The sequence below is a fragment of the Trinickia fusca genome (assembly GCF_003628145.1).
Taxonomy (GTDB): Bacteria; Pseudomonadota; Gammaproteobacteria; order Burkholderiales; family Burkholderiaceae; genus Trinickia; species Trinickia fusca.
Genome location: NZ_RBZV01000008.1, coordinates 1 through 57,671, shown reverse-complemented (window position 1 = coordinate 57,671; position 57,671 = coordinate 1). Strand labels below are relative to the sequence as shown.

The 57,671-nt window shown below is 64.6% G+C and carries 32 protein-coding genes (1 of these 32 running past the window's edge); 21 read left to right on the top strand and 11 right to left on the bottom strand.

The window, feature by feature from the left end; translation table 11 throughout:
* The 3 genes from D7S89_RS18135 to D7S89_RS18125 form a co-directional block, all read right to left on the bottom strand.
* Positions 1 to 463, bottom strand: the 5' portion of a protein-coding gene (locus D7S89_RS18135) for an SDR family oxidoreductase (RefSeq protein ID WP_121279567.1). It extends 302 nt beyond the left edge of the window; the window shows 463 of its 765 coding nt (coding positions 1–463); it begins with the start codon at positions 461 to 463; its stop codon lies beyond the left edge, outside the window.
* Between the two features lie 135 nt (positions 464 to 598).
* A complete protein-coding gene (locus tag D7S89_RS18130; protein ID WP_121279565.1) occupies positions 599 to 1,660 on the bottom strand; it encodes an alkene reductase in 1,062 nt (353 codons plus the stop codon).
* Between the two features lie 97 nt (positions 1,661 to 1,757).
* Positions 1,758 to 2,060 (bottom strand): ArsR/SmtB family transcription factor, encoded by a 303-nt coding sequence (locus tag D7S89_RS18125; protein ID WP_121279563.1) that lies wholly within the window; start codon positions 2,058 to 2,060, stop codon positions 1,758 to 1,760.
* Positions 2,061 to 2,351: 291 nt separating this feature from the next.
* On the opposite strand from D7S89_RS18125, the gene D7S89_RS18120 reads away from it, so the two are divergent.
* Positions 2,352 to 2,981: a LysE family translocator gene (locus D7S89_RS18120; RefSeq protein ID WP_121279876.1), complete on the top strand. Its 630-nt coding sequence runs from the start codon at positions 2,352 to 2,354 to the stop codon at positions 2,979 to 2,981.
* Between the two features lie 131 nt (positions 2,982 to 3,112).
* Here D7S89_RS18120 and D7S89_RS18115 read toward each other — a convergent pair whose 3' ends face one another.
* Complete coding sequence (locus D7S89_RS18115) at positions 3,113 to 3,622, bottom strand: DUF1993 domain-containing protein (RefSeq protein WP_121279561.1); 510 nt, start codon at positions 3,620 to 3,622, stop codon at positions 3,113 to 3,115.
* A gap of 369 nt (positions 3,623 to 3,991) precedes the next feature.
* On the opposite strand from D7S89_RS18115, the gene D7S89_RS18110 reads away from it, so the two are divergent.
* The 3 genes from D7S89_RS18110 to D7S89_RS18100 all read left to right on the top strand — a co-directional run bounded on the left by D7S89_RS18110 (position 3,992) and on the right by D7S89_RS18100 (position 8,433).
* Positions 3,992 to 5,581, top strand: a complete 1,590-nt coding sequence (locus tag D7S89_RS18110; RefSeq protein ID WP_121279559.1) for a S53 family peptidase — start codon at positions 3,992 to 3,994, stop codon at positions 5,579 to 5,581.
* A 129-nt stretch (positions 5,582 to 5,710) separates the two neighbouring features.
* A complete protein-coding gene (locus D7S89_RS18105; RefSeq protein WP_121279557.1) occupies positions 5,711 to 7,375 on the top strand; it encodes a S10 family peptidase in 1,665 nt (554 codons plus the stop codon).
* Between the two features lie 197 nt (positions 7,376 to 7,572).
* Positions 7,573 to 8,433, top strand: a complete 861-nt coding sequence (locus D7S89_RS18100) for an AraC family transcriptional regulator (protein WP_121279555.1) — start codon at positions 7,573 to 7,575, stop codon at positions 8,431 to 8,433.
* On the opposite strand, the gene D7S89_RS18095 is transcribed toward D7S89_RS18100, so the two are convergent.
* Positions 8,423 to 9,991, bottom strand: a complete 1,569-nt coding sequence (locus D7S89_RS18095) for an ABC1 kinase family protein (RefSeq protein ID WP_121279553.1) — start codon at positions 9,989 to 9,991, stop codon at positions 8,423 to 8,425. The two genes, D7S89_RS18100 and D7S89_RS18095, sit on opposite strands and share 11 nt — an antisense overlap.
* Before the next feature lie 279 nt (positions 9,992 to 10,270).
* Here D7S89_RS18095 and mreB point away from each other — a divergent pair, with 279 nt between their 5' ends.
* The 7 genes from mreB to D7S89_RS18060 all read left to right on the top strand — a co-directional run bounded on the left by mreB (position 10,271) and on the right by D7S89_RS18060 (position 18,642).
* Complete coding sequence (mreB, locus tag D7S89_RS18090; protein ID WP_121279551.1) at positions 10,271 to 11,305, top strand: rod shape-determining protein; 1,035 nt, start codon at positions 10,271 to 10,273, stop codon at positions 11,303 to 11,305.
* A 128-nt stretch (positions 11,306 to 11,433) separates the two neighbouring features.
* Positions 11,434 to 12,312 carry an MOSC domain-containing protein gene (locus D7S89_RS18085; RefSeq protein WP_121279549.1) on the top strand — a complete coding sequence of 293 codons (879 nt, stop codon included), beginning with the start codon at positions 11,434 to 11,436 and terminating at the stop codon, positions 12,310 to 12,312.
* An 11-nt stretch (positions 12,313 to 12,323) separates the two neighbouring features.
* Positions 12,324 to 13,181 carry an alpha/beta fold hydrolase gene (locus tag D7S89_RS18080; protein ID WP_425470836.1) on the top strand — a complete coding sequence of 286 codons (858 nt, stop codon included), beginning with the start codon at positions 12,324 to 12,326 and terminating at the stop codon, positions 13,179 to 13,181.
* A 133-nt stretch (positions 13,182 to 13,314) separates the two neighbouring features.
* Positions 13,315 to 15,600 carry an amylo-alpha-1,6-glucosidase gene (locus tag D7S89_RS18075; RefSeq protein WP_121279546.1) on the top strand — a complete coding sequence of 762 codons (2,286 nt, stop codon included), beginning with the start codon at positions 13,315 to 13,317 and terminating at the stop codon, positions 15,598 to 15,600.
* An 82-nt stretch (positions 15,601 to 15,682) separates the two neighbouring features.
* Positions 15,683 to 16,543 carry a MurR/RpiR family transcriptional regulator gene (locus D7S89_RS18070; protein ID WP_121279544.1) on the top strand — a complete coding sequence of 287 codons (861 nt, stop codon included), beginning with the start codon at positions 15,683 to 15,685 and terminating at the stop codon, positions 16,541 to 16,543.
* A gap of 118 nt (positions 16,544 to 16,661) precedes the next feature.
* Positions 16,662 to 18,005, top strand: coding sequence for an aspartate aminotransferase family protein (locus D7S89_RS18065; RefSeq protein ID WP_121279542.1), 1,344 nt, complete (start codon positions 16,662 to 16,664; stop codon positions 18,003 to 18,005).
* Positions 18,006 to 18,066: 61 nt separating this feature from the next.
* The gene (locus D7S89_RS18060; protein ID WP_121279540.1) at positions 18,067 to 18,642 is read left to right on the top strand and encodes a carboxymuconolactone decarboxylase family protein; all 576 of its coding nucleotides are present in this window, start codon (positions 18,067 to 18,069) and stop codon (positions 18,640 to 18,642) included.
* Positions 18,643 to 18,700: 58 nt separating this feature from the next.
* Here the strand turns inward: D7S89_RS18060 and D7S89_RS18055 are convergent, their stop codons facing one another.
* From D7S89_RS18055 to D7S89_RS18045, 3 genes are all read right to left on the bottom strand, one after another.
* On the bottom strand, positions 18,701 to 18,997 hold the full coding sequence (locus D7S89_RS18055) for a hypothetical protein (RefSeq protein ID WP_121279538.1): 297 nt from the start codon (positions 18,995 to 18,997) through the stop codon (positions 18,701 to 18,703).
* Between the two features lie 172 nt (positions 18,998 to 19,169).
* On the bottom strand, positions 19,170 to 20,180 hold the full coding sequence (locus D7S89_RS18050) for a DUF2891 domain-containing protein (protein ID WP_121279536.1): 1,011 nt from the start codon (positions 20,178 to 20,180) through the stop codon (positions 19,170 to 19,172).
* A gap of 145 nt (positions 20,181 to 20,325) precedes the next feature.
* Positions 20,326 to 21,105 carry a TetR/AcrR family transcriptional regulator gene (locus D7S89_RS18045; RefSeq protein WP_121279534.1) on the bottom strand — a complete coding sequence of 260 codons (780 nt, stop codon included), beginning with the start codon at positions 21,103 to 21,105 and terminating at the stop codon, positions 20,326 to 20,328.
* A 259-nt stretch (positions 21,106 to 21,364) separates the two neighbouring features.
* Here D7S89_RS18045 and D7S89_RS18040 point away from each other — a divergent pair, with 259 nt between their 5' ends.
* The 4 genes from D7S89_RS18040 to D7S89_RS18025 are packed head-to-tail and all read left to right on the top strand — an operon-like array spanning position 21,365 to position 27,060.
* Positions 21,365 to 22,546 carry an isovaleryl-CoA dehydrogenase gene (locus D7S89_RS18040; RefSeq protein ID WP_121279532.1) on the top strand — a complete coding sequence of 394 codons (1,182 nt, stop codon included), beginning with the start codon at positions 21,365 to 21,367 and terminating at the stop codon, positions 22,544 to 22,546.
* A 28-nt stretch (positions 22,547 to 22,574) separates the two neighbouring features.
* Entirely contained in the window at positions 22,575 to 24,182 is a 1,608-nt protein-coding gene (locus D7S89_RS18035) for a carboxyl transferase domain-containing protein (protein ID WP_121279530.1), read from the top strand.
* A gap of 52 nt (positions 24,183 to 24,234) precedes the next feature.
* On the top strand, positions 24,235 to 25,020 hold the full coding sequence (locus D7S89_RS18030; RefSeq protein ID WP_121279528.1) for an enoyl-CoA hydratase/isomerase family protein: 786 nt from the start codon (positions 24,235 to 24,237) through the stop codon (positions 25,018 to 25,020).
* 30 nt (positions 25,021 to 25,050) lie between these two features.
* Positions 25,051 to 27,060, top strand: a complete 2,010-nt coding sequence (locus tag D7S89_RS18025; RefSeq protein WP_121279526.1) for an acetyl/propionyl/methylcrotonyl-CoA carboxylase subunit alpha — start codon at positions 25,051 to 25,053, stop codon at positions 27,058 to 27,060.
* A 120-nt stretch (positions 27,061 to 27,180) separates the two neighbouring features.
* Here the strand turns inward: D7S89_RS18025 and D7S89_RS18020 are convergent, their stop codons facing one another.
* The 3 genes from D7S89_RS18020 to otnI form a co-directional block, all read right to left on the bottom strand.
* Positions 27,181 to 27,960, bottom strand: coding sequence for a CDP-diacylglycerol diphosphatase (locus D7S89_RS18020; RefSeq protein ID WP_121279524.1), 780 nt, complete (start codon positions 27,958 to 27,960; stop codon positions 27,181 to 27,183).
* Position 27,961: 1 nt separating this feature from the next.
* The gene (locus D7S89_RS18015; protein WP_121279522.1) at positions 27,962 to 28,861 is read right to left on the bottom strand and encodes a ferritin-like domain-containing protein; all 900 of its coding nucleotides are present in this window, start codon (positions 28,859 to 28,861) and stop codon (positions 27,962 to 27,964) included.
* A 113-nt stretch (positions 28,862 to 28,974) separates the two neighbouring features.
* Complete coding sequence (gene otnI, locus D7S89_RS18010; protein ID WP_121279520.1) at positions 28,975 to 29,784, bottom strand: 2-oxo-tetronate isomerase; 810 nt, start codon at positions 29,782 to 29,784, stop codon at positions 28,975 to 28,977.
* Positions 29,785 to 30,023: 239 nt separating this feature from the next.
* Between otnI and D7S89_RS18005 the strand changes: the two genes are divergently transcribed.
* The 6 genes from D7S89_RS18005 to D7S89_RS17980 all read left to right on the top strand — a co-directional run.
* Positions 30,024 to 32,123, top strand: a complete 2,100-nt coding sequence (locus tag D7S89_RS18005; RefSeq protein ID WP_121279517.1) for a two-partner secretion domain-containing protein — start codon at positions 30,024 to 30,026, stop codon at positions 32,121 to 32,123.
* An 8-nt stretch (positions 32,124 to 32,131) separates the two neighbouring features.
* Entirely contained in the window at positions 32,132 to 33,952 is a 1,821-nt protein-coding gene (locus D7S89_RS18000; RefSeq protein WP_245983030.1) for a ShlB/FhaC/HecB family hemolysin secretion/activation protein, read from the top strand.
* 49 nt (positions 33,953 to 34,001) lie between these two features.
* A complete protein-coding gene (locus tag D7S89_RS17995; RefSeq protein WP_121279513.1) occupies positions 34,002 to 34,901 on the top strand; it encodes a peptidylprolyl isomerase in 900 nt (299 codons plus the stop codon).
* Positions 34,902 to 35,014: 113 nt separating this feature from the next.
* Positions 35,015 to 47,602, top strand: coding sequence for a two-partner secretion domain-containing protein (locus D7S89_RS17990; RefSeq protein ID WP_121279511.1), 12,588 nt, complete (start codon positions 35,015 to 35,017; stop codon positions 47,600 to 47,602).
* A gap of 5 nt (positions 47,603 to 47,607) precedes the next feature.
* On the top strand, positions 47,608 to 47,967 hold the full coding sequence (locus D7S89_RS17985) for a hypothetical protein (RefSeq protein ID WP_121279509.1): 360 nt from the start codon (positions 47,608 to 47,610) through the stop codon (positions 47,965 to 47,967).
* 155 nt (positions 47,968 to 48,122) lie between these two features.
* The coding region (locus D7S89_RS17980) for a two-partner secretion domain-containing protein (RefSeq protein WP_121279507.1) at positions 48,123 to 57,671 on the top strand (9,549 nt) is incomplete at its 3' end.

Below are 57,671 nucleotides of genomic sequence, written 5' to 3'. Positions count from 1 at the left end.
CCGCGTAGGCGCTGCGTGCCGCGCCGCTCGAGACGTGCGCGATGCGCCGATCGGGCACATGCGTGCTGGCCGTGGCGAACGCGCTCGCGAACATCAACGGGGCGCCGACGTTCAGCGCCACCGCGCGTGCGACATCGACGCTTGCCTGTGTGCTGCCTGGGCCGACCGGCTGCACGGTGCCCGCGTTGTTGATCAGCAGGGCCTGCTGCGTATCGCGCAAGAAGCGCGGCAGGCATTCGCCGGCAAGCCATTGAGCGAGTTGGCCTGAATCGGCGAGATCGACTTCGGCTTCCTCCAGTGCTCCCCCGAAGCGCGAAGCCAGCGACGCATGGCGCGTGCGGGAAACGCCCAGCACGGCGAACCCGCGCGCGAGCAGCGTTTCGGCGAGCGCAGCGCCGAGGCCACGCGTGTGGCCCGTTACGATGGCTTTGGCTTTGAGGGGGGAGGCGGAAGAGGTCGTCATGGCGATCGGAGTGAAAAGACGAAGAACGCGAAAAGCCGCTTCAGGACCGATCGTTCAACCGATCCTGAGCGGCATGTAGCGACGGCCTCGGTGTATCGCGCGGCCGACGCCAGCACATTACAGCTTAATCACGGCTTACGCAGCCGCTTCGAGCGCCGGGTAATCGACGTAACCGACGGGACCGGCGGCGTAGTACGTGGCCGGATTCGGCTGGTTCAGCGGCGCATCGAGCTGGAAGCGCGTGGGCAGATCGGGGTTCGCGATGAACAGCTGCCCCCACGCGACCGCATCGGCGTCACCGGCGTCGAGCGTGTGCTGGGCCGATTCCTTCGTGAACTTCTCATTGGCGATGTAGACGCCGCCGAACGCAGCCTTCAGCGCCGGGCCGAAGCGGTGCTCGCCGAGCGATTCGCGTGCGCACAGGAACGCGGCGCCGCGCTGGCCGAGCTCGTGTGCGACGTAGCCGAACGTAGCTGCCGGGTCCGAATCGCCCATCGAATGGATGTCGCCGCGCGGCGAAACGTGTACGCCCACGCGTCCTGCACCCCAAACGGCGATGCACTCGTCGACGACTTCGAGCAGCAGGCGCGCGCGATTTTCGATCGAGCCGCCGTAGGCGTCGGTGCGGCGGTTCACGCCGTCTTGCAGGAACTGGTCGAGCAGATAGCCGTTCGCGCCGTGCACTTCGACGCCGTCGAAGCCCGCTGCTTTCGCGTTTTCGGCACCCTTGCGATAGGCGGCCACGATGTCGCGGATTTCGTGCAGTTCGAGCGCACGCGGCGTGACGTAGGCCCGCTCGGGCCGCACTTGGCTCACGTGACCTTGCGGTGCGATGGCGCTCGGGGCGACCGGCAGTTCGCCGTTCAGGAAGATCGGATCCGAGATGCGGCCGACGTGCCACAGCTGCAGGAAGATGCGGCCGCCAGCAGCATGCACCGCATCGGTCACGAGCTTCCAGCCCGCGACCTGCTCGTCGGACCAGATGCCCGGGGTGGCAGCGTAGCCGAGGCCTTGCGGCGAAACAGCAGTTGCTTCGGTCAGGATGAGCCCGGCCGATGCGCGCTCGGCGTAGTACTGCGCCATCAGCGCGTTCGGCACGCGTTCGTCGCCTGCGCGTTGGCGCGTGAGCGGAGCCATGATGATGCGGTTCGGTAGCGTGAGATCACCGACGACGAGCGGATCGAAAAGAGTTGGCATAGCGTTGTTCACCTTGTTGGCGGGCGCAGGGCCCGCCGATCAGTCGAGTAACGAAAGCAGACGGTGCCGCACGGGCCGATGAAGCGCGGGGCGTGCTTCAAAGGTTGGCGTGCAGCGTGTCGAGAAATGCCTGAATGACGGCCTCGTTGCGCTTGAAGAAGCACCACTGGCCGACGCGCTTGACCGTCACGAGCCCCGCGCTTTGCAACGTGGCGAGGTGCGCCGAGACCGTCGATTGCGACAGTCCGCAACGGGCATTGATCTGCCCGGCGCACACGCCGCATTCGAGCGGCAGCTCCTGGTTCGTGAAGTGCGCTTGCGGTTCCTTCAGCCACGCGAGAATCTCGCGACGGATAGGATTGGCCAGCGCCTTGTGAATCGCATCGATGTCAATCGTCATATCGGGCAAACAACTCAACCAGCGGTCCAACACATTGAGATTGAGATCAGGAAGAATCGCTGTTGACGGAATCTTATATCGGATCTTCCCGATATAAATCAAGACAACATTGCCAATGAGGGTGATAGCGTTTCTTGGTGGCGATCGTTGGCGAGGGGAATCTGCTAAGGATATTCTTTTTTCTTCTAAGAAGCGCTAAGGCTTGGCCATTCGATCGAGAATAAAGCCGAAAATCGCTCCGCATCAGCCATCACAATGACGGCATTCCCAGTATCGTCGTCGAGTTCGACCGTGGTTTCCGTTAATTTGCTGTGTGCCTTCATCGTGGCACTGATCGTCGTGTATGCCGTGCCTGGCCCGGACATGGCGCTGATTCTCCAAACCAGTATTGCGCGCGGGGCGCGCACGGGCCTGACGGCGGCCGGCGGCTTGGCCGTCTCGCGTGCCACGCACGTGACGCTGTCCGCGTGCGGTGTGGCTGCGCTGCTCAAGGCCGCGCCGTGGCTCTATGAAGTCGTGCGCTATGGCGGTGCCGCCTATCTCGGCTACGTCGCGATCCAGGTGTTCCGTTCGCCGATGTTCGCATTGCCTGCGCAGGGTGAAGCCGCTCAAGCTGCCAGCCCGGCGCGCGAGATGTTCCTGAAGGGCCTGCTGACCAATCTGCTCAATCCGAAGGCTTTGCTGTTCTGCTCGGTGCTGCTGCCGCAGTTCGTGCGGCCCGCGGCTGGCCCCGTCGCGCTGCAAATGACGGAACTCGGCATCTTGCTCGTGCTGACGGGCATGGCGTTCGACACGCTGTACGCGTGCGGCGCGGCTCGTATCTCCAAACTGCTGCGTGCGCACCCGGTTGCGCAGATGGTGCAGCGCTGGACGTTCTCGGCCGCGTTGCTCGGCTTCGCGTTGCGGCTGTCGCTCGATTGAGCTGATTGACCGATCGCTGGCGCGCGGCTCGCAGCGTCGTGCGCTCTGCCATTGAGTCGAAGGCCCGGCGTGCGTAGTGCACGTCGGGCCTTTGTCCATCTACTTCCCGCTGGCCACGGGGCTGGGTGTTACTACTCCCAGCGGCCCAGATAGTCGAACTTGCCGATCTCGACGCCGTTATGACGCAAGATGGCGTAGGCCGTCGTCACGTGGAAATAGAAGTTCGGCACCGCGAGATTGAGCAGGTACGCCATGCCGTTCATTTCCATCGAGCCGCTCGGGAAAGTCAGCGTGATCGTGCGTTCTTCACTGCCGTCGATCTGGGCCGGAGCGACTTCCTTCAAAAAGGCGATCGTCTTGTCGATGCGCGCGTCGAGTTCGTCGAACGTCGTTTCGACATCGGGGAACTTCGGCGGCTCGATGCTAGCCAGGCGCGATGCGCAGAACTTGGCCGTATCCGAGACGATCTGTACCTGACGCGTGAGCGGATGCATGTCGGGAAAGAGCCGGCTCGAGAGCAGGACCGACGGGTCGATCTTCTTCGCGGCGGCGTGCGCCTGTGCCTTGTGCAAGATGCCGCGCAGATTCTCTAAGGCACGCAGGAAAACGGGGATGGACGCTTGATACATCGACAGGGTCATGGGGGCGTTCCTTGTTGTCGTTGGGCGCGGCGTTGACGCGCGGGTGGGGTGGCCGATGCCGACCGGTACGGCCACTGCGCGATGATAGGCGCATCGTGCAGAACGCGCTTGGCAAGGTCTTTCGCCGTCGTCCACGCGCTGCTTGTTCGGCCTTTCGCAGATCGGGCCGTCTACCCGCTTTGCGACGCATGCCCGCTTTGCGGCGCATGAACTACACTTGGGGCAGTTGTCCGACGAATGCGATTTGCCCTACGTTTTGCGCACCCGCTTCTCGCAGCCGCGATCGGCCGAATGGCCAGCCGGCCGGAACTGCGCGAATATGCTTTTGTCGGAAGTTTGGCGTAGTCCTTTAAAGAGGAGCGTCACACCATGACTAAAGCGAGACAGCGGCTCGCCGGCAGCGAGCGTGCGCCGGTGGAAGGTTCGAAGTGCCTTGGCCCCGCCGATCCGGCGCAGACCATGCACGTGATCGTTACGTTACGGCACCAGAACCAGGAGGCGCTCGACCAACTGATGCAGCGGCTTGCCGAAGGCGACCGCGCCGAGCCGCTTAGCCGAGAAGCGTTCGCCGCCCGTTTTGGCGTGGCCGACGACGATCTCGCCAAGCTCCAGGCATTCGCGAAGGAGTACGAACTCGAGATCGTGCGTGCCGATGCGGCTGCCTGTACGATCTTGCTCAAAGGCACCGTCGAGCATTTTCAAACAGCGTTCGGCGTGCAACTGCAGTCCTATGAGCATCCCAAGCTCGGACAATTCCGCGGCCGCACGGGGCCGCTGACGGTGCCCGATGAACTGGCGGGCGTCGTCACGGCAGTGCTCGGCCTCGACGACCGGCCGCAGGCTCGCGCGCATTTTCGCTATCGCGCGGTTGCGTCGCCGGAGAGCAGGCAGGGCGAAATCTTCACGCCCCTACAGATCGCGTCGCTTTACGACTTTCCGCCCGGCGACGGCGCCGGCCAATGCATCGGCATCATCGAGCTCGGCGGCGGCTACGAAGACTCCGATCTCCATACTTACTTCGCGCAGCTCGGCGTGCCTGCGCCGACCGTCGTGTCGGTGAGTGTCGGTCACGGCAGCAATTCGTCGACGGGCAATCCGAGCGGGCCCGACAACGAAGTGACGCTGGACATCGAAATCGCCGGTGCCGTGGCGCCCGGCGCAACGATCGTCGCCTATTTCGCACCGAACGGAGACGCCGGGTTCATCGACGCCGTTTCTCAAGCCGTGCACGACACGACGCATCGCCCGTCGGTCATCTCGATCAGTTGGGGCGGTCCCGAGCCGAGCTGGACGCCGCAGGCGTTCTCTGCGTTCAACCAGGTGCTGCAGGCGGCCGCTGCGCAAGGCGTGACCGTGTGCGTCGCAGCGGGCGACAGCGGCTCGGGCGATGGGGTCGACGATGGCGGCGATCATGTCGACTTTCCCGCCTCGAGCCCTTACGTGCTGGCATGCGGGGGCACGCGCATCACCGCGGGCGGGACGGCCGCGAGCGGCATCGAAAGCGAGGTGGTGTGGAACGATGGCGTGTCGGGCGGCGCAACGGGTGGCGGAATCAGCGCGAGGTTCGAGCTGCCGTCGTGGCAGGCGCAACTGCAACTGACGCGCGCCGACGGCTCGAGCACGCCGCTGACGATGCGTGGCGTGCCCGACGTGGCCGGCAACGCGTCGCCAGGCTCGGGCTACCAGGTGCTCGTCGACGGCGAGTCGCTGGCCGTAGGCGGCACGAGCGCCGTGGCTCCCCTGTTCGCCGGGCTCATCGCGCGCCTGAACGCAGCCAACGGCAAGCCGCTCGGCTTCCTCAACGCCGCGCTGTATCGCGCGGGCACCGCGTTCAACGACATCACGCGCGGCAACAACGGCAGCTATGCCGCGGCACCCGGCTGGGACGCATGCACGGGGCTCGGCAGCCCTGACGGGCAGAAGATCGCCAAGGCCTTGCAGACGCAGGGCGCAGGCTGATGACGGCACATCGACCGCGTTGCGCTTCCCGCGCGAAACGCCACCACTCTTTTGCAGCAGCACCCCGCTAACGCAGTCGGCGCACGAGTGAGGGATCTATCCGCCGACCTAACTGATGGAGCGATCACGATGAACTCCGACACTGGTTCCGCCAGCCCGCAGTCTCGCCACCCGTCGCATGCTCTTACGCCGGGCAGCAGGGCGTCGATGCCGAACATCATGCGTAGCTCGACGCCCGACGAGCCGTATTTCGATCCCGTTGCCTACGGCAACGGCCCCGACGATTCCGTCACCGATACCACTGAAGCGGCGGCCATCACGCATCATTCGATCGTGATCGGCGGGCGCACGATCGCCTACACGGCGACGGCCGGCCACCTCGTGACCGTCGACGAGAGCAGCTCGCAGCCGAACGCGAAAATGTTCTACGTGGCGTTCACCGAAGACGGGCAGACCGAGGAGGCGCGTCCCGTCACGTTCTTCTACAACGGCGGACCGGGCTCGTCGTCGGTGTTCGTGCTGCTCGGCTCGTTCGCGCCGCGTCGCATCAAGACGTCGATGCCGAACTTCACGCCCCCCGCGCCGTATTCGATGGAAGACAATCCCGACAGCCTGCTCGATAAGAGCGACCTCGTCTTCATCAACCCGGTCGGTACCGGATATTCGGCCGCCGTCGCACCGCACAAGAACAAGGACTTCTGGGGCGTCGATCAGGATGCGCGCTCGATCAAGCAGTTCATCAAGCGCTATCTGACCAAGAACGAACGCTGGAACTCGCCGAAGTATCTATTCGGCGAGTCGTACGGCACGGCGCGCAGCTGTGTCCTCGCCTATCTGCTGCACGAGGACGGCGTGGACCTGAACGGCATCACGCTGCAGTCGTCGATCCTCGACTATGCGCAGGCCGGCAACCCGGTGGGCGCGCTGCCCACGGCCGCCGCCGATGCGTGGTTTCACCAGCGGCTCGGCGTGTCGCCGGCGCCGACCGATCTGGGCGCGTTCGTCGAGGAAGTCGCACAGTTCGCTCGCACGGACTTCCTCGCGGCGCTGCGCACGTTCCCGCAGGCGAACGATGCGACCGTCGAGAAGCTCTCGCAGTACACGGGTATCGACAAGACGACGCTGCTGTCCTGGAGCCTGGACGTCGCCGGCTACGATAACCACGGTAATTCGGTGTTCCTGACGACGCTGCTCAAGTCGCAGGGGCTCGCGCTCGGCGCGTACGACGGCCGGGTGACTGGCATCGAAACGGGCATCGCGGGGCAGATCGACCCGAATTCAGGCGGCAACGACCCGACGATGACGGCCGTCACGGGCGTCTACACGACGATGTGGAACACGTACTTGAACGAGCAACTGCAGTACACATCGAATTCGTCGTTCACCGACCTGAACGATCAGACGTTCAAGAACTGGGACTTCCACCACACGGACCCTACCGGCGCGCAGAAGGGCATCGATGCGCAGGGCAACGTCATCCTGTATACGGCCGGCGATCTGGCCGCGGTGATGGCGCTGAACATCGACTTGAAGGTGCTCTCGGCGAACGGCTTTTACGACTTCGTGACGCCGTTCTACCAGACCGTGCTCGATCTGCAGCAGATGCCGCTGCTCGAGCAGAGCGTGCGGCAGAACTTGTCGGCGCGGTTCTATCCGTCGGGCCACATGGTGTATCTCGACGGCGGCTCACGGACGGCACTCAAGAGCGATCTTGCCAAGATGTACGATGCGGTGACGGCGGACCAGCCCGCCATGGATCGCATCCGTACATTGCAGACGCGGCACCGGGCTTGATGGCGCCAGGTGGCGCCTGACGAGTATGAGCAAGGCGGCGCTGCTGGCTTCGGCCAGCAGCGCCGTTTTTAATGTGGTGACCTTTTTGCGCAAGGATGACCCGCGCCGGTGCGGCGAGAGATGCGCAATGGCGATCAAGCCGACGAATCTCAAAGTGGATATAAATAGGGCCATGCCTTGACCGGGATTCAACACGTATGAACGCCGTAGCACGCGCGCTGTGGTTTATCGAGACTCGTCTTGCCGATGTCCTCTCGTTCGACGAGATCGCCGAGGCCGGCTGCGTCTCGCGGTTTCATCTGTCACGTGCGTTCGGCGCTGCAACGGGCTGCTCCGTCATGGGCTACGTGCGAAGGCGGCGCCTCAGCGTCGCCGCTCGTGCGCTGGCCGACGGTGCGGCGGATATTCTGAGCGTTGCGCTCGATGCGGGATACGGCTCCCACGAGGCATTCACGCGCGCATTTCGCGAGCAATTCGGGCTGACGCCCGAAGCGGTGCGCCGCCAACGTCACCTTGAGAACATTGGCCTAATGGAGCCTATGAACATGGAACGAACCTTCATTGACGATCTCGAACCGCCACGCTTCGTCGACGGCCCAGCGCTGCTCATCGCCGGCCTTTCCGAGCGTTACACCGGAGACACGAGCGCCGGCATCCCTGCCCAATGGCAGCGCTTCGTGCCGTATATCGACAAAGTGCCGGGACAGGTCGGCCAAACCTCATACGGCGTTTGCTGCAATGCCGACGGAGCAGGCAGCTTCGATTACGTATGCGGGGTCGAAGTAAGCGACTTCGCCAACGTGCCCGAGCCGCTCGTGCGCCTGCGGATTCCCGCACAGCGCTACGCCGTGTTCGTGCATCGCGGCCATATCGCGGCTATCCGAAACACGTTGAACACGATCTGGAATCGATGGTTGCCCGCATCGGGCATTCAGGTGGCCGATGCGCCCGACTTCGAACGCTACGACGAACGGTTCGACCCCTGTACAGGGATGGGGGAGGTCGAATTCTGGTTGCCGGTGCAGGGTGAAGTCGGCAACGCGGCGCCTACCGAGTGAGCAAGACGGCCGCCGCGCCAAGCAGCGAGCCGCAAACGGCGCACCCGAGCAGCAACCGTCGCGTGCGCTGTTGCTCGCGCCGCAGCTGACGATGCCAGACTGCCGAATCGAATCGGTCGCGCTGCTCATGCCGCCGTTGCAGCTGTTGTGCGATGAGCAGCGGCAGGCGCGGCACGATGGGGGCCAGGTGAGGCAGTTCGCGCGATAGCCGTTTAAGCCAGCCGCGGTGGTCGAGGTCCTTGCGAGCCAATTCCGCGAGCGCACGTTCGACGACGCGCCATGTGTCGAGCTCGGGCGCGAGCGTGCGGGCGAGCGCTTCGGCGCGGGCGAGCGAGTGTTGGGCCAGCGCGAGCGCCGCTGGCACGTCGCCGCCGAACGGGCGCACGGCGGCGCTCAGTTGATGGAGCAGCGCGCCGGCCTGGCGCTGCTGCGGGTGGGTCGCGAAATGCGCCTCGCTGCGCATGCGCAATTCGGCTTCGAGTTGCTCGGGGCGTGTGCCCGGTGCGACATGGCCGACTTCATGGTGCATGCCCGCGAGTTTGCCGTAGTCCTGGCCGAACAGCGCCGTCGCCCCGTGCACGAAGAACTCGCGCTCGGGCTCGGTCAGGCTCGCCATGATCGAGCAGTCGGCCAGCACCAGTCGCCCGAGCGTGTCGGCTTCGATCGATACGCGGATGCGACGGGCGTCGAGCGCCGCGTGAAAGAAGCCGTGCTCAAAGGCTTGCTCGATGACCACTTCGACGACGTGCGCGCCAAGCTGCTCGAGATCGATGCCGTGCTGCCGCAGGCCGTCGATGTCGGAAATGGGCAGGGTCTCGATGCGCTGCACGACGAGCGTCGTGTCGGTGCACAACTCCCAGATCACGTCGGGCACGACGACACGCGTGTCGTCGCTGAAGTGGCGCCCGGCCTGCGACAGGTTGGCCGCCTCGGCACGCAGATCGAAGCGGCGCATGAGGTCGGCACCGAACGAGGCGGCGAGGGCAGCGAGCCCAAGCTCCCGCGCGGCCGGAAAGCCGGGTTCGAGCAATGCGGCGACCCAGCCGAGCACGGCTACGTCGTCCTCGAGGCGCGCCACTTCACGCTCGCGCGCGAGCTTGACGGCCACTTCCGCATGACTGCCTTGGGGCGAGCGCAGCCGTGCGGCGTGGATCTGATTGGCGATGCCGCTTTCGAGCGGCACCCAGTCGATCGATTCGAATATTGCCTCGACCGGCTGGCCGAGTGCGGCACGTAGCGCCCGCTGCGCCTCGTCGGGTGGCAGCGGCTCGGCAAGCTCGGCCTGCATGCGGCTCAGTGCGTCGATCGCATCATGCAGCGTATGGGTGGCAATTTCGGGCTTATTGGCCAGATTTTCGGCGAACGCGCGTGCCAGTGGCGCCAGCTGCGGCAGCGCGCGATCGAGTTGCGTGCGCGCGTGCGGCGACGCATGCAAGCGCGTGAGCACGGCCGCGATCCAGCGGACTTTGTCGTCCTGCGGCGCGGTGAGCCAGAGGAGCCGCGCACCGTAACGCAGCACGCAGAAGAGCAGCAGCAGGCGGCGAAGCGAAATGCGCATGGAAAAAGGGTCCGGGCAAGGGATGGGCGAGTCCGCCCACAAGCATGCCATGCGGCGGCCCATGTTGCGTGCAACTAGCACCGGCACAGGTGCGCGATTCGACCCGATATGCGGCAACGCACAACATCGAAAACGTTATCGCCCCCTAAAGTTGTTTGTCACGCTGCCGTAAAGCTCGTCAATCGGCGCCACCTGGGCTACCGCGCAACGCGCGCTATCCGCGCCGCGTCCGCCGCGGGGGATCGCACGCCGTTGTTCTCAATCACGAGAGAGCCAACGATGTCGAATCATCTCTTTTTAAATCGGCTATTCTCGCAAAGCGTTGCGGTCGATCTGGGCACGGCGAACACTCTCATCTACATGCGCGGCAAAGGCATCGTGCTGAACCAGCCGTCGGTGGTCTGCTTTCAGAAGACGGCCGACACGGCGCAGGCGCGCGTGGCAGCCGTCGGCGATCAAGCCAAGCAGTTGCTGGGCCGCTCCCCGGGCAACGTCGAAACCGTACGGCCCATGCAGCACGGGGTCATCGCCAATTTCTCGGCCGCCGAGCGCATGTTCCGCGAATTCGTCGACATGGCGCAGCTGCGCTCGCTGTTCGGGCGTCGGGCCGAGTTCACCATCTGCGTGCCGGGCGGCGCCACCGAGGTCGAGCGCCGCGCCATTCGTGAGGCTGCGCTTGCGGCGGGCGCCTCGAGGGTCAACCTGATCGGTGAATCGCTGGCGGCGGCCGTCGGCGCCGGGTTGCCCGTGCGCGAGGCGCGCGGCTCGATGGTCGTAGATATCGGCGGCGGCACGACAGAGGTCGGCGTGATCTCGCTCGGTGGCGTGGCCTACCAGAGCTGCGTCCGCGTGGGCGGCGACCAGTTCGATGCCGCGATCGTGAGCCATGTGCGCAACTTGTACGGCGTCGTGCTCGGCGAGCAGACGGCCGAGCATGTCAAGAAGACGATCGGCACGGCCACCATGAATGTGCCGTTCGAGTGCATGCGCGCGGTCGGGCGCAGCCTTGCCGACGGTCTGCCGCGCACGATCGAACTGTCGAACCACGATGTAGCCGACGCGCTGTCCGTGCCGCTGAAAGCCGTGATCGGGGTGGTCAAGACTGCGCTCGAAAACGCGCCGCCGGAACTGATCACCGACATCGCCGAAACTGGCATCGTGTTGACGGGCGGCGGCGCGTTGCTCGCCAATCTCGACAAGCGGCTCGTGGAGGAAACGGGCCTCGCCGTGCGCGTGGCCAACGAACCGCTTACATGTGCTGTGCGTGGCGCGAGCGAGGCCGCCGAGTATGTCGACTCCGCCTCGTTTCAGTAACCCCGCTGATTCCGCAGCTTGATGCCGCTGCCTGCCGGCGAGCGTTCGGACCCCGCTGCATTCACGCAGGGGGCTAGGGGGTGTACCATCGCGCTTCCCCATCCGTATCGAAGTCGCGATACCCCGCCATGCCAGCCATTAGTCAGCTCTACATTTATCCCATCAAATCCTGCGCGGGCATCGCGCTGAACGAGGCGCGCCTGCTGCCGTACGGTCTCGAGTACGACCGCAACTGGATGCTCGTCGACGGCACCGGCTATTTCGTGACGCAGCGCGTGCTGCCGCGCATGGCGTTGATCCGGACCGAGCTCGGTGACGGAGCGCTCGTCGTGCAAGCGCCGGGCATGCCGCCGCTGCGCACGCCGCTCGACGCCGAGCAGCTCGCCCACGCGCCGCGCGTGGCGGCGACGGTCTGGCGCGATACGGTAACGGCTCTCGATTGCGGCGACGAAGCCGCGCGCTGGTTCTCCGATTTTCTGGGCACACCGCTGCGGCTCGTGCGGTTCGACCCGGCAGCGGAGCGCATCGCGAGTCGCGCCTGGACCGGCAACATCGTGGCGCCGACGCGCTTTGCCGACGGCTATCCGCTGCTCGTGATCGGCGAAGCCTCGCTCGACGATCTCAATGAGCGCCTCGACAGCCAGGGCGTCGATTCGATTCCGATGAACCGCTTCCGGCCCAACGTCGTCATCACGGGCCTCGAGGCGTATGAAGAGGATTACGTCGAAACGCTGGTCGTCGCGGCCGGTGCTGACGAAGTGTCGTTGCGCATCGTGAAGCCGTGCGCGCGCTGCCCGGTTCCGGATATCGATCAAGCGACCGGCGCACCCGATCCGCGCTGGCCCAATGAGCCGACCGATACGATGAGCACGTACCGTGCGTACCGTGCAGACAGCCGCCTCGACGGTGCGGTGACGTTCGGGCAAAACGCCGTCGTCGCGGCTGGCGCGGGGGGCATGCTGGCGCTGGGGCAGGACGTCGACGCGCAACTGCGCTTCGAAGACTGAGCCGAGCGCCGATGTCCCCTCGTCCTTCTTCCCTCGATGCAGTAGACGCCGACGTTCGTTTCATCGAGTTGGCAAACGGCTTGCGCATGCCTTACGTCGAGCGCGGCACGGGCCCGCTGATGCTGTTCGTGCATGGCTCGCTGTGCGACTACCGCTACTGGCAGCCACAACTGGCGGGGTTGTCCGCGAGCTATCGGTGCGTCGCCGTCAGTCTCACGCATTATTGGCCGCTCGCGGGCCTGTCCGATAGCCAGCCGTTCAGCTGGAGCGTCCATGCCGACGAGCTCGCGCAATTCCTCGAGCGGCTCGACGCGGGGCCGGCGCACGTCGTGGCGCATTCGCGCGGCGGCTGCGTGGCGTACCAATTCGGCTTGCGCCATGCCGAGCATGTGCGCACGTTGACGCTGGCCGACCCCGGCGGCCCGCTGCAGATGCCGGGGCAGACGCTCGCGGTGCTGCCCGACACCGTCAATCCGCTGCGCGCACGGGCAGCCCAATTGATCGAGTCGGGCGAGACCGAGGCCGGTGTGCAGCTGTTCGTCGACTCGGTGAGCCGTGTCGGTTCATGGCAGAAGAGTACGATGGCCTTTCGCACGATGGCGCTCGACAACGCTGCGACGCTGCCACGGCAATTCCAGGATCCGCTGCCGGCCTACACGTACGAAGCGGCGTCGACGATGCGGCACCGGACGCTGCTGATCGATGGCGAGAAGAGCCCCGAGATCTTCCGCCGCAATGTCGCCGCGCTCGAGACCTGGTTGCCCGATGTCGAGCGGCAGACGGTGCGCGGTGCATCCCACGGCATGAATCTCGCTCATCCGTCGGCGTTCAACCGGTATGTAGACGAGTTCGTGCGCGACGCCGGCTAGTAGAAGTGGCCGGCGGGCATTGTATTTGCGCAACGGATTGGCGTATCAGGGGGCGGCAAAGCGGCGCTTACCCTTCCCGTTCCCGCCGCGCTTTATACAATCGAAGCAAGCCAACGGCAGGAGCGACACGATAATGGATACCGACGTAAGCGAGAGGACGACCGAGAGCGGGGCGCCGCTCGATCACGAACCCGATGGCGTGTTCATTGCGCCCGAGAATCCTTACATTGCGCGTTCGAGCCAATACGTTCTGAAATCGGGCGACACCTTTGTCGTCAACGATCCGCTCGGCGACATCAACGGCCACGACGATGGCCTGTTCGTCAACGACACACGCATGCTGTCACAGCTGCGGCTCACGTTCGGCGGGCGTGCGCCCTCGCTGCTCTCGGGCAGCGTCAGCAGCGACAACACCTCGTTTACCGCCCATCTGACGAATCGCCCGTTGCCGCCGCTCGGCGGCGAGGGCATGCCCGAGGGCGTCATTCACGTCGAGCGTCTGCGCGTGCTGTGCGGCACCGTGCTGTACGAAGCGATCCAACTGACGAATTACGGCTCGAGCGATGCGGTCGTCCCGCTGTCGATTTCATTCGCGAGCGACTTCAAGGACATGTTCGAAGTGCGCGGCATGAAGCGGGGCAAGCACGGTACGTTCGAGCCGCCGCGCGTGTTGCAGGGGCAAGTGCAGTTGCGCTATGTCGGCCTCGATGAAGTCGAACGCAACGTGCACATCGCATTTTCGCCCGAGCCCAAGCATTTGTTCGCCGATCGCGCGGACTATTCGGTGCAGCTGTCTGCCCAAGCGTGCGTGTCGATTTATCTTTCCGTGGCGGCCCAAGCGCGCCCGTTGCCGGCCGCGCAAGGCAGCGCGCCGCCCAGCGTGCACGTCGCACAGCCGCCGCACAGCGCGTCGGTCGTGCATCTGACGCAGATCGACGCCGTGCGTCCGCGCGTGGGGCGCGCCGCCGTCCGCGCCGCGCTGGCCAATTCGCACCTGTCGATGCGCGAGCGCCGCCGTTCGACGGCGCGTCTGCGCTCGAGCAATCCGCTGTTCAATGCGTGGCTCGACCGTTCGTTCGCAGACCTTAGCTTGTTGACGACCGATCTGCCGTCCGGCCCCTATCCGTATGCCGGCATTCCGTGGTTCTCGACGCCGTTCGGGCGCGATGCGGTCATCACGTCGCTGCAGACATTGTGGTTGCAGCCGTGGCTGGCGCGCGGCGTGCTGCGTTTTCTTGCCGAGCATCAGGCGCGCGAGGATTCGGCGTTCCGCGATGCCGCCACGGGCAAGATCATGCACGAGATGCGCAAGAGCGAGATGGCCGCGACGGGCGAGGTGCCGTTTGCGCTGTACTACGGTGGGGTGGACACGACGCCGCTGTTCATCGCGTTGGCCGGCGCCTATGAGGCGCGCACCGGCGACGAGGTGCTGATCGCCGAGCTGTGGCCCGCGCTCGAGCGCGCCGCGCAATGGGTCGCGCGCGTGTGCGACAAGAATCCGTATGGGCTTGTCGACTATCAATGTGCGTCCACACGCGGGCTCGCCAATCAAGGGTGGAAGGACAGCCACGATTCCGTGTTCCATGCCGACGGGCGCATGCCCGAGGGGCCGATCGCGCTCGTCGAGGTGCAGGCTTACGCGTGCGAGGCCTTCGATACGATGGCGCGGTTCGCCAAGCGTCGCGGGCTCGACGACGACGCGGCGCGTTATGCCGAGCGCGCCACCGCGCTGCGCGAGCGCGTCGAGGCGCTGTTCTGGATGCCTGATCTGAACTTTTACGGCATCGCGCTCGACGGGCACGGCGATCTGTGCCGCGTGCTGGCGTCGAACGCGGGGCACCTGCTGGCATTCGGTCTGCCGTCACGCACGCGTGGCGAAGCCGTGGCGCGCCGGCTCGGATCGACACTGTTTCACACGGGCTGGGGCGTGCGGACGCTGGCTGCCGATCAGCCGCGCTTCAATCCGATGGCGTACCACAACGGATCGGTGTGGCCACACGACAATGCGCTGTGCGCGCGGGGGCTCGCGCGCTACGGCGAGAAGCAGGCCGCGGTGCGGCTGCTCCAGGCGCTGTTCGAGGCGGCGGTGAGCTTCGATATGCGTCTGCCGGAGCTGTTCTGCGGCCTTCCGCGCCGTCGCGGCGAACCGCCGACCGCCTATCCGGTCGCGTGCCTGCCACAAGCATGGGCTGCGGGTGCGCCGTTCATGATGCTCGAGGCGTGTCTGGGTGTGACGATCGACGCGGCGCGCGGCGAAGTGCGGATCGAACAGCCGGCGCTGCCCGAAGGCATCGACTGGCTCGAACTGCAAAATCTGCGCGTCGGCGAGAAGCACGTATCGATTCTGTTCGCTCGCGTCGGCGGCAAGGTGGTGGCGTCGGCCGAGGAGGGCGACGCGCGCGTCGTCGCATTGCTGTAGGCACATGGCAAGGCGCGAGCACGGGGGAGGGGTTAGGCGCCGGTGATAACATTTGTTGTCGATTTTTCTTGCGAAACAACAAATGCCCGATCGCTACGAACCCCTCGCGGCGCTGATCCGCGAGCGTTTTTCCGAACTGAGCCCGCAGTTTCAGGCGGGGGCGGCGTTCCTGCTCGATCACCCCGAAGAGGTGGCCGTTTCGTCGATGCGCACCGTGGCCGAACGGGCGGGCGTGCAGCCCGCCGCGCTCGTGCGGCTGGCGCAGCAGCTAGGCTTTCCTGGCTGGAACGCATTGCGCGACGTGTTCGTGGCGCGCGTGCGCAAGCGGCCTCAGCCGCTGGCCCAGCGCGCACGCTCGCTCGTGAAGCCGCAAGCCAAGGCGACGCTCGCTCACGATCTGCTCGCCGCACAGCGACACAATCTCGACGTGTCGACGACACAAAACACGACATTGATCACCGAGACGGCCGATCTGTTGCGCAAGGCGGCTCACGTGCACGTGGCGGGCTTCATGTCGTGCTATCAGGTGGCCTTCGGGCTCGTCTATGGTTATCGGCTGTTTCGTTCGTCGGTATCGCTGTTGACGGGCGAGGCCGGCACGCTCGAGATGCAGCTGCGCAGCATCACGAAAGACAGCGCGACGATCGTCGTGAGCTTTGCGCCGTATTCGGCAGAAGCAGTGCGCGTCGCCAAGGCCGTGCGCGAGCGCGGCGGCAAGCTGATCGCGCTGACCGATAGCGCTGTGTCGCCGGTTGCGTTGGCGGCCGACAAGACGTTGCTCTTCTCGCACGAGAGCCCCTCGTTCTTCCCCTCGCTCGTGGCGGCTACGGCATTGGCCGAATCGCTCGTCGCGCATCTGCTCGCGCTCGAAGGCGCGCGCGCCGTGACCGCGCTGAAAAAGGCCGAGGTGCAATTGCAGCGCAGCGGGGCCTATGTGATGTGATTGACGCGCCGTGAATGCGGCGGACGCGGCAGTATTTGCCGGACTGGCATGATTCAACAACAAATGTTGCGATAGAATGGTTTTGTGATCCATTTGATGTCGAGAGGTGCATGCCGCCATGACCGCCATTTTTCATCGTGCACCAAGGCAGACGCTACCGGTCGCCGTCACTGGGGATGGCATCGAAATCATCGATGCAATGGGCAAGCGTTATATCGACGCGTCGGGTGGGGCAGCAGTCTCCTGCCTCGGGCACAGTCATCCCCGCATCGTCGAGGCGATCGAGCAACAGGCGCGTAAGCTGGCCTATGCCCACACCTCGTTCTTCACGACGGAACCCGCGGAAGCGCTGGCACGACATCTCGTGGAGCGCGCGCCCGCAGGGCTGGCGTATGTCTACTTCGTGTCGGGTGGCTCAGAGGCGATGGAGGCAGCGCTCAAGCTGGCGCGGCAATATTTCGTCGAGATAGGTCAACCCGAACGCCGGCATATCGTCGCGCGCCGTCAGAGCTATCACGGCAACACGCTGGGTGCGCTGGCGATCGGCGGTAATGCGCGGCGGCGTGCGCCGTTCGAGCCGCTCTTGATCGAAGCGCATCATGTGAGCCCCTGCTATGCCTATCGCGAACGGCTCGCCGGGGAGACGGACGAAGCCTACGTGCAGCGTCTGGCCGACGAGCTCGAACAAACGATCGTGGCGCTCGGGCCCGATACCGTCGCGGCATTTGTTGCCGAAACGGTCGTTGGCGCAACACTCGGCGCGGTGCCGCCCGTAGCCGACTATTTCCGCCGGATTCGCGCCGTGTGCGACAAGTACGGCGTATTGCTGATTCTCGACGAAGTCATGTGCGGCATGGGGCGCACGGGCCATCTTTACGCTTGCGAGGAAGAGGCGATTGCACCGGATCTGCTGACCGTCGCCAAAGGCCTTGGCGCCGGCTATCAGCCGATCGGTGCCGTGCTGGTGAATGAACGGCTCTACGATGCGATCGTCGGCGGCTCCGGGTTCTTTCAGCACGGGCACACCTACATCGGCCATGCCATCGCGTGCGCCGCTGCGCTCGAGGTGCAGCGCGTGATCGTCGAGGAGAATCTGCTGGCGAACGTCCGCGAACGCGGCATGCAATTGCGCGCATCGCTGCGTGAGCGCTTCGCGGGTCACGCGCATATCGGCGATATTCGAGGCCGCGGCCTGTTCGTCGGCATCGAGCTCGTCGAGGATGTCGTCAGCAAGACGCCGTTCGCGCCTGAGCGCGCACTGCACGTGGCCATCAAGCGGGAAGCGATGGCGCGCGGCTTGATGGTCTATCCGATGGGCGGTACCGTCGATGGGTGGCGCGGCGATCACGTGCTGCTTGCACCGCCCTACATTTGTACGTGCGAGGATATCGAACGCATCGTCGAACGTCTTGGCGATGCGATCGAAGCCGCCTTGGCACCGTTTCGCGCGACGACATCCTGACTGACCCGTGCCGGCATTCAAACATACGAGCGCCGCTCAACTACCAACGACCGCCGATACCATGACCGACACCAACACGCATGCCCCGCGTCTGCCGGAATTTCATGCGGCAAGCGCAACGAACGAACAGCAGGCGGTGCTCGACGAGATCCTCTCGGGCCCGCGAGGCAGCTTGAGCGGCCCGTTTCTGGCGTGGATCGCAAGCCCGGAACTCGCCGACCATGCACAGCGGCTCGGCGCGTATTGCCGGTACCGGACCGGCCTTCCGGCACGGCTATCCGAGCTTGCGATTCTCGTCACCGCTGCGCACTGGCGCGCACAGGCCGAGTGGCAGATTCACTGCCCGATTGCGCTGAGCGAAGGGGTGCCCGAATCGGTTGCCGAGGCGTTGCGTGCAGGGCGCCGGCCCGAGTTCGCCCATGCCGACGATGCGCTGATCTACGCGTTCGCGACAGAGCTGTATGAAACGCGGCGCGTCTCGGATGCGACGTTCGAGGCCACGGTGCGGCGCTTCGGCCATCGAACGACGGTCGAACTTGTCGGTGTGCTCGGCTACTACGCGCTCGTATCGATGACGCTGAACGTCTTCGCGATGCGTGCCGACGACGCGAGTGCGCCGTTGCCGTTTCCCGAGTGAGCGGTTAATCGGTTTGAGCAGCGCGGGCGTTCGTTCCTGTCCTGCACCGCGATCGCCGTCAATAGAAATGAAAGCGTTTGCCTCGCAGAGGTGTCGTCGTATCGTTGGCGGGTAGATGTTTGACTGTCCAGGCCGGCACATGCTCGGGGCCGAACAACGTGGATTGCGCGCGATGCATGGCGTAGGGCGTCAGGCCCTTTATGCGCAGGATTCCGCCTTCCGTATTCGAAGCGGGCGGGCCCGCGTGCGGCGGATCGAGCATGGCCAGCTTGGTCGGGCTGGCCGCTGCAGCAGAAGTGGCGATGAGCGCGCTGATGACTGCGGCACTGAAAGTGACGATCGTTGAGTGCGACATAGCGGTCCTCCTCGTAATGAAGACAGCGACGTCATGGTGACGGCCGCGGCGCTGATGGCGCGAACCAGGCTGTCAGACCGTTCGATTGCGTTCGATTGTCCGCGCCTGGGCGGCAACTAAAAAACTAGGCGTCGAGGCTTAAAAATCGCTTAAAGGCGATTGCGCCGCTATTTCAAGCCTCCAGCGCAAGCAGGGCGAACGTCGCGAGCCAATGCTCGCCCATGTAGTCGCCGGCCACATGCTCGAGCGCGGCGTCGAGATGACGCTCGGCGTTTTCGCGTAGCAGCACGGCGCGCGCGTCGCTTTCAGACAGGGCGCCAGCCAGTGAGCGCAAGCACCAGGCACGGCTCAGATTCAGGCCGTCGAGATGGGCGATCTTGCCATCGGTGCGATCGCTGACGGTAGCCGGCGCAAACAGCGTGGCCGGCTTGCTTTCGGAAAGGTGCGGCAAGAACCTCGTGAACCACGCCTCGAATTCGCGCGGTGCGAGCACGCGGCGCATCAACTCGGCTTCCATCAATGCCGGCGAAAGAAACTCATCGCCACTCGGCTCCCATGCCTGACAGTCGACATCATTTGTGTGCCAGCGTTTGGCCGTGTCGACGATCAACTCGGCGAGTGCATCGCGCGATGTGGCCTGCGCAAAATCGAGCGCCAGCGATAGAGCGAACGCGGTGTTGAAATGCGTGCCGACACGCAGCGGATAAGTCGCTTTCGGCAGGAACTCGGAGAAGCGGTCGACGAAGATCTCCGTCAGCGGCGCGAGCGTTTGGGACCAGCGCTTTGCCGCCGGTGTCTCCATCGTATGCAGCTGATGCGCGAGCGCGAGCAGCCAGCCCCAGCCGTAAGGGCGCTCGAAGCCGAGATTGTGAGGGTGGCTCAGATACAGTGCTTCGCCCGCGACGTTGGCATCGGTGAAATGCGTGTCGACGACGGCGACGATGCGCTCGGCTTCGGGCAGATCGGGATAGCGAGCGAGCAAGTGAAGGACGAGCCAGTACCCGTGCACGCACGAGTGCCAGTCATAGCTGCCGTAAAAGATCGGATGAAGGGCGCGCGGGCTTTGCACGTCCTCAGGGCCAGCGAGCGAGTGCGTGAGTTTGTTGGGGTATTCGCGCGTCAGGTGGGCGAGTGCGAGGTTCGCGAACTTCGACGCGATGGCGGGCGTAAGGCGATGAGTCATGGTCGTCGCTTAGCGGGGACGGAGTCCGCTAACGATACTCGTCCGGTCATCGAGCGGCAACCGCAAGCCTGGTCGGCGAGGGTGGCACATGGCCGGCAGCTCATGCATTCTCGCCGATCGTTGGCGATCAGGCCGCTAATTGTTCTTAGCCTGTGCTCTTCTTGTTGCCCCGTTTGTCGCCGCCTGCCACTTTTCCGGCTCCGGGAGAGCCGAGGCTGGTGCCCTGCTCATATTGACGCAATGCGTCGCCGATCTCGTCCTTCAACCGCACGAGTGCCGCAAGTTCCGGCGCGGGCGGCTGCAGCGTGGTCCATAGCATGTCGACGAGATGCTCGGCCGTTGCGTCGAGGTCGGCGCTGCGGTGCGTCAACGTAGCTTCCCACAGCACGTGCTCCATCGGCCCGAACACCATCGAGCGCAGCAGCCGCAGCGGCATGTCGTCACGGATTTGGCCTGTTTGCTGGCCTTGCGCGAGCACACGCATCAATGGCGCCGTGTAGCGTCGTTGCAGTGCGGTCAGTTCGTCGCCGAGTTCATGATGCTTGGCGCGGCCCTCAGACAGCACGAGCGCGCACATCCCCGTGCCGTGCACGAGCATGAGCCTCAGGTGGGTGCGGACGATGAATGCGAACTGCTGGCGAATGTTGCCGTCGCGCGGCAGCCCCGTTTCGGTGGCGGCGATGATCTCGTCGTACCAATCGGCGATCACGCGGGCGCACAGCTCGCGCTTGCCGCGAAAGTAGCTGAAGACGGTGGCTTCGGAGACGCCGACGCGTTGAGCGATCTCGGCCGTCGTTGCGCGTTCGTAGCCCTTTTCGGAGAACACGTCACGCCCCGCCTGAAGGATCTCCTTCACGCGCTGCTGCGACTTGCGCCCCGCGGGCTGGCGGCGCGCGTTGTTCGCGTCGGCCTTGACTTCGTCCATCGTATGAGTCGGGTTCAGATTTGCCGCCGGACGGCGGGGTGCGGAGCCGATATTAGCACCGAACGGCAGGTGAATCGTGCCATGACGAAATCTGAGCGTTACTCAAAAAAACCTATTGACGCATACGTAAATGTAGCGTGAAATGCGCGGTGATCGAGCGCCTCACGCGCGCACAAACGCCGGCCGGCCGGCCGGACTTTTAGATGGGATCAGCGCTGACGTTAAAGAAAGCGCCAACGCTGATCGACAGGAGACATCAATGAGCAACCTGCCTGGACTGCAATTCGCGCTCGGCGAAGACATCGACATGCTGCGCGATGCGGTGGCCAATTTCGCCGGCAAGGAAATCGCGCCGCGTGCGGCTGAAATCGATCGTGACGACCAGTTCCCGATGGATCTGTGGCGCAAGCTCGGCGATCTTGGCGTGCTCGGCATGACGGTGGCCGAGGAATACGGCGGCGCGAACATGGGCTACGTCGCCCATATGGTCGCGATGGAGGAGATCTCGCGCGCCTCGGCTTCGGTGGGTCTTTCGTATGGTGCGCATTCGAACCTGTGCGTGAACCAGATCCATCGCAACGGCACCGAAGCGCAGAAGCAGAAATACCTGCCCAAGCTTGTGTCGGGCGAACACGTCGGTGCGCTGGCGATGAGCGAGCCGAACGCGGGTTCGGACGTCGTCAGCATGAAGCTGCGCGCCGACAAGCGTGGCGACCGTTACGTGCTGAACGGCACGAAGATGTGGATTACCAACGGTCCCGACTGCGACACGCTCGTCGTCTACGCGAAGACCGATATCGAGGCCGGCCCGCGCGGCATCACGGCATTCATCGTCGAGAAGGGCATGAAGGGCTTCTCGGTGGCGCAAAAGCTCGACAAGCTCGGCATGCGCGGCTCGCACACGGGCGAACTCGTGTTCCAGGACGTCGAGGTGCCGGAAGAGAACATCCTCGGCAAGCTCAACGGTGGCGTGAACGTGTTGATGAGCGGCCTCGACTACGAGCGTGCGGTGCTCGCGGCAGGCCCGACCGGCATCATGCTTTCGTGCATGGATGCCGTCGTGCCGTACATCCACGATCGCAAGCAGTTCGGTCAGGCGATCGGCGAGTTCCAGCTGATCCAGGGCAAGGTCGCCGACATGTACACGACGCTGCAAGCGTGCCGCTCGTACCTGTTCGCAGTCGGCCGCCAGCTCGACACGCTGGGCAAGGAGCACGTGCGTCAGGTGCGCAAGGACTGCGCCGGCGTCATTCTCTACACCGCCGAAAAGGCCACCTGGATGGCCGGCGAAGCGGTCCAGATCCTCGGCGGCAACGGCTACATCAACGAGTATCCGGTCGGCCGTCTGTGGCGCGATGCGAAGCTGTATGAGATCGGCGCCGGCACGAGCGAAGTGCGCCGCATGCTGATCGGCCGCGAACTGTTCGCCGAGACGATGTAACGCGCGTCGCGCGACGGAGCCCAATTCCATGCCGATCATCGATAGCAAGCTGAACCCGCGCTCGGATGACTTCCGCGCGAACACCGCCGCACTCGAAGCGCTCGTCGCCGACTTGCGCGCGAAGGTGGCCCATCTCGCAGCCGGCGGTGGTCCTGCCGCGCGCGAGAAGCACGTGGCCCGCGGCAAACTGTTGCCGCGAGACCGTATCGCCCAACTGCTCGATCCGGGCACGCCGTTCCTCGAGTTCTCGCAGCTCGCGGCCTACGGCATGTATCACGACGCGGCGCCGGGCGCCGGCATCATCACGGGTATCGGCCGCATTGCCGGGCAGGAGTGCGTGATCGTCTGTAACGATGCGACGGTCAAGGGTGGCACTTACTATCCGGTGACGGTCAAGAAGCACGTGCGCGCGCAGGAAATCGCGGCCGAGAACCGGCTGCCGTGCGTGTACCTCGTCGACTCGGGCGGCGCCAATCTGCCGAACCAGGACGACGTGTTCCCCGATCGCGACCACTTCGGCCGCATCTTCTACAACCAGGCCAACCTGTCGGCAGCCGGCATCGCGCAGATCGCCGTCGTCATGGGTTCGTGCACGGCAGGCGGCGCGTACGTGCCCGCGATGAGCGACGAGTCGATCATCGTCAAGAACCAGGGCACGATTTTCCTCGGCGGTCCGCCGCTCGTAAAAGCCGCGACGGGCGAGGAAGTCAGTGCCGAGGATCTGGGCGGCGGCGACGTGCACACGCGTCTGTCAGGCGTGGCCGATCACCTGGCGCAGAACGATGCGCATGCGCTGGGGCTGGCGCGCGGCATCGTCGGCAAGCTCAACCGTGTCAAGCAAGTGCCCGTGGCGATGCGCGAAGCGAAGCCGCCGCGCTACGACGCGCAGAGCATCTATGGCGTGATTCCCGTCGATACGCGCAAGCCGTTCGACGTGCGCGAAGTGATTGCGCGCCTCGTCGACGATTCCGAATTCGACGAATTCAAGGCACGCTATGGCACGACGCTCGTGACGGGCTTCGCGCACATTTGGGGGCACCCGGTCGGCATCGTCGCGAACAACGGCATTCTGTTTTCGGAGTCGGCCGTCAAGGGCGCGCACTTCATCGAACTGTGCTGCCAACGCAAGATCCCGCTCGTGTTCCTCCAGAACATCACGGGCTTCATGGTGGGCCGCAAGTACGAGAACGAAGGCATTGCACGCAACGGCGCGAAGATGGTGACGGCGGTGGCCACGGCGAAGGTGCCGAAGTTCACGGTCATCATCGGCGGCTCGTTCGGTGCCGGCAACTACGGCATGTGCGGGCGCGCGTATTCGCCGCGCTTCATGTGGATGTGGCCCAACGCACGTATCTCGGTGATGGGCGGCGAGCAGGCTGCATCGGTGCTGGCTACGGTCAAGCGCGACGGCATCGAGGCCAAGGGCGGCACGTGGAGCGCCGAGGAAGAGAAAGCGTTCAAGCAGCCGATTCTTGACCAGTATGAACATCAAGGTCACCCGTACTACGCGAGCGCGCGGCTGTGGGACGACGGCGTGATCGATCCCGCGCAGACCCGCGACGTGCTGGGCCTCGGCCTGTCGGCAGCGATGAATGCGCCGATCGAGGACACGCGTTTCGGCGTGTTCCGCATGTAAGCGCAAGCCTGGACTAGAACAGATCGGAAGCGATATCGGCAGGAGACGATCCATGCAATACACGATGCTCGAAGTCGCGTTCGCCGAGCGCGTCGCGACGGTGACGCTCAATCGCCCGGACGTGCGCAACGCGTTCAACGAAACGATGATCGCGGAGCTCACCGACGCGTTCACGCAGCTCGATGCGCGCGACGACGTGCGCGCGATCGTGCTGGCCGCCAACGGCGCAGCATTTTGCGCAGGCGCGGACCTGAACTGGATGAAGAAGATGGCGACGTTCTCCGACGAGGAGAATCGCGCCGATGCACGCCGCCTCGCGAACATGCTGGCCGCGATCTACCGCTCGTCCAAACCCGTGATCGCGCGCGTGTCGGGCGACGTCTATGCGGGCGGCGTCGGGTTGGTTGCGGCGAGCGACATCGTCGTCTCCGTCGACACGGCACGCTTTTGCTTGTCCGAAGCGCGGCTCGGCCTCATCGCCGCGACGATCGCACCGTACGTCGTGCGTGCGCTCGGCGAGCGTGCGTCGCGGCGGTACTTCACCACCGCCGAACAGTTCGATTGCGCAACCGCTGCGCGTCTCGGGCTCGTGCACGAAATGGTCGGTGCCGATGCACTCGACGCGACCGTGCAAAAGCTCGCCGCGACGCTGTGCGCGAACGGCCCGCAGGCCGTGCGCGCATCGAAGCAACTCGTACAGGACGTCGCGGGTCGTGCGCTCGACGAAGCACTGATCGAGGACACGGCACAACGCATCGCCCGCATTCGCGCGAGCGCCGAAGGACGCGAAGGCGTGACTTCGTTTCTCGAGAAGCGCGCGCCGTCCTGGCGCGACTGATCATCCCGCTTGCTCACTGCGAGATCTTTCATGTTCAACAAGATTCTGATTGCGAACCGCGGCGAGATCGCTTGCCGTGTCGCCGCGACTTGCAAGCGGCTCGGTGTTGCCACGGTAGCCGTCTACTCGGACGCCGATGCCAATGCCAAGCATGTAGCGGCCTGTGACGAAGCCGTGCACATCGGCGGGTCTGCGACCGCGGACAGCTACCTGCGCATCGAGCGCATCATCGAGGCCGCACAACGCACGGGTGCGCAGGCCATCCACCCTGGCTACGGCTTTCTGTCGGAGAACGAAGATTTCGCGCACGCGTGCGAAGCGGCCGGCCTCGTCTTCATCGGTCCGCCCGTCGAAGCGATTGCGGCAATGGGATCGAAAGCCGCAGCCAAAGCGCTCATGCATTCGGCAGCGGTGCCGCTCGTGCCCGGCTATCACGGCGACGACCAGGATGCCGAACTGCTCCAGCGTGAAGCCGACGAGATCGGCTATCCCGTGCTGCTGAAGGCGAGCGCGGGCGGTGGCGGCAAGGGCATGCGGGTGGTCGACAAGCGCGAGGACTTTGCGGCTGCGCTGGCCTCGTGCAAGCGCGAAGCGGCCAGCAGCTTCGGCAACGATCGCGTGCTGATCGAAAAGTATCTGACGCGTCCGCGTCACGTCGAAGTGCAGGTGTTCGCCGACAAGCACGGCAATGGCGTCTATCTGTTCGATCGCGACTGCTCGGTGCAGCGTCGTCACCAGAAGGTGCTCGAGGAAGCGCCGGCACCTGGGCTGGCCGATGAAGTGCGTCGTGCGATGGGCGAGTCAGCGGTGGCCGCGGCGCGGGCCGTGTCGTACGTCGGCGCCGGTACCGTCGAATTCATCATGACGGGCAACGCGTTCTACTTCATGGAAATGAATACGCGCTTGCAGGTCGAGCACCCGGTGACGGAGATGGTCACGGGGCAAGACCTCGTCGAATGGCAATTGCGCGTGGCCGCGGGCGAACCGTTGCCGCTGCGTCAGGACGAATTGCGCATCGACGGTCATGCAATCGAAGCGCGTATCTACGCGGAGAACCCCTCGCGTGGCTTCCTGCCGTCGACGGGGACGCTCAAATATCTGCGTATGCCGGGTGGTGTCGAATTCACGATTGGTGCGTCGTCGCGTGCGCCGGTGCGTATCGACAGCGGCGTGCGCGAAGGCGACACGATCACGCCGTTCTACGACCCGATGATCGCGAAGCTGATCGTGCACGGTGCCGATCGCAACGAAGCGCTCAAGCGCATGAGCCAAGCGCTGCATGCGTGCGAAGCGGTGGGGCCACAGACCAACGTCGAATTCCTGCAGCGCCTCGTCGCGAGCGAGCCGTTCGCTTCGGCTGATCTCGATACGGGGCTCATCGAGCGGCATCATGCGTCGCTGTTCGCGCCTGCTGACAAACCGGTCAAGGAAATGCTGGCGCTTGCGTGCGCGGCCTTGCTCACGCGTGAGGGGGGGACGGCACACGGGGCGTCACCGTGGGATGCGCTGGCGCATTGGCGTCTGAACGGCGGCTATCGGCAGACTGTCGAATGGCGTGAGATCGACAACGACGCGGCATGCAAGGTCGTTTATGCGCGCGAGGATGGTAAGCGTACGCTCGAGCTCATGGGCGCGAGCGAAGGGTTCGACTGGTGGCGCGGTGATGCGCCGCATACGTTCGGCATCAGCTTGGGGAACGCGCGTATTACTGGGCGTGTGTTCGTCGACGGCGATGTGTTCCATGTGTTCTATCAAGGGACGTCGCTTGCGTTCGAATGGCAGAACCTGCTGGCTCATGCGGCCGATGCCGAGCATGGCGAAGGTCGCCTGACGGCGCCGATGCCGGGCAAGGTCATCGCAGTGCTGGTGGAGCCGGGCACCGTCGTTGAAAAGGGTACGCCGCTGATCGTGATGGAAGCGATGAAGATGGAGCACACGATCGGTGCGCCCGCTGCGGGCAAGGTGGCCGAGGTGCTCTATGCGGTTGGCGATCAGGTTGCTGATGGTGCGCAGTTGCTGGTGATGGAGACGCAGTCGTAGGAGGAGAGAGACGGGGGCGGGCGCTTGGCGCCCGTACCTCGCGGTTTGCCGCTCGGTCGGAGGTCAAAAGACGCCGACAGTCCGGGTGCGAAAACGACGGACAGCGGAGCCTTCCCCAGATCAGTCTTTCGCGGCCACCGCGCACTGATGATCAAGCAGCCCTTCAGCCGAGCCGGTGCCGCCGGTGACATCGAGGCTGCTGTTGACGATGAACCATCCGGCGCTTTGCGCCGATTCGCCGGCACCCGTCACTAGAATCGTTTGCCCGGCCATCGCGTCGGGGCCCGGATTGTCGCGCGCGACCACCCGAAACGGATCGACATCCAGCGTCGGCCCAGGTACGCGCATGATGCGATAGCGCACATTGCCGATCGTGTCCCACGTCCACGTATTGAGCGCGTCCTCACGATGGCGCGCGAGTGCATCGGTCACATCGGATCGCATGCAGTCGATGTGAATATGCAACTGCTCCTGCGAGCGCCGAAACGCCGAATTGATTTCGATGCCAAGACGATCGTCGGTAACGGTCTCGCGCCTCGCCGTCTTCAACGATGCCTCGACGAAACTGCGCGCGTCCCACGCATCGGCCCAATAGTTTGGAGCGTCAGGCGCGAGCAGGCGCGGACTTTCGATACCCGAGATGCGGTCGGTCGGAATCAACAAATGTTGCGAAGCGCCGCTTCTGTCCTTGAGGATGGCGTAATGTCCAGCCAGATCGACGCTCGTGCAGATGCCGGTCTTGCCGGTCGTGCGTGCGGCGGGCACGCAGTCGATGCTGACGATCTGCCAGAGCGCGTTCGGATCGGCTGCCGCTAGTGCCGCGCAGCCGGCCGCCAACCCGACAGCGCCGAACAGGAAACCGGCAGCATAGGTGCGCATGGTGGAGCAAATCGACCGCATGTCACTTCCTGATGAAACGCAGCGCGAAGCGCGCGAGCCGCGGTACGAATGTCGGACGAACGAGACGCGCATCGTATCCGCTCATGCGCCGATCGTTTTCGGTCAGACATAGCTCGATCAACCTACGCGGGCTGATATCGTCGCCGACGCTGGCCGTGCCCGTCACCGGAAAGTTCGCGTCGCGCGCGACGCCGTCGGTATCGATGCCTTTGGCGAGGGCGATGCGCTCCCAGATCAGCACCATCCAGACCGCTGCCGCACGCGCGTGGAACCACGGGCGTCGCCACCAGGGCAGGTTGCGTCGATGCCACGCGAACCAATTAGCGAAGAACAGGATGTGGCGCGCTTCTTCCTGAATGACAGGCTCGAACGTCTCGACGAGTGCCTCGGGAAAGAAGCCCGAGCGCTGCGCCGAGCTAAACAGGCCGAACGCGAAAAAGCTGTCGATGCATTCGCTGAATCCCGTCACCATCCAGGCCCATTCGGGGTCATGCGGCGCGGAATAGGCCGGCTCTGGGGCGAGCGTGATGCCGTAGGCTTCCACGAGCTTCGACAGTACGACCTTGTGGCGCGCTTCTTCGCCACCATCGAGTTCGAGTGCTTCGTGCAGCAGCGGATCGTGATGCTTCGCCGCGAACGTCGCAACGCGGATCGAGGCGCGGCCTTCGGTCTGTACCGCGATGTCCCAGATCGGTAGCGCGGTCAGGCGCGCCAGCGCGTCGGGTTCGAGCTTGGGCCAGTCGATGATGGCCGGCTTGTACGGGTTATGCGTTTCGAGCAGCATTCGGCAGAACATCTGCTTATGCGCATCGGAACCGATTCGTATCGGTGCTGAATCGCCGAAGCTCCAGTTGCGCATGACATGGTCTGCCGCTGCATGCTGGTGCAGCGTGTCGGACATAGTGGATCGCGTATTGGCAGGTGGCAAGACGCGGTCATTGTGTCACAGAACGAAAACGGCCTACGCAGGGGTGTGCATCCGGTGCAGGCCGTGCTGCCATCGTGTTCAGGTACTTAACGTTTGTCGAGGTAGGGCCTCGCCCAACCGAGGCCCGCCGACGTGCCGGCCCGCGGCCGGTATTCGCAGCCGATCCAGCCTTCGTAGCCGAGCGAATCGATCAGCGCGAACAGATAGGGATAGTGGAGTTCGCCGACATCGGGCTCGTGCCGCTCGGGTACGCCAGCGATCTGGATGTGGCCAATGCGTGCGATGTCGCGCTTCAATTTCGTAGCGACGTCGCCCTCGACGACCTGGCAGTGATAGCAGTCGAATTGCACCTTCAGGTTCGGCGCGCCGATTTCGTCGCAGATCGCTTGCGCGTCGTCTTGCCTGTTCAACAGGTAGCCAGGCATGTCGCGCGTGTTGATGGGCTCGATCAGCATCGTTAGGCCAAGCGAGCGCGCGGCTTGCGCTGCGTAGTCGAGATTCCGGACGTACACGTCGCGCTGGCGAGCGCGGGCTTCGTGTTCGTCGATGGCGCTACTGCTGGGCGTATCGACGACGCCCGCCATCACGTGCAGCAGGCCATTGCCGAGCACCTGTGCATAGTCGAACGCGTGCTCGAGGCTGCGTCGAAAGTCATCTTCCCGTCCAGGCAGCGAGGCCAAGCCACGCTCGCCCGCATTCCAATCACCCGGCGGCGCGTTGAACAGTACCTGCGTCAAGCCGTGTTCGTTCAAACGCGCTGCGATGTCGGTTGCCTCGAACGCATACGGAAACAGGTATTCGACTGCTGTAAAGCCGTCTCGCGCAGCCGCGGCAAAGCGATCGAGGAACGCATGCTCCTGGTACATCATCGTCAGGTTGGCGGCGAAGCGCAGCATAGTCGGCAATATGAAAGAAATAGAAAGGATTGCGAAATAAAGCGAAGTTCAATGAAATGTAGTGGAAATAATTGTAGTGAAAATGAAAGATGAATAGACGAAATATTCTATTCGAAGACCTAAAGAATTTAGAGGTCCTGCCGAAAACGGCTAGGTGAAGCAAGGTTGAATTGATACTTGCCCTATAACTAGATGCCTCGATAGCCACGCGGCCTGCTGAGCGCGGAAGACCAAGACAGATGACTAGCCGGATCGGGACCCGGTGCGCAAGCCTTGAGGGCCTGCGCACGGCGGGAGCTTTTTTCTTTTTGTCTGCTGTATGCCCCACTTGGGCCGCTGCTGCCGGGATCGTTCCCGATGGCGGTACAGCTACAACCGTATCGATCGGGGCCAACGGCCGACAGGTGGTCAGCATCGCACCGGCTTACGGTGGCGTATCGCAGAACACCTACAGTTCGTTCAACGTCGGCTCGAGCGGTGCGACGCTCAATAACGTCGGCATCAACGCGCGCACGATCGTCAATCAGGTCACGAGCACGAACCCGAGCCTCATCGAAGGCGAGATCGCGGTGAGTGGGCCGCGTGCAAACGTCGTGCTAGCCAATCCGAACGGCATTACCGTCAACGGCGGCTCGTTCTTCAATACCGGCCGTGTCGCGTTGACGACAGGGCAAGTCAGCTTCAACGATCTACAAATCGCTCCCGGTATCATTCAGCGCAACATCGCGCTGGGCACGACCGGCGGCACGATCGTCGTCGGCCCGCAGGGGCTTGCGAGCGCACTGATCGGGCTCGATCTGATCGCGAAGAACGTTCTGATCAACGGGGCGGTGAACAACGGCTTCACGTCCCCCACTGCCTATGTACGGACGGTCGCGGGAACGAGCCAGACCACGCTGAACACCGGCGTTTCACCTGGGGACAACGCCAACGACTGGCTGAATGTCCAGACGAATGCAGCACCCGCGACGGCGAGTTCATTCGCGGTCGATATCAGCGCGGCGGGGAGCCTCACGAGCGGTCGCATTCAGTTGATCGTCACCGATCGTGGCCCCGGTGTGCGCAGCGCCGGCGCGATGAATGCCTCGCTCGGCGATTTCACGCTCGCGTCGAACGGCAGCGTGCAGTTTGCCGACAGCACGATCTCCGTCGCAGGCAATGCGAGTCTGCAGGCGCAGGATGCCATCACCTTCAGCGGTAGCGGCCTCATGGCCGGTGGCAGTGTCAAATTGATCAGCAACGGTTTGACCCTGCAGACGGGCGTCCGAGGCCTGGGTTCGACCGTGGCTTCGTCCACGGCTGGCATCGTGCTCAAGAGCACGGGCGACATCACGAACGTCGGCTCGCTCGTGCAAGGGCAGGCCAGGACCACGGGCGACACGGATTCGCTCGGCGCCGTCACGCTCAATGCAACGGGCAACATCGCGAATCAGTCCCTGCCGAGCACGCAGCTCGGTGTGCTGTTCGGCATGAACGACGACGTTTCCGTGACGGCAGGCGGCAATCTGACCAACGAGAACTCGCGCATCCTCTCGAACAAGAACGTCTCGATCGTCACGAGCGGCGACCTCGTCAATCTCTCCGACCATACGGCTGGCGCCAACGGCGGTACTGTCTCGTACTATTCGAATCACGGCCGCCATATCCTCTTCCTCTCGCATCACTCGAATGGCTTCTCGGTCGACTACGGCCAACTCGTCGATCCGTCCAAGCTCGCCTACATCAGCGCGGGCGGTGACACGGGCGATGTGACGATCCATGCGAACAACGTCTCGAACGCAGGCGGTTCGATTCTCTCGAATGGCGGCTCGATTTCGATCACCGCCAATCAGTTGCTGACGACACAAGCCACGTTCACGGGGGAAGCGAGCTATCACCAGTCCTGCTTCATCCTTTGCCATTCGAGCGCGTCGAGCAACGTGCAGTCGTTTGGCGGTGTGATCGAGGCCAAGCAAGACATCGCGCTCAAAGCCGGGACGCAAATCACGAACACGGGCGGTGTCGTGCTCGCCACGGCCGGCACGCTCACGCTCGATGCGCCGAAGACACTGGCGCAAGCGGTGACCGGCTACAACGCGTTCAACCGCGCGAACGATCTAAAAGCCTGGTTCGGCAGTACGTGGGCAGCGATTTATGCGGCCGATACCGGTGGCATCTTTTCGGCCGGCTCAGGGCAGGTGCATCTGACGGGCGAGGGCGACATCGACGGCGGCGTGATCAGCGCGCCGGGCGGCGTGAACGCCGCGAAGGGCCTCATCACGATTCGCCCGCGTTACACGCAGCCGGTGACGGTCGGCACGCACAATCACATCGGGCTCGTTTCATGGTTCGGGCTGTGAGTCGGTCTATGAAGCGGACTATGCAGCATCGCCTCTCGCGCCTCGCCGTGTGCGGCGCCGGCATGGTGGCCGGCACGTTGGCGACACACGCGCTCGCGCAAACGGCTGGCAGCGCCGCGCTGTCCTCGCTGGCGCCCGTGCGGCCCGAGCAAGATCCGGCGCAACGTTTGTTGCGGGAGCAGCGTGATCGGCAACGCGAGCAGCAGGTGCAGCAGGCACCCGCGCAGATCGCCGCGCCCGAGATGCCCGCCTTGCCGAACCTGCCGGCCGGTGCGGACGTGGAGACGCTGCCCGACGTCGAGCCAACCTTCAAGATCGAGCACATCGAATTTCTCGGCGACAAGGTTCTCGCGGCACGCGAGCTCGATGCCGTTGCGCAGCCCTTCATCGGCAAGCAGCTCGGCCGTAACCGCATCAACTTGTTGCTCCGTCGTTTGACCGAGGCGTTCATCGCGCAGGGTTACATCACGACGCGCGCCTATCTCGGCGCGCAGAATCTCGCGTCCGGCACGCTCAAGATCAACATCGTGGCGGGCCGTGTCGCGGCGTTTACGCTCAACGGCGTGTCGCTCTCCCCGCGTGATCCCAACGAGAAGTGGTGGGAGTTCTGGAAGACGCATGGCGGTGGCCTCGTCACTGATGCGGGCACGGCCTGGGCTTTCGGCGACAAGCGCGGCGACGTGTTGCGCCTGCCTGATCTCGAACAAGGCGTCGACCAGCTCAATCGGCTGCGTCGCAACCAAGCCGAAATCCAGATCCTGCCCGGGCAGGTGCCCGGCGATTCGATCGTCGCGCTCACCAACCATTACGGCGACCGCTTCTATTACGACTTTGGCATCGACAACTACGGCAGTTCGCAGACGGGCACGCTTCGCTATCGGGCGAGTGCCGAGGCCGACAATCTGATCGGCTTGCAGGAATCGATGTCGCTGTCCTACATCGGCACCGATGACACGAACGCGCTCGTGTTCTCCGCGGCCGTGCCCTTTGGGTATCAGACGTTCAGCTACACGACGTCCGTGTCGGAGTATCAGCAAGCCATCGGTGATACGGCGCTGCTCGAAGGCCGCACGTTCAGCCAGATGCTTGGCTGGAACGACGTGCTCATGCGTTCGAGCGCGGGCAGTCTTGCTGCTGACGTGACGCTGAACAAGCTGCGCGTCGAACGCAGCATCAACGGCTTCTTTCTCGATCCGCAAAACTTGACGGTGCTGCGCGTGGGGCTCAATGGTCTGCGTCGCTTCGCCGTGCATGAGCAAGGCGCGGCGGCGACTTGGGATGTCGGCGTGTCGCGCGGGCTCACGTGGCTTGGCGCGACGCACGACGGCACCGATATCGCCGGCGCAGACGCGCACGGGCAATTCACGAAGTACGACGCCACCGGCACGCTGCAGTTCGCGCTCGGCACGCTCGGGCCCACGGCCTGGACCTATCGCGGCACGCTGCGTGCGCAATACAGCAGTGTTGCGCTCTTCGGCAACGAACAGTTTTTTCTCGGCGGCATGGACTCCGTGCGCGGCTTCACCGAAGGCGGCATCAGCGGCGATAGCGGCTTTTATGTGCGCAACGAGGCGGCTTGGCAAAACGCGCCGGCATGGCATGACGCGCGCATCGAGCCTTACGTGTTCGTCGATGGCGGCAAGGCCCATCTCGTCGCGCAGGGCGGCTGGCCGACACTGGCCGGTGCGGGCATCGGCGCTCGCCTGCAATGGCATATCAAGAAGCAAACGATCTCGGGTGAAGTGCTGCTCGGGCAATCGTTGATCCAGCCGGCTGCGCTCGGCAAGAAGGCGACCTTGTTGCTCGCCACGCTTAACTGGTCCGAATAAAGGAAAACAGATGACTACTCGAAACACGACGCCGTCTCGGCTCACTTCGATGCTCGGCGCTGCTGGCATCGCCCATTTCGCGCTCGCTGCGGCACTGCTCATGTCGACGATGCCTGCCGCGCATGCAGCTAAAAAGGCGCAAGCGAAGTCGCATGACGAGAGTGCTGCCACGCAATCTCAAGCGGCCTCGGGTCCGTTGCCCGCGAATGCTGTTGCGCGCGTGAACGACGTGCTCATTACGCAAGATCAGCTCGAAGAGGCACTGCGTGCCTCGAACGTGCCTGATACGCCCACGTCGCGTGCTGGCGTCAAGAATCAGCTGATCGCACGCGAGTTGTTCCGGCAGGCCGCGTTGAAGGCGCACTACGACACGCGTCCGCAGGTGATCGCCATCGTCGAGCAAGCGAAGGCGCTCGCGATGACGCAGGCCTATCTGCGTGATCAGGTGAAGCCCGCGCCCGTCACCGATGCCGACGTGAAGGCGAAGTACGACGCCGTCGTCGCCACGCTTGGCCAGAACGAATACAAGTCGAGTGTGATCGCAGTGAAGGATGCCGACACGGCGAATAAGGTTCTCGCCGAACTGAAGAAGGGCACCGACTTTGCGCAGCTCGCGAAGCAATACAGCCAAGGGCCGAATGCTGCCCAGGGCGGTGCGTTGAACTGGATTTCGTTCAAGACGCCGATCACGGCGGGCAACACGCAGAACTGGCCGCAACCGCTCGCCGAGGCGCTCGTGAAACTGCCGCAGGGTGCCGTGTCGAGCACGCCGGTGCAAGTGGGTGACGCGTTCTGGATCGTCCGCGTCGATCAGGAACGTCCGACGCAGATTCCTCCGTTCGATCAATCGAAGGACATGCTGCGCAAGCAGCTCGAGCAAGTCGCTGTCGAGAAGGCGACTGCCGAGGTCGTGATCGATCTCGTCAAGAACGCGCACATCCAGCAGTAACGAAGCCGAAGCAAGCAAAGAAGCCGCCGCCGGAGAGGGTGGCGGCTCGTCGTACGAGAGGACGAGACCTCGCGTAAGCAGCACACAAAACGAACAAGAAGAAAGACCAAGTGATGAAGAAGACCACACGACGGGGTGATTGGCAGCGGCTCGCGCAAGCAGACGTGGCGCGTGAGCAATTGCATCTTGACGCTGCGATGACGCCTGTGCCGCGTGCCTATCGTTGGTGGCAGCGTGCGGTAAGTGCCGTCGTGGCCGCCACGCTCTTCGTCGGTCCCATCACTGTGACGGTCGAGCAGGGACGGGCCGCTGCTGGTGTCGTGGCCGCTGGCAGCAAGCGTCTGGACGACGAAGCTTGGCGCGTCGTGCAGGATCTCGCTACCTTGCGTGTCTCGTTCGCCATTCGCTTGGCGATGCAGGTGGCGGAGGCGGCGCCGATCGTCGATCCGCGTGCGCCGATTTCGTTCCAACCGACACTCACACAATCGACAGGCGCTGGCGGTGGCGTGCCCGTCGTCAACATCACTGCACCGAATTCAGCCGGTATCTCGCTGAACCAGTATCAAAGCTTCAACATTGATCCGGTCGGGCTGATCCTCAACAACAGCTTGATGTCGGGGACGTCGCTGACGGGCGGCAATGTTGCCGCGAATCCGAAGCTGAACGGACGCACGGCGAGCGTGATCGTCAACCAGGTCACCTCGACGGGCACCGCGTTCGCGAGTCTCTTGAACGGGCCGCTCGAAGTGTTCGGCGCGCCCGCCAACGTCATCATCGCGAACCCGAACGGTATTGCGACGCAAGGGACGGGTTTCACGAACACGATCGGCGTGACGCTCACGACAGGCACGCCGCAATTTTTGAGCAGCGTGGGTGGCACGCCGACCGACTTCACGCGCGGGCAGACGCTCGGCTACAACGTCACGGGCGGGCATATCCAGATCGAGGGCAATGCCGGCGTGAACGGGCCGGGGTCCGGCATCGAGGGCACCGTTGGCACGATCGACCTCATCGGCGAGACGATCGGCGTGAATGCGCCGCTCTACGCCGGTAATCGTATCAATGCGATCGCAGGGCGGCAGTTTGTGTCGCCGATGGCCATTGCAGATACAGGTACGACCTACACGACTGCGTCCAATGGCGCGGTGAACACGGCCGCGGCGATCAACGCGGCAAATGGCGCCAGCGTGATCGCGAACCATGGTTTCGCGATCGACGCGACGGCCTTTGGCGCGATGACGGCCGGCCAGATTCAAGTGATCGGCACCGCAGCCGGCATGGGCGTACGCACTGATGCCCAACTCGCGGCATACGCGAGCGATCTGACGCTCTCGGCCAACGGCGATGTGACGCTGGCCGGCAGCGCCGCTCAGCGTCAGGCGAGCGTGCAAACGAGCGGCAACGTCACGCTCACGGGCGCGAATGTAGGCATCGGTGGCTACGCGATCAACGCGAACGGCGACGTCACGTCGAGCGGCACGATTCTGTCGGGGCAAACACTGACGGTCACGGCCGGCGGCAGCGCGTCCCTCGCGAGCGCCCAGGCGAACAACGACGTCAAGGTGACGGCGGGCAGCATCGTGACCGGGGCGATCGAGACGAAGGCGGCATTGTCGCTGAAGGCTCAGTCCGGTGACGCGACGCTCAACGGTCCGACCCTGTCGCTCGGTACGCTCACCGTCCAAGCGGCGCGCGACGTGAACGTGGCGGGCCAAGTGGCAGGGGGCGGCACCGCCGTACTGACGGGCCAGCGCGATGTGACGGTTGGCGCCGCGCTCGACGCGGTCGGCGATACGACGTTGACGGCGATTGCCGGCAACGTGACGGCGAACGCGAATGTTTCGAGCGGCGGTACCCTCGCAGTAGCATCGGGCCAAACGATCGACCTGGCCGCGCAGACCGTCGCGCATAAGAACGCGATGCTGACGGCGGCGCAGGACGTCCGGCTTGACGGCTCGCTGGAGGTGGGCGGTACGCTGACGGCCAACGCACAGCGCGACATCGCGATCGACGGTGGCGCGCTCTCGGGCGCTGACGCATCGCTTACCGCGGGACGGCACGTGAGCATCGCGGGCGTTTTCATCGGCCAGTCGAACGGCACGGTGAAGGCCGGAGGTGATTTGAGTGGGGCGGGCGGACTGGCATTCGGGCAGCGCGCGGCGCTTGCGGCCGGCCATGATGTCGCGCTGACGGGTTCGTTGCTTGCAAACGGCTTGACCGTCACGGGCGCGAACAACGTCGCCCTCAACAACGTGCAAGCGGGCGACACGCTGGCGATCGAGGCAAACGGCTTGGCCGGTGCGGGCGACGTCGTGCTGAACGGCGGCGTCGCCTCGGTCGGTGCGATGACGGCGCAGGCCGCACGCGACGTGCTTGTCAACCGCGCGCTCGCCGGGGGGGCCGCGTTGACGCTGAACGCGCAGCGCGACGTCGCGATCGCCGCCAACGGCAGCGTGCAATCGGTCGGCGGCATGACGCTCGCGGCGACGGGTGGCGATGCCACTTCGGCGGGCGAAATCGATAGCGGTGCGGCGTTGGCGATTGCCGCCGGCAAAACCATCGGCCTGACCGGCGAGACGAGAACGGTCGGCGATACGACACTCACAGCTGGCAAGGGCATGACGCTTGGAGGCCTGCTGTCGGGCAAGGGTGCTGCGGCGTTGAAGGCTGGCGGCGACATCGTCGCGAGCGGTGCGAACCGTTTTGCGCAGGACGTTTCGGTCACGGCCGGCGGCGACGCCAATCTGAGCGGCTCGCTACAGGGCAACGCGATACGGATTACCGGCGGCAACGGCGTCGCACTGAATAGCGTGCAGGCCAATTCGACGCTGGCCGTGCAATCGAACGGCACGGACATCGCTGTGCTGGGCGGCGTGGCTGCACTGGGCGCGACCACGCTCAAGGCTGCGCGTGACGTGCAGGTCGCAGGCATTTTGTTGACTGGAGGCCCGCTCGGCATCGACGCGCAGCGCGATACCACCGTGAGCGGCGCGGCGCGCTCGATCGGCGACCTGACGCTGACGAACCGGATCGGGAGTCTGACGACGACCGGCGATGTGAACAGCGGCGGCAACCTGCACGCGAGCGCGGCACACTCGATCAGCCTGGGTGCGCGGACGATGACGGCGCAGGGCGACACGACGCTCACGGCCGGACAGGACATTACGCTGGCTGGCGCACTCGTCGGCAAGGGCAACGGTACGCTGAAGGCCGGTGGCGCCATCACCGGCGAAGGGGCGAGCGCGTTCGGGCAGAGCGCGACATTCAACGCCGCCGGCGACACGCATCTCACGGGGCTGTTGCAGGCGAACTCGATTCAGTTGACGAGTGGCAACGACGTTTCGTTGAACAACGTGAAATCGGGGTCGACGCTGACGATCCGGGCGAACGGCGGCAATGGCGGTGGCGATCTGACCATCAACGGTGTCGCGAGCGCAACAGGCGCGGCATCGTTGGCGGCGCAGCGTGACGTGACGCTGGCCGGTTCGCTCGCGGGCGGCAGCACGGTTGGCGTCAGCGCGAAGCGCAACATCGGACTGACCGGGACGTTGCAAGCATCTGGCGATCTTGCGTTGTCCACTGTCGCGGGTTCGATCGACTCGACGGGCACGACGCTCGCGATGAGCGGCTTGAATGCGGTGGCGGGCGAGAACCTGAATCTCGGCGGCCTGACGGCGGTGACGAAAGATACGACGCTGCAGTCGGGCCGAAACCTCACGATCGCGGGCACGTTGATCGGTGGGGGCAGCGCCGCGCTGACGGCCGGCGGCGACATCGGCGGGGCAGGTAACGCGGCATTCGGCCAGGCGGCCGTGCTGAGTGCTACCGGCAGTATCGACCAGACCGGCTCGATTCAGGCGAGCACGCTAAAAGCCACCGCCGGCAACGACCTGACGCTGAACAACGTGCAGACGTCCGGCATGCTGGCCGCGCAGGCGAGCGGCAACGCGGGTGGGGGCGATGCCACCTTGACAGGTACCGTCAACGCGGCCGGCATGGTCACGCTGCAGGCCGCGCGCGACGCCGCGGTGAAAGGCGGGTTGGAGGGCGGCGCGAGCGTGGCGCTGACTGGCGCGCGCAACGTTGTCGTGAGCGGCACGGCACACGCGGCGAGCGATATGACGCTCGGTGCGACGAACGGCGACATCGCGACGACGGCGACGAGCGCGCTTGGCAGCGGCGGCCGGATCATCGCGAACGCGGGCCAGGATCTCGCGCTGGGCGGCCTGGTGACGGCCTCCGGCGACACGGCGTTGTCGAGCGGGCGGGATCTCTCGCTTTCCGGCAACGTGAATGGCAAGAGCAACGGCAGCCTGATAGCCGGTCGCGACCTGAGCGGAGCAGGGGCTGCGGCGTTCACGGGGAACCTGACGTCGTCGTCGGGGCGGGATACGGCGTTGAGCGGACTGCTGCAGGCCGCGAGCGTGCAGTTGACGGCGGCGCATAACGCGAGTGTCCACGACGTCGAGTCGGCATCGACGGCGACGTTGCGCGCGAAGGGGCAGGCGGGGCAGGGGGACTTGACCGTGACGGGCACGCTCGGCGCGCCCGGCGCGGTTAGCCTGCAGGCGGCCGAGGATGTGTCGATCGCCGGCAAGGTCGCGGGAGGCGCGGCCGTGACGGTGACGGGGGCGCGCAACATCGCGGTCGGCGGCGCGCTGGAATCGCTCGGCGACATGGCACTGAACGCGGCGAGCGGCAATCTCACCGCCACAGGGGGGATCAACAGCGGTGGCTTGCTCATCGGGAAGAGCGGGCTCGACCTTGGTCTTGGCGCATCGACGAGCGCAGTGGGTGACGCCACGCTGACGGCGGGACGCAATTTGACGCTGGCCGGCACGCTTGTCGGTGAAGCCAATGGCTTCATGAGCGCGGCTGGCGGCATCAATGGCGCAGGTACGCAGGCGTTCAAGCAGCGCGCGGTGTTGAGCTCGGGGGGCGATATCGCGCTGACGGGCAGTCTGCAAGCGAACCAGATTCAGGCAACGGGTGGCAACGACGCGGCGTTGAACAACGCGCAGTCGATGACCACGATCGCCGTCGAGGCGCAGGGCCATGGTGGCCAGGGCGATGCGCGCCTGACGGGGGCGGTGGCCGCCGTCGGCGCCATCACCATGACGGGCGCACGCGATGCAACGAGCAGCGGCACGTTGAACAGTGGCGCGACGGTCACGCTGAGCGCACAACGCAACGCAGCGGTGCAGGGCACGACGGCGGCGGGCGATCTGACGCTGACGGCCGTGACCGGCGACGTGACGACGGGCGGTGCGGTGACAACGGGCGGGGCCTTGCTGGCGCGCGCCGGACGGGATCTCGGCCTGGGCGGCCAAGTGGCGGCGTCGACCGATGCGGTCTTGAACGCGGGCAGCACGCTCGCGCTGAGCGGTGCGCTTGCCGCGCAAAGCAACGGCACGCTGACGGCGACCGACATGACCGGCGCGGGCTCGGCGGCATTCGGCAAGCGCGCAACGCTTACGGCGTCGCATGACGTCGCGTTGACTGGGGCGTTGCAAGCGGCCTCCGTGCAGGTGACGGGCGGCAACAACGCGGGCCTCGGCAGCGTGCAGGCCACGGCAGGCACGCTGGTGATGACGGCGGGCGGCAATGCCGGCCAAGGCGATCTGACGCTCGGCGGCAACGCGGCCGCGTTGGGCGCGGCCGTGCTGAAGGCGACACGCGACATCGTCGCCGGTGGGGCAATCGATAGTGGTGCAGCGGCGACGCTCACCGCGCAACGCGATGCGCGCGTCGCGGGCGACATCGCGGCAACCGGCGACCTGATGCTGACCGCGCAGGCTGGCCGAGCGAGCGCAGCCAACGTCACGACCAAGGGCAATCTGACGGCATCGGCCGGCGACTCGCTGGCCTTCTCGGGGCTGACGACGGCCGGCGGCAATGCGGCGCTGGGCGCCGGGAAGGACATGACGCTCGCGGGCGGGATCGGCGCGCAGGGTGCGGGTGAGCTGACGGCGGGCGGCAATCTGACGGCCGGTTCGGCCGCATTCGGACAAACGGCGAAGCTGCGCTCCGGGGGCACGATTGCCGTGACGGGCGCGCTCAACGCCAATGGCGCGCTCGACGCGCTCGCCGGCGCCGATCTGACGCTCGGCTCGGTGAAAACGAATGATGCGCTGACGCTCCAGGCAAAGGGCGGCAACGGTGCGGGCGACGTGACAGTGGGCGGCACAACGTCGTCGGGCAAGGCGATGCAGGTGAGCGCGGCGCGTGATGCCGCGCTGAACGGTGCAGTGACGAGCCTGGATGCCGCGACGCTTACTGCGCAGCGGAATCTGACGCTTGGCGGCCCGCTGACAGCCAACGGCAAGACGGTGTTGACGGCGACGACCGGCGCGCTGAACGCGGCCGGGTCGATCACGACGGCGAGCGGTCTGAGCGCGGTGTCGGGCGGCGCGATGTCGTTGAACGACGCGCTGGTGAACGGCGACACGTCGCTCAATGCCGGTGGTGACATGCGGCTCGCAGGCACGTTATTCGGGTTGGGCAGCGGGACGCTCGTCGCGGGTGGCAATCTGACTGGTGGGGCTGCGCTCAGCTATGCGAAGGACATGACGGCGAGCGCCGCACAAAACCTTGCGCTTGGCGCGATTCAGGGCGCGGGTGCGCTGACGGCGCACGCGGGGGGAGACCTGTCGCTCGGTGCCGTGACGGTTTCCGGCGACGGCGCGCTGACCGCGACGCGCGGTAGCGTGACGCTGAACGGTGCCGCGATGACGGGCGGTGCATTGACCGTGCAGGCGGCGCAGAACTTGACCGCGAGCGGCATCGGCAGTGTGGGCGCGGTGACGCTGACGGCGGCGAACGGCAACCTGACCGCGTCCTCCGTGTCGAGCAACAGCGACGCGACGCTACGCGCGGGGCAGGCGCTGGCGCTGACGGGCACCAGCAAGATCGGCGGCAATGCCTCGCTGACGGGCGGCAGCGTGACGCTGGGCGGCACGCTGACCGGCTCGAAGAACGTGACGGTGGCGGCGAGCCAGGGTGCGCTTGACGCGTCGGCCGCGCAACTAAACGTGACGGGCGATGTGCAGTTGTCGGGGGTGAACGTCAGTACGGGAGGGGTGATCGCCGGCGGCCGGCTGAGCGCCCAGGCATCGAGCCAACTCGTACTGAACGGGTCGACGATCGCGGCGGGTGCGGTGACGCTCGGCGGCCGCGATGGGCTGCAAAACAACGGCAAGGTGCTCGCAGGCGGGGCACTGGAGGTGAATGCCGGCGCGCTCACCAATGCGGCGGGAGCATCGCTCGCCTCGACGATCGGCACGACCGTCAATGCGTCGAGCATGCGCAACGCGGGTCTCATCAATGGCCCGACGACGACGGTCAACGTGACGCACTCGCTTGTCAACAGCGGTGGGGCAGTGATGGGCACGCACGCCGTGAACGTGACGGCGGGGCAGCTCGACAACAGCAACGGGTTGCTGTTCGCGGGCGATCCGAAGACGAGCGGGCCGACCACGGGCGACGTGTCGCTGACGGTGACAGGGGGAGCAGGGGCGTTCGACAACACAGGAGGCCGCCTGCTCGCGCAGCGCAACGCGACGCTCAATCTGTCGAACACGGCGTTTGACGCCTCGGGCGCGGGCGGCGGCACGATCAGCGCGGGTGGCACGCTCGGCATGACGGTTCAGTCGTTGTCGCTCGGTGGCGACTGGAACGTCGTGGCGAACGGCACAACGATCAATGCGCTGCAGAGCTTTTCGAACGCCGGCACGCTGACGAGCAGCGGGATGCTGACGATCGCGAGCAACGGCGCGCTGAACAACAGCGGCAAGATCATCGGCGGCACCGACGTGGCACTGTCGGGGGCCATCAGCAATGCGGCAGGCGCGGTGCTGCACGCGGATCACGACCTGAACTTGTCGGGCAGCGTGACGAATCGCGGGACGGTCGAGGCGTCGAACAACGTCAACGTCAATGGAGGGAGTTACGACAACCAAGGCGCGCTCACGCAGGCGCTCGGCAATCTCAGCTTCAACCTTAGCGGAAGCCTGTTGAACAACGGCGGGACGTTGCAGGCGACCCATGACATCGCGATCCATGCGGCGCAGGTCGTGAACGATCAGGTCGGAGGCGGCGGCGTCACATCGAACACGCGAACCGTGGCCGATGCGGAGGTGTTGTGGCAGACGGTGATCGGATTGACGTCGACCTTCCGGGACGATGCGACCGGCATGGGCAAAACCGGCGGCCATTTCTGGCACCTCATCCAGAAAGACGCGACGCTGGGTGATCTGTTGTCGCCGACCGGATGGGCGTCGCCCAATTGGGCGCGCTATGCCCCGATCCATCGCAACGGAACGCCTTTCGACATTCCATTCGCCACGCCGGTCGCGGACAGCGGCAATGTGACCTTCGCGCTCGTCGACGGCGCCGGCTGGCGCGTCGATACCGGCAATATCCCAGGCACGGTCGAGCGGCGAACGGTTGCCTTGCCGACGGTCACTGAGACATCGACGACGCAACAAGGGGGGACGGCCGGCATCATCTCGGCTGGCGGCAATCTTCAGCTCACCGCCAACGGGCTGTCGAATCGCGGCGGTCAAATTGGCGCGGGCGGCAACTTCACGCTGAATCTCCAATCGCTCGACAACGGCGCTGTCGCGTCGAGCGTCGCGCAGCAGACGACTTATCAGGTCGACCAGAACTCGCTCAACGCATTCATGGCGACGCTCCAGTCGATGGGCAGCGGCTTCGTCGACGCAGGCGATCCAAGGATCACCGATACCAAGATTCGATTAGGTATCCGTATCGATATGAGCGGCGGGGTCCGTCCGCCGATGGCGTTTACGCCACAAGGCGCGTCGCGAGTGACGACGGTGACGACGAGCGGCACGACCGGTCTCATCGTCGCGGCCGGCGACATGGTGTTCAGCGGCGGTAGCAATCTGACCAACGCGGGCACGATCTACGCCGGGCGGGATCTCTCGATCGCGTCGGGAACGCTGACCAACCAGGGCGGCTATTCGCAGCAATACACGACGAGCGCCAGTTGCGCGGCCGGCGTGGCGAAAGAGGCATGCGGCGCCGCCACATCGGTGCACGATGCCAAGACGGCCCACACGACATTCGGCTACGAGCAGGACAACGCGACGATCTCGGCCGGGCGCGATCTCGTGATCGCCGCTGGCCAGATCAACAACACTTACGGAAACCTGCTCGCCGGGCGCGATCTCATCATCGGTGGGGTCGGCACGACCGCCAATTCGACGACACCGGCGAGCACCCTGACCAACACCTCGGGCAATATCGTCGCGGGCCGCGATATTCAGCTGAATGTGTCGGGCAAGATCACGAACACGCTGCCACCTCCGGCGAAGATTCACGAGAATTACGGCACGAAGGAAAAATACGCCGGCTGCATGACCGCCGGCGGCTACAAAGAAAGCTATTGCGAAGGCTATGTCGACCAGCAGTCGGCCAATTCGTCGGTGATCAGCGCGGGGCAGAACCTGACGATCGAGGCAGGCAGCCTGACGAACATTGGCAGCCTGATCTCGGCCGGTAACCTGGCAAAGGTCGACGTGGCCGGGCCCGTCGTCAACAGCGCACAGACGCTCAACGCGTACTGGCACTCGCACTGGGTGCAGAAGACCGGCTGGTTCAGTAGCGACAAGCGGCACGACATCTGGGCTTGCGGCAGCGCGGCCGAATGCACGGCGCTCTACGGCAGCGCGTACACGAACGTGGGCGGCGTCATCGACCCGCCGACGCCCTTGGGCAACATCGCGGCCACGATCCAGGCACCGAACCTGAACGTGACGTCGGGCGGCCAGATCGTCAACGTAGGCAACGTGATCGGACAGCAGGTGACGCTGGCCGGCACGAAGCTCGTCAACGGCATCACGGGCAATACCTACACGCCGCAGGTCGGTCACCCGTCACAGGTCATCAGCCTGAGCCCTGTGACGACGCCGGGGCTGAATCTGTCGATTCCGAACACGGTTGGCGGCAAGTTGCCCCCTTCGCAGGCGCCGAACGCGAAGCAAGGTGCGGCGACCTATGTCGAGAGCAATATCGCACAGACGTCGATGGCAAACATCGGCCCGCAGACGCTGCTGGACAACTTGCCGGCAAACCTGAAGCCGGCCACGACGCTGTTCTACTACAACCCGCAGGCGGAGGATCTGCGCTTGCAGCAGGCGGCGCTGACGCAGACGGGGCAGGCGAGCTTCGTGAACGGGTTGTCGTATGACGCGAAGAACCAACTGTCGGTGACGGATCAGTCGAAGCTGGTGCTTTATCAGAATGCGCTCGATTATTCGAAGGCGAACAATCTGAAGCTCGGGACGGCGCTGACGCAGGCGCAGGTTGGCGCGCTCGACAAGCCGATGCTGTGGTACGTCGAGCAGACAGTTCCGGAGCCGGGATGCACGGTGTCGGGCGATGGCGCGAGCTGCCCGATGACGACGGTGCTGATGCCACAGGTGTACCTGCCGTCGAGCACGCAGGCGCTGTCGGCTGGCGGCAACATCATCGGCCAGAACGTGACGCTGAACTTCAAGGACAGCGTGCTGAACACGGGCACCGTCAGCGCGAGCGATACGCTGGTCGTGAAGACAGGGACGTTGACGAACCGGCAGAACAGCGTCGATGTCGGCGAGATCTGGCAGAAGGTCGACAAGGGCTACGTCAAGACGACGGGCACGCAGGCGCAGTCGGGCGGCTTCATGAGCGCGGCGAACCTGGAGCTGGATGCCGATGAGGTTCACCAGATCGGCGGTGCGCTCCAGAAGCTGAACGCCGACGGCAGCGTCGATCAGGCGGGCACGCAGGCACTGCTGGGCCACCTGCAGGCGCAACTGGGCGGCAGCTTCACGCAGAGCACGGTGACCGACCACCTGCACACCGAGTTCGTCAAGGAAGGCGGCGGCTTGCCGCCGGTGGCGGTGATGGCGATCGCGATCGCCGCCTCGATCGTGACGGGCGGCACGGCAGGCGTCGCGCTGGCTGGAAGTATGGGTTTCGGCGCGGGCACGCTGGGCGCCGCAGTGGTGTCGGCGGCGGTCGGCGGGATGGCGGGCTCGGCTGCCGGCCAGCTTGCCGCGGGGGACGGGATCAATTTCGGCCAGGTCATCGAGGCGGGAGCGATCGCAGCCGTCACGGCAGGACTGACGAGGGGCATCAACTACACCTCGGCCAACGGGTTCAGCTTGTCGGGGTTGAGCGACAAGATTTCGCCGAATAGCCTCGGGTCGCTGGCCGGCATCCAGAGTGCCGGAAACGCGCTGCCCGGAGGGGTCACGCAGGCGGCTTCGGCGGCCGCGAGCAACCTTCCGCAGCAATTGGCGGCGATGGGCGCGACGGCGGCGATCAGCGCTGGCGTGCAGACGGCGGTCATGGGCGGCAGCTTCGGGCAGGCGCTCAAAGGCAGCCTGATTTCCCAAGCGGCGGCGGCAGGAGCCGAGGAGATCGGCGATAAATTCGACGGCGGCAAGGACAGCTGGGGGACGATCGAGGACCCGACCTATGTGATGGCGCACGCGGCGTTGGGCTGCGCGGTATCGGCGGCCAGTGGCACGGGATGCGCGGGCGGGGCGATCGGCGGCGCGACGAGTGCGCTGGCGTCTCCATGGCTTACCTATGGGGTGTCGCAGACCGGGTTGTCGGACAGTGTGCAGAATGCGCTCGTCGCGGGGCTGGCAACGCTTGCCGGCGGGACGGCCGCGAACCTGCTCGGGGCGGACTCGACGGCGGGGGCGGTGGCGGCGCAAAACGAGGCGCTCAACAATACGCTTCAGCACAAGGACAAGGTTCTTGCAGCGATCAAGAAGACGCTGAGCATGAACCGGACGCTGGCTGCGAAGTACAGCGCCGACACGCTGCTGAAAGCGGCCGAGAACGTCTATGGGGCGGGCGGCGGCAAGGACGGGATGAATATATGGAGGAACGAGGCTGACGCGAAGGCGGCGACGGCGCAGCGTGGCACGACCTACTACCGGGATGCTCAGGGGAACTTCGTCGAGCGCTGGAACGTGCCAGTGGGGGCGGAAGACGTTGCGCGAAACATCGTCGACAATGCTGCTTACACGTACGGGCCGCAGTATGCGGGCGTAGCGCACGACAATTTCGGCCAGCTGATGTCTTCGTGGGAGAAGTCGTTCGGTTCCGATCCGTCGTCGAACTTCCAAGGCGTCAGCGAGGCAGCTGCGATGGGGGGGCTGGGCGCATTTGGCTCTATTGCCAAGAAGGATGGGGCGGCGCTTGCCACAGCCACAGACCGTGCAGTTGTCACTGGTAGTGCAGGCGTCACTGGCGTACCCGCTAACGGTGCTACGCGTACGGTTCCTCTGGGTTTCACAGCCGACGCACAGTTTCATGCGGCTGCGCAAGACCTTCAGAATGCGCTCACGGAGAGCGGTATTACTGACGCGACAATTGGCGTCCGCGGCAGCTCCGTTACGGGCAACAGCCTGACGAAGGGCACGACTTTCGGCCCGCAAAGCGACATTGACTTTTATATCGAAAGTAAGCAGCTTACAGATGGCTACACCACGTCCAAGAACATTCCTGGCTTCGTTCATCCGGGCAAGATATTGCCGGATTACCCCTTGCTTCAAGATTGGGCACACACTTGGTCGAATACGCTCGGCCGAGATGTGACGCCAGGTGCATTTGTGCCAGGCAAGTTGCCAAGCCAGCCTTCAATTGTTGTCAAGCCCATTGGGCATGCGGGAGGGTGAATTAGATGCGATACGTTAATTTGCTCGGTGCGCACACCGACTATGCAAACTTGAGGTTGTTTGCGAACGCATTTTTTGATGCGCTCGAAATAACGGATGGGGAAGAGCGTGAAAGCGCAAATTATGTTGATGGCTATTACCTGAAAGGCTCGTGCGGCGGCATGGTGTTCGTCGTTGCGTTGTCTGATGAAGCGGCGCACGAGGATTTGCCGTACTGGATTCACATATCGGCAGAGGTGGGCGAGTTGGGCGATTTGGAAGCAGCGGTTTCGCAATTGATGCGAGACAAGGCATTGCCGGCCGGGTTTCGTTTGGCCCATATCGCCAACTTCGGCAAGCGGGGCGAGCAGAGAATCGACTACTGAGCTCCACGCTGCACTGAAGGCACCGTGAGTGCGTCTTCAGGAGTTCGGTAGGAAAGGGTTTTAAAAGAGTTGGGCGGGTAATTGGCGCTGAAAATTAACGAGCGCCAAGCAGTACGAGTAACGAACAAAGCAACAAGCAAGAAGAAAGACCAAGCATGAAGAAGACCACACGACGGGGTGATTGGCAGCGGCTCGCGCAAGCGGACGTGGCGCGTGAGCAATTGCATCTTGACGCTGCCATGGCGCCTGCGCCGCGTGCTTATCGTTGGTGGCAGCGTGCGATAAGTGCCGTCGTGGCCGCCACGCTTTTCGTGGGTCCCATCACTGTGACGGTCGAGCAGGGACGGGCCGCTGCTGGTGTCGTGGCCGCTGGCAGCAAGCGTCTGGACGACGAAGCTTGGCGCGTCGTGCAGGATCTCGCTACCTTGCGGGTCTCGTTCGCCATCCGCTTGGCGATGCAAGTGGCGGAGGCGGCACCGATCGTCGATCCGCGTGCGCCGATTTCGTTTCAACCGACACTCACGCAGTCGACAGGTGCCGGCGGTGGCGTGCCCGTCGTCAACATCACCGCGCCGAATTCAGCTGGTATTTCGCTGAACCAGTATCAAAGCTTCAACATCGATCCCGTCGGGCTGATTCTCAACAACAGCTTGATGTCGGGGACGTCGCTTACGGGCGGCAACGTTGCCGCGAATCCGAAGCTGAACGGGCGCACGGCGAGCGTGATCGTCAACCAGGTCACCTCGACGGGCACCGCGTTCGCGAGTCTCTTGAACGGGCCGCTCGAAGTGTTCGGCGCGCCCGCTAACGTCATCATTGCGAACCCGAACGGCATCGCCACGCAAGGGACGGGTTTCACGAACACGATCGGCGTGACGCTCACGACGGGCACGCCGCAATTTCTGACGGGTGTGGGCGGTACGCCGACCGACTTCACGCGCGGGCAGACGCTCGGCTACAACGTCACGGGCGGCCATATCCAGATCGAGGGTAATGCCGGGGTGAACGGGCCGGGTTCCGGTATCGAGGGCACTGTCGGCACGATCGACCTCATCGGCGAGACGATCGGTGTGAATGCGCCGCTCTATGCCGGTAATCGCATCAATGCGATCGCAGGGCGGCAGTTTGTGTCACCGACGGTAGTCGCGGATACGGGTACGACTTACGCAACGTCGTCTAACGGCTCCGTGAACACGGCCGCGGCGATCAACGCGGCAAATGGCGCCAACGCGAACCACGGCTTGGCGATCGACGCGACAGCCTTTGGCGCGATGACGGCCGGCCAGATTCAGGTGATCGGCACCGCAGCCGGCATGGGCGTGCGTACCGACGCACAGCTCGCGGCGAACGCGAGCGATCTGACGCTCTCGGCTAATGGCGACGTGACGATGGCCGGCAGCGCCGCGCAGAAGCAATTGAGTGTGCAGTCGAGCGGCAATGTGACACTCACGGGCGCGCATGCCGGCATCGGCGGCTATGCGATCAACGCGAGCGGCGATGTCACGTCGACCGGCACGCTGCAGTCGGGCGGCGATGTGAGCATCAACGCAGGCGGCAACATCACGACTGACGGCAATGTGAACCTCGATGGCAATCTTGCGCTGTCGTCGGGACAGACGACCACCATTGCCTCGCAGGCTACGGCGAAACAAGCCGTCACGCTGACGGCGGGGCAGGGCATTGCGGTGACGGGGGCGCTTGCGAGTGGCACGAGCCTGAACGCGACCGCGCGAGGAGCGTTTAGTGTGCCCGGTTCGCTTCTGGTGGGCACGGATGCGACGATTGGCGCAGCCAGCTTCGACGTGCCGGGTGTGCTGATCGCTCAGCGCAACGGCAGCGTCAACTCGCAAGGGAACATCACCAGCAGCGGCTCCATGGCGTTTGGCCAAAACGGCACGCTGACAGCAGCCAATGATGTCGCCCTGACCGGCAAGCTGCTCGCTAATGGCCTGCAGGTGAATGCCGGCAACAGCGCCTCGTTCGCAAGTGTGCAGGCAGGCGGGGCCTTTAACGTGACGGCGAACGGCGCGGCGGGCGGCGGCGACGTGACTTTCAACGGCAACGCAGCGACCGTTGGTAATACTGCCGTGACGGCCGCACGCGACGTGCTCGTGAACGGTACGCTCGCCGGTGGCGCGCAAGTCGGACTCACGGCGGCGCGGAACGTGACCGTGGCTACGGCCGGCACGGTGCAGTCGGTCGGCGATACGACGATCGCGGCTACGACAGGTAGCGTTACCTCGACGGGCTCGTTGCAAAGCTCCGGCAAGCTCGCGGTGCAAGGCGCACAGAACGTGTCGCTGACGGGCTCGACGAGTGCGGTGAGCGATACGACGCTCACAGCGGGCAACGACCTGACGACCGGCGGCTCGCTCGCCGGCAAAGGCGGCGCGACGCTGACGGCCGGGCACGACGCGAATCTCGGTGGCAACAATGGCTTCACGAAGGACACGACGGTCAATGCCACGCACGACGTCAATGTGACGGGCTCGCTGCAGGGCAATGCGGTCGCGTTGAACGCTGGCAATGCGGCGACGCTGAACAACGTGCAGGCGAACGGCGCGTTGACGGTGACCACGAAGGGCTCGGCGGGTAGCGGCGATATCGCTGTCAACGGTAAGGTGGCCTCGCTCGCGAGCGGCACGTTGAATGCCGCACGCAACCTCGCGGTGAACGGCACGCTGACGACGGCGACGGGGCTCACTGCAACGGCCGCATCGAACACCTCGATCGCGGGCACCGTAAAGTCGAACGGCAACGTGACGTTCACGAACACGAGTGGGTCGCTCACGAGCACGGGTTCAATCGCGGCGGGTGGCGACTTGTCGATGAACGCGGCGCAGTCGATCGCTCTCGGCACCACAGCGGCCCAGTCCAGCACGTCGGCGCTCGGCAACCTCGCTTTGAGCGCGGGGCAGAACCTCACGATGAACGGTTCGCTCGTCAACCAGGGCAACAGCACGCTGACGGCGGGCGGCACGATCGGCGGCGCGGGTAGTCTCGCGTTCGGTCTCGCCGCGATCCTGCGCTCGGGTGGCGACACGAACCTCACCGAGTCGCTGCGCGCAGCGACGATCCAGACCAACGCGGGCGGCACGGCGACGTTCAACAACGTGCAGGCCGGTTCGACCCTTGCGCTGAACGCTCAACAGGACCTGAACACGACTGGGGCAGTGAACAGCGGCGCGACCGTCGCGCTCAACGCAGGGCAGAACCTCAACGTCGGCGGCTCGCTGCAATCAGCAGGCGATGCGAACTTGAGCGCAACGAGCGGTGCGGCAACGTCGACAGGCACGATCGCCAGCAATGGTGGGTTGAATGTACAGGCTGGCACGGACGTCAACCTGGGTGGCACGGCCACCGCTGCGCTCGATACGAAGCTCACCGCGACGCGCGACGTCAACGTGACGGGCACGCTCAACGGCAAGGGCAATGGCGCGCTTACCGCAGGCCGTGACATTGGCGGCACAGGAAAGATGACGTTCGCGCAAGCCGCGACGCTCACGGCCGGCCGCAACGTCGCGCAGGGCGGTCTCGTACAAGGCAATGCCGTGCTCGTGTCTGCCGCTAAGGACGCCTCAGTCAATAGCGTCGAGTCGGCGACGACGCTCAATCTCGTCGCTGGCACTTCGGGCGCCGGCAACCTGACCGTGAATAGCGCGGCCGGCTCGGCGGGTGCGCTCGTCGCGAACGCTGCGGGCGACGTGACGATCAGCCAAGCTGGCAAGCTCGCGGGCGGCTCGACCGTCGGCGTTAGCGCGCTGAACAACGTCAACGTAGCGGGGGCGATCGAATCGGTCGGCGACGCGACGCTCAAAGCACAACAAGGGAGCCTCAACGCAACGGGTGGCCTGAATAGCGGCGGCAAGCTGTCGATCACGACGGGCCTCGATGCGTTGCTCGGCGCGAGCACGACGGCGATGGGTGATCTGAACTTGAACGCGGGGCGTGATGCGCAGCTTAACGGCACGCTCGTGGGCCAAGCGAACGGCACGATCAGCGCCGGGCGCGATATCACGGGCGCCGGCACGCAGTCGATCACGCAAACGGCGCTCATCACGGCACAGCGCGACATCGCGTTGACGGGCAAGCTCCAGGCCAACACCGTGCAAGTGACTGGCACGGATAGCGCCGCCCTGAACAACGTTACTTCGAGCACGACGCTCACGTTGACCGCCAACGGCAACGCCGGCAATGGCGATGCATCGATCACGGGCGTAGCGACGGCACCGGGTGCTGTCACGCTCACGGCAGCGCGCGACGTAATGATCGGCGGCACGCTCGGCAGTGGCGATACGGCGACGCTCACCGGCAAACGCAACGTTACGGTGACGGCGGGCGCGGGTGGCGTGTCGTCGACGAATGACTTGAACGTAACGGCGACGAACGGCACGGCCGCGCTCGCTGGTACCACGAAGGTGGGTGGTGCGCTGGCGGTGACCTCGGGGCTCGATACGCAGCTCGGTGGCACGCTCGCGGTGACCAAGGGCGTGACGGTGGGCGCTGGGCGCGACGTCAACGTGACGGGCGCACTCGCGGGGCAACAGGGCGGCACCTTGACGGCGGCCCGTGACATCACGGGCGCAGGCTCGGCCGCATTCGGGCGCGATGCGACCGTGATGGCTTCGCACGATGTGGCACTGACCGGCTCACTGCAAGGCGCGAACGTGACGGTGACGGGCGCGAACAATGCAGGGCTGGGCAGCGCGCAGGCGACGACCGGCAACCTCGCGGTGACGGCGAAGGGCAATGCGGGCGGCGGTGACGTGACGTTCGGCGGCGCGGCAACGGCGTTCGGCACGATGACGCTGCAGGCGGCGCGCGATGTCGGCGTGACGGGCGCGGCTAACGCGGGCGGTGTGACGACGGTTAGCGCCACGCGCAACGCAACGCTAGGCAGCGTCAATTCGACGGGTGATCTGACGATCGGTGCGGGCGGGAGTATTGGCGTTGCAGGCACTGCGAAGACGAACGGCAATCTCACCGCGACGGCCGGCAACGATCTGTCGATGGGGGCGGTGCTGGCGAGCGGCGCAGTAGCGTTGCAAGCTAAGGGCGGCAACGGCGCAGGAGATGTGAGCGTGACGGGCACGCTCGGCTCAGGAGCCGCGGCGACGGTGACGGCCGCGCGTGACGTGACGGTCGGCGGTAATGTCTCGACCGGTGGCAAGACCACAGTGACCGCCTCGCGCAATTTGACGGTTGGCGGCAATGTTGGCCTTGGCGGTGACGCCGCACTCACGGCCACGAACGGCAATCTCAGCGTGACGGGGACGACGGCGAGCACGGGCAAGCTCAACGCGAGCGCGGGTAGTGCGCTCGCGATGGGGGGCTCGCTCGTGAATGGCGACGTGACGCTGACCTCGGGCGGTGCTGCGACCCTGACTGGCGCGTTTTACGGCTTGGGCGCTTTGAACGTCCACGCTGGCGGTGCGATCGCAGGTGGCGGTGCGCTGACGTTCACGAATGACATCACGCTCAATGCCGTCAACGGCGGCATGACGCTTGGCGCGATCGATAGCACGGGGCAGTTGACGGCGACTGCGAACGGCGACATGACGCTTGGCGCCACAACCGCAAAGGGCAACGTCACGGCCACCTCGCAAGCAGGCAGCGTGACGTTTAACGGCGCGGTACTGTCGGGTGGCAATGCCCAGATCCAGGCCGCCAACGACGTGACGGTCACGGGGAGCGTCGGCTCCAAGGGCGCGCTGAACGTCAAGGGGACGAACGGCAATGTCACCGTAGGTGGCGCGTCGTCCAACGGCGACGCATCGCTGACGGCCGGGAAAAAGCTGACGCTGAGCGGCACCAGCGTCGTTGCTGGACAAGTGGATCTTTCCGGCCACGACGTGACGTTGAGCGGTTCCGTATTGGGGTCGAAGAACGTCACTGTATCGGCACAAGGCACGCTGGACAGTAGCGCGGCACAACTCGTGTCGACGCACGATATGCAGCTGTCAGGCGCGGATGTCACGCTCGGCAACGTGTTGGTCGGCGGCGCGTTGAATGCTAACGCTTCCAATCAGCTGGCACTGGTGGGCAAGACCGTCGGTGTCGCCGGCAATACGACGTTCTCGGCACAGAAGACATTCAGTAACTCGAGCAACGTGTTTTCCGGCGGTGCGCTGAAGGTCTCGGCACCGAATGTCGTGAATGCCGCGAAGGCCTCGCTGGCATCGCAAAGCACGGCAACCATTACCGCCACGAACTTGACGAACGCTGGGGTAGTGAGCGGCGTGACGACGAACGTCAGCGTGGCGAATGCGTTGACGAACGGCGGTGGATCGTTGATGGGCATGAGTGCCTTGACCATCAACACCGGCTCTTTGAACAATGCGAACGGGCTGATCTTTGCCGGTAACCCGACCACACCGAATGGACCGGTGACGGGTGACGTGTCGCTCACGATCACTGGTGGAAATGCTGCGTATTACAACGCGAATGGGCAGTTGCTTGCACAACGCAACTTCGCGATCGACGCGGAGCATGCGGCGCTGGATCTGTCGCAAGGGACGATCAGCCAAGGTGGTCAGCTGTCGATTACGGCAAACGCAATCGATGTTACTGGCACGTGGAATTACGGCGGACAGGGCGTTTCCGTCAACGCGCTAAATGGCATGACCAACAGCGGAACGATTAGCGGGACCGCGCCCTTGACGCTCACAACGGGCGGTACGTTCACGAACTCCGGGCAGGTCACGGGTAACGACGTGACGCTCAACGGGACATTGAACAACGCGGCCAACGCACTCGTGCACGCCGATCACGCGCTTGCGATCAACGGCAACGTGACCAATCGCGGGACTGTAGAGGCGGGGAGCAAGACGGCGCCGGGCGTCGGCTCGATGTCGGCGACGGGCTGGTCGTATGACAACCAAGGTGGGACGACGCAGGCGCAAGGCGACGCTACGTTCAACCTGACGGGCACGCTGCAGAACACAGGCGGGTCTATCTTCGCTGGGCATGACATCAGCATCAACGCTGCGTCGGTGGTCAACGATCAGACGGCGCCGAGCGGGTCGGCGACTACTACCACGACGGTCATCGATTCGTCGTTGCTGTTATCGGCCGCAGCAGGGACCGAAACGTACTGGCAACAGTACAAAGATTCGTCGGGTTCGAATACATTCAACGCTTCGTTGGGAACGTTGCTTTCTCCTACGGGAATGCAATTGAGTGATGCCGGACCAAGCATCATCTGCACCAGCTGCTCTCAACCGGTCGCCGGCTCAGGGGCCGTTACGTTCAACGAGTACAACGTACAGGTCGGAGAGAGTAGTCAGACTGGAGACGCTAGATATGCCAATCTCTGGTACGTTGGCACGAGCCCGGACCCGAAGGCGATCGCCTCGAAGACGCTTATATTGCCCGACGTCCATGCGTCGACAACTACGCTGAAGCCCGGCACGTCCGGTGTGATTTCGGCGGGTGGATCCATTTCTCTGACCGCCAATTCGCTTTCGAATCAAGGTGGACAGATCTCTGCATTGGGCAACGTCTCGCTCAAGGTGCAGGCGTTGAGCAATGGGGCCGTCATGCCGACGGTAGTCAGCCAGACTACCGAATATGTTGATGCAAACCAGCTCTCGAGCTTCTTCGCACAGTTGAAGTCCCTGGGAACGATTGCTGTCAAAGGCACGGGTAACCCGACTGGGACGATTTGCGACGCAGACCACTCCTGCGCGATTGTGGACGTTCTTCCACCGACGATGTTCGACATCGCTCCGGGGGCGGCGCCCACGGCGAACGGAACGATAACGTCGTCCTTTCCGACCGGGACGATCGTAGCCGGCAACAACATGACTGTTGCCGGGGGCAATCTCGTGAATGCGGGTTTGCTTTACGCCGGCAACGTCGTCGACATTCAAGCGCAGACACTTACCAACCAGGGCGGAAATCGCCAGAACTATTCGTCGCAAGTCGGTTGCGCGTCTGGTGTACCCAACTACGTGTGCGGCTTTTGGGGGCACCCGCGCGGTGATAACCCGACGGGCACCACATTCACGTATACGCAGGACAACGCGACGATCTACGCAGGACATGATCTTGTCATTGCTTCGGGGCAGGTCAACAACACTTACGGGAATCTTCTCGCCGGTCACGACATCGTCATCAGCGGCGTCGGTTCGACGGCTGGGGCAACTGTTCCGGCCACGAGCCTGAACAACACGTCGGGCAACATAGTCGCCGGCAACGACATTACGCTGAATGTCTCGGGAGCCATTACCAATACTCTGCCGCCGCCCGTCCAGATTCACGAGAACTACGGCAAACGGGAGCAATACAACGGCTGTATGACGGCTGGTGGCTACAAGGAGAGCTACTGCGAAAGCTACGTCGATCAGCAGTCGGGCAACAGCTCCACGATTAGCGCAGGGAACAACCTGCAGATCAACGCGGGCAGTCTCACGAACATCGGTAGCCTGATTTCAGCCGGCACGAGCGCAAAGATCAATGTTGCGGGCCCCGTCGTCAACGAGGCACAGACTCTGAATGCCTATTGGCACTCGCATTGGGTGCAAGAGACGGGGGACTTCAGCGACGATAAGCGTCATGACATTTGGGCCTGCGGTTCGGTAGCCGACTGCACGGCGCTGTATGGCGATGCATATACGCACGTGGGTGGCGTGATCGATCCGCCGCAGCCGGTGGGCAATATCGCCGCGACGATTCAGGCGCCGAATCTCTCGATCAATTCCGCCGGGGAGATTCAAAACGTTGGGAACGTGCTGGGCACGTCGGTGGCGCTGACAGGGCAGAAGCTCATCAACGGCATCACGAAAGCGAACACCTATACGCCGCTCGTGAATGCACCGTCGCAAGTCATTGCGCTCAGTCCGCTGACGCTGCCAGGACTGCACGTGTCGCTGCCTCACGTGATGGGGACCGGCGGACCCGAGAAGTTGGAGGCAGGCAAGGCGTCGTATTTCGATGCACCGCTTGTAAGCTCAGCGGGCTATAGCGCGCAAAACCTGCTCGACAAGTTGCCGTCGTCGCTTCAGCCGGGCACGACGCTGTTCTACTACAACCCGCAGGAAGAAGACCTGCTGTTGCAGCAAGTCGCGATGCAGCAGACGGGCAAGGCCGCCTTCGTCGATGGACTCTCGTATGACAGTCAGAACCAGCTGTCAGTGACCGAGCAGGAGAAGGGTTACCTGTACGGGAACGCACTCAAGTACGCAAACGCGAATGGCCTGAAGCTGGGTCAGGCGCTGACGCAAGCGCAGGTGAGCGCGCTGGATAAGCCGATGCTCTGGTACGTGGAGCAGACCGTGCCGGATCCCAGTTGCACGGCGACGGGTGTAGCCACGTGCCCGATGGTGACGGCGCTGATGCCGCAGGTGTATCTGCCGGCCAATGCGAGCGCGCTGTCGGCGGGCGGCAACATCGTGGCGAGCGACAGCCTGAAGCTGGACTTCGGTGACGCCAAGAGCGGCGGCAGCGTGTTGAATACGGGCATGATCGCGTCGGCCGGGTCGCTGACGGTCAATACGGGAACGCTGACGAATCGCGCCAATCAGGTTGACGTTGGGCAGGTCTGGGCCAACGCCGGCAAAGACGTTGACGCGGGGTACGAGGAGACCACGGGCACGAGGGTGCAGCCCGGCGGGTTCATGAGCGCCGCGGCGGGGCAGATGTCGCTGAACGTGGCACAGCTCAATCAGATCGGCGGCTTGCTGCAAGAGGTCAATCCGGACGGC

Coding starts and splice junctions, on each gene's coding strand:
- D7S89_RS18055 (WP_121279538.1), bottom strand. CDS start 18,997: ATGTCGCACTCAACGATCGTCACTTTCAGTGCCGCAGTCATCAGCGCG.
- D7S89_RS18020 (WP_121279524.1), bottom strand. CDS start 27,960: ATGCGGTCGATTTGCTCCACCATGCGCACCTATGCTGCCGGTTTCCTG.
- D7S89_RS18005 (WP_121279517.1), top strand. CDS start 30,024: ATGACTAGCCGGATCGGGACCCGGTGCGCAAGCCTTGAGGGCCTGCGC.
- D7S89_RS18080 (WP_425470836.1), top strand. CDS start 12,324: ATGTCCCCTCGTCCTTCTTCCCTCGATGCAGTAGACGCCGACGTTCGT.
- D7S89_RS18025 (WP_121279526.1), top strand. CDS start 25,051: ATGTTCAACAAGATTCTGATTGCGAACCGCGGCGAGATCGCTTGCCGT.
- D7S89_RS18100 (WP_121279555.1), top strand. CDS start 7,573: ATGAACGCCGTAGCACGCGCGCTGTGGTTTATCGAGACTCGTCTTGCC.
- D7S89_RS18015 (WP_121279522.1), bottom strand. CDS start 28,861: ATGTCCGACACGCTGCACCAGCATGCAGCGGCAGACCATGTCATGCGC.
- D7S89_RS18000 (WP_245983030.1), top strand. CDS start 32,132: ATGAAGCGGACTATGCAGCATCGCCTCTCGCGCCTCGCCGTGTGCGGC.
- D7S89_RS18105 (WP_121279557.1), top strand. CDS start 5,711: ATGAACTCCGACACTGGTTCCGCCAGCCCGCAGTCTCGCCACCCGTCG.
- D7S89_RS18050 (WP_121279536.1), bottom strand. CDS start 20,180: ATGACTCATCGCCTTACGCCCGCCATCGCGTCGAAGTTCGCGAACCTC.
- D7S89_RS17990 (WP_121279511.1), top strand. CDS start 35,015: ATGAAGAAGACCACACGACGGGGTGATTGGCAGCGGCTCGCGCAAGCA.
- D7S89_RS18065 (WP_121279542.1), top strand. CDS start 16,662: ATGACCGCCATTTTTCATCGTGCACCAAGGCAGACGCTACCGGTCGCC.
- D7S89_RS18085 (WP_121279549.1), top strand. CDS start 11,434: ATGCCAGCCATTAGTCAGCTCTACATTTATCCCATCAAATCCTGCGCG.
- D7S89_RS17995 (WP_121279513.1), top strand. CDS start 34,002: ATGCTCGGCGCTGCTGGCATCGCCCATTTCGCGCTCGCTGCGGCACTG.
- D7S89_RS18115 (WP_121279561.1), bottom strand. CDS start 3,622: ATGACCCTGTCGATGTATCAAGCGTCCATCCCCGTTTTCCTGCGTGCC.
- D7S89_RS18040 (WP_121279532.1), top strand. CDS start 21,365: ATGAGCAACCTGCCTGGACTGCAATTCGCGCTCGGCGAAGACATCGAC.
- D7S89_RS18125 (WP_121279563.1), bottom strand. CDS start 2,060: ATGACGATTGACATCGATGCGATTCACAAGGCGCTGGCCAATCCTATC.
- D7S89_RS18060 (WP_121279540.1), top strand. CDS start 18,067: ATGACCGACACCAACACGCATGCCCCGCGTCTGCCGGAATTTCATGCG.
- D7S89_RS18045 (WP_121279534.1), bottom strand. CDS start 21,105: ATGGACGAAGTCAAGGCCGACGCGAACAACGCGCGCCGCCAGCCCGCG.
- D7S89_RS18130 (WP_121279565.1), bottom strand. CDS start 1,660: ATGCCAACTCTTTTCGATCCGCTCGTCGTCGGTGATCTCACGCTACCG.
- D7S89_RS18035 (WP_121279530.1), top strand. CDS start 22,575: ATGCCGATCATCGATAGCAAGCTGAACCCGCGCTCGGATGACTTCCGC.
- mreB (WP_121279551.1), top strand. CDS start 10,271: ATGTCGAATCATCTCTTTTTAAATCGGCTATTCTCGCAAAGCGTTGCG.
- D7S89_RS18075 (WP_121279546.1), top strand. CDS start 13,315: ATGGATACCGACGTAAGCGAGAGGACGACCGAGAGCGGGGCGCCGCTC.
- D7S89_RS18030 (WP_121279528.1), top strand. CDS start 24,235: ATGCAATACACGATGCTCGAAGTCGCGTTCGCCGAGCGCGTCGCGACG.
- D7S89_RS18070 (WP_121279544.1), top strand. CDS start 15,683: ATGCCCGATCGCTACGAACCCCTCGCGGCGCTGATCCGCGAGCGTTTT.
- D7S89_RS17985 (WP_121279509.1), top strand. CDS start 47,608: ATGCGATACGTTAATTTGCTCGGTGCGCACACCGACTATGCAAACTTG.
- D7S89_RS18110 (WP_121279559.1), top strand. CDS start 3,992: ATGACTAAAGCGAGACAGCGGCTCGCCGGCAGCGAGCGTGCGCCGGTG.
- otnI (WP_121279520.1), bottom strand. CDS start 29,784: ATGCTGCGCTTCGCCGCCAACCTGACGATGATGTACCAGGAGCATGCG.
- D7S89_RS18095 (WP_121279553.1), bottom strand. CDS start 9,991: ATGCGCATTTCGCTTCGCCGCCTGCTGCTGCTCTTCTGCGTGCTGCGT.